This is a genomic window from Ruminococcus sp. AF37-20 (assembly GCF_003460465.1).
Lineage (GTDB): Bacteria > Bacillota > Clostridia > Oscillospirales > Ruminococcaceae > Hominimerdicola > Hominimerdicola aceti.
On record NZ_QTVE01000019.1, the window covers coordinates 1 to 41,023 of the forward strand.

The window sequence follows — 41,023 nt, forward strand, 5'->3', positions numbered from 1 at the left end:
ACAGACGGCAAGACCGAGGGTTCACATTGCTCAGTTTGTGGTGCGGTTATCAAGGCACAGACAACGATAACTGCCACAGGTCACAAGTCAAGCGGTTGGATAGTCGACAAAACGGCTTCTATCGGAGTTAAAGGCTCAAAGCACAAGGAATGTACAGTCTGCAAGAAAGTTCTTGAAACGGCTGAAATTCCTGCACTTTCAAGAATTAGCATTTCAAAGGCAAGCGTGACACTTTCCACTTCGACCTACGCATATGATGGCAAAGCAAAGAAGCCTGGTGTAACGGTCAAGCTAAACGGCAAAACTTTGAAGAATGGTACAGATTACACTGTTTCCTATTCAAACAACACCAAGGTAGGCACAGCAAAGGTCACTATCACAGGCAAGGGCAATTACACAGGCTCAGTTTCTAAGACCTACAGTATCAAAAATAACTTCAAGAAAGCCACAGTTTCGGGCATTTCCACTAAGGCATTCACGGGCAAGAACATCACTCAGAGCATTACTGTTAAATACAATGGCAAAACGCTGAAAAAAGGCACTGACTATACAGTTTCCTACTCAAGTAACAAGAATATAGGTACTGCCACAGTAAAAATTGCAGGAAAAGGCTCTTACACAGGCACTATCACAAAGACGTTCAAGATAAATCCTGCAAAGCAAGAGATACAGAAGCTCACGGCTAAGAGCAAGGCATTCTTTGTGGATTGGGCGCAGAAAGGCTCTGCTACCGGATATGAAATTCAGTATGCTACCAACTCTAAGTTCACAAGTGCAAAGAAAGTTACTATAACAAACAACAAGACCGACAAGACTACAGTTTCAAAGCTTTCGGGCAAAAAGAAATATTATGTTCGTGTTCGTTCTTACACAACTGTAAAGGGTACTAAGTATTATGGCGCTTGGTCGGCTTCAAAGAGTGTTACTACTAAGAAGTAATTTTTATCGTTTATAAAATATCCCCCATGCAGAGGTTTTCTGCATGAGGGAGTTTTTTTAATCGTCAATATTATCGGATTTGTTGTAAAAAACGATGCTGAATATCATAGATTTCCAAAAAGTACAATATTCTTTCATTAACCTTTAACCAAATATTTACCGTAAAATAGAGGTAAATATGACAAAAAGCCTTGCTTTTTGCGAATGAATGTGATATAATTATAAACAAAGTATATATTTTTATGGTGGGAGAAAGTTTGATTGACACATATTGTTAGCTTATATAAAAAATACCGCAACTTTATTCTCTATGCTCTTTTTGGTTTAGTCGCTGCAGTCATAGATTATGTTATCAGTGCAATTTTCATACATTTTGCCGTTTTTGATAAACCTGAGATATGTAGCCTTATTGGTAATGTCTGTGGGTTTATTTTTACGTTTATGACAAATACGCTTGTAAATTTCAAAAAACGCAGTGAGTATATGAAGACCTTTGCTTCATACGCAACCATATGTATCGCAGGCTCGCTTATATCTACCCTGCTGATACACTTGTTTAAATCAAGTATGAATATTTATGTTTTAAAGTTTGTAGTAATGATATTTATATGTCTGTTGCAATACTTTCTAAACAGAACGATAACTTATAAGAATTGAGTGATAAATAATGGCTATAAGCGCAGTACTTCTTGCTTACAAAGAAGCAGAAAATTTAAAGGTACTTCTTCCGAAGATAAAGCAACAGCTTGATAAGATCGGCGAAGAATATGAGATCATAATTGTTGATACTATGAAGCCCCTTGATGACACACCTGCTGTGTGCAAGAAATTCGGAGCGAGATATGTAAACCAAAGACTTCCGCATTTTGGAGGAGCTTTCAGAACAGGTATCAAGGCGGCACGTTATGATAAATTTCTCATAATGGACAGCGACGGCTCTCACAACCCCATATACATACCTGACATTTATAAGAAATTTGTCAAAAGCGCTGATGTTGTTATAGGCTCACGCTATGTCAAAGGCGGTAAGACAAACGATTCAAAGGTCTCTATAATAATGTCTCATATCCTTAACTTTGTTTTCAGAATAATAACCGGAATAAAGGCAAAGGATATTTCCACAGACTTTCGTATGTATGACACAAAGCAGCTTAAAGCCGTTAAGCTCACCTGTCAAAATTATGATATTTTGCAGGAAGTGCTGCTTAAAATGAAAATAAACAACCGCAAATTGGTTGTAAAGGAAACGCCAATAGTCTTTGAAAAACGTCTTTATGGCGAATCAAAGCGTCAGCTTTTCAAATTTATTCTAGGGTATGTAAAAACATTATTTATGTTGATAGGAGTCAGGATAAATGCCAGCTTTAACAAAAACAGACAAAAGTGACAACTCAGATGTTATCAGCAAATCAATAGCTTTTTTTTAATCGCTATGGCATTTTAATATTGGCTCTTGTAATGCTTGCAGTATCAGTTATACATATACTGCCGCCTTTCAATGCAGACATAATAAACTATGACAGTTCCTATCAGTATTTTTTTAACCAAACACAGTTTAAGCGATATCATGAAGCTTCTGCCGGAGGACTACAGTCCTCCCCTTTATACCTTGCTTCTTAAACTTTGGACCTACATATTCGGCAGTTCACTTCTAGCAATGAGGTCATTTTCCATATTTATAATATGGGGATTGATATTTCTTGCAGCATTTCCTGTTCGTGCAGCCTTTGGCAAACGTGCATCAGTCATATGTATGCTGCTTTACACGCTTTCTTATGTCAACTTTTTACTCGTTCCTGAGATACGTCCAACTGTACTTGCTTATTTTCTTACAGCAGCTTGTGCTATTTATATGTATTTGGCACTGTTTAAGGGCTATCATTATGCCTATATCTGCATGACAGTTTTCGCTGTCCTTGGAATGTATACTCACAATGTATCAATGCTTGCGGCATTGTCTTTCTACATAGTTTCTTTTGCTTTTACTATTATTTCAAAGCAAAAGAAGAAAACACTTTATTTCTTCCTTAGCGGAGTTATCTGCGCATTAAGCTATTGCCCTTGGCTGATAGTTGTAATGAAGCAATTTTCAAATGTTAAGAAAAACTATTGGGCAAATTCCATAATTTCAAGTAGCCTTGTTATAGATTGGACATATGATATTCACTTTGGTTATGCAAGCGGACTTGTCACTTACCTGATATTCATTTTTATCGCCATAATGTTGCTTATCCATGTGGTAAAGATGCGTAACTGCAAAACATTAAATGATATCCGCAAAAAGCTTGCACCTCACCGTGCCGAGTTTGTAAGTGTTCTCTACTGCGGACTCATGTATGTTGCTCCTATTATCACTCTAATTTTGTTCACTCGCCTTGTTTACCCTATCATCGCCACCAGATATTTTTATATTTTAAGCTCTCTTATGGTAATATTGCTGTCAGTAGTGATAGGCAAACTTTTTGATACCAAGCTTTTCTTAGCTTGTATCGTGCTGTTTATTGTAAGCTTCTGCATTAATTTCGGCAATGTTAAAAGTCAATTTGATAGCTTTAATTTTTCTGATATGATAGAAACTATCAAAGAAAACGGAGATGATGATATTGCTTTTCTTCATTTACATGAATAGTCGCTTGGAATAATTATGTATTATTTTCCTGATGCAGAGCATTATGTATGCGATGATACATGGTGCGTACTCAACACTCTTGACGTTTTCCCTACTGAAGTAACTGATATCGGAAGCATTAATAACATAAACAAATACAGCAAAAAACTGTTTATTTTCGGAGATCTGTTCCCTGACTCGCCTTATGAGCTTGATGACCATTTCAACTCAAAAGACGATTATGATGTAACTTATCTTGGAATGTTTACTGAACCTTATACATACAAGAACACATGGAGACTATATCATGTCACTAATAAAACTCAAAGCACAAATACAAAATAATTTACTTCTGATAATACTGTTTGTAATAGTCAGCCTTATAGAAATATTTGCGATATTTCCGCTTATGTTTTCAAACAGCCTAAACTATGACAGCACATATCAGTATGCTCTTACTCAACATTCTTTTTCAGAAATATGGCGCTTGATACCCTATGATTACAGCCCGCCTTTTTACGCCATAGCACTCAAGGTTTTTGTTGTGATATTTGGCAACAGTCTCATTGTGATGCGCTGTTTTTCAATCATCGCAGTTATCGGAATGTATTTTATAGCTGCATTTCCTGTAAAAAGGATATTTGGCAGAAATTCAGCTATTGCAGCACTTCTTATAACATTTTTTTCACCGCCAATCTTTTATCAGATCCATGAAATAAGACCGACTATTTTCGGAATGTTCTTCTTTATGGGTGCGGCTGTGTATATGCTTTATGCCTACAGCCTTGAAAAGAAACATGGCTATGTATGCACTGTTATCTTTTCTATACTTGCAATGTATACACATAACATTGCCCTTGTTGGTGTTTTCGGTTCATATGTTGCAGTTCTGGTGTTTTCACTTTGCACAAGAAACTATAAGAAATTCAAAAAGTTCTTTATTTGCGGTATTTTATGTGCATTAGCATATATACCATGGCTGACGGTACTCTTTGGTCAAATGTCAAATGTCAAAAAACATTACTGGAAATCAGTGTTTGGAACTCGTGCTGCTTTGGGCTGGATATTTCACGATATGCTTATAGAAAAAGGATATATCACTATATTTGAATTTGTTTTTCCGGTACTTATTTTCTTTGCATTGCTAAGGCATGTCAAACTTAAAGCAATTAAGGGTGCGACTAAATTCAGCGAAGTTTTCACACTTGCAGCCGAAAAAAGAGTTTACCGTGATATCTTTTTGCTTTTGCTCTTTATACTTATCCCCGTTATGATTTTTGCGTTTGTTAATAACTTTTTCAGTAGCATTGCATCTGAAAGATATTATTATATTCTTGGAACAGTATGGCTGATACTTGCAGGAGTGATAATTGGATGTTTCGGATATAAGATACTATCGTTACTTGTTCTTTTGACTATGTGTGCTAATCTTATATATATGGCAATTTACACTGTTAGAGATCTAAAAGAATCAGATATTGATCAGATAGTAACCGATATCAACGATCAAAACCCTGGTGGAAATATCGCTTTTCTACACCTTCATGAATTGACACTTGGAGAAATGACTTACTTTTTCCCAAATGCTACTCATTATGTTTGCGATCAGACCTTCACAGTTCTCTCTACATATGATGTCTTCCCATCAAATATTGTAAACATAGGTGATATATCAAACATTAGCAAATATACAGACAATGTATACATTTTCACAGATGAATATAGTACAGTTTCGGATATTCCAGTATACACATTTGAAGAACTGCTTAGCAATGATGAAAATGTTACTGTGAAAAAGTTACATAAATATAAAAGTGCATATAACGTTGCAACAAAACAAATGGACCTAGCTATAGCACATTTTAATAAAGGTCAGAATATAAAATCAACAAACAGCAAAGGACAGAATAATCAATGAATATTATCCTGCTTTCAGGAGGCAGTGGTCTGCGTTTATGGCCGCTTTCAAACAGCATACGCAGTAAACAGTTTCTTAAACTTTTTAAAACAGACAATGATTCATATGAATCTATGGCACAGCGTGTTTATCGTCAGGTAAGGACCGTTTCACCTGATATAGGCATAACCATAGCCACAGGTGAAGATCAAGTCAGCACTATAAGGAACCAGCTTGGTAATGATGTTGACATATGCATCGAACCATGCAGACGTGATACATTTCCTGCAATAGTGCTTGCAGCGACATATCTTCATGATATAAAAGGCGTTGGTCTATCTGAAAGCATAGCCGTTTGTCCTGTTGACCCATATGTACATGATGACTACTACAAAGCAGTTATCTCACTTATGAAAAGCATAGAAACTGTCAGCAAAAAGCTTATGCTTTTAGGCGTTGAGCCAACTTATCCAAGCGAAAAATACGGCTACATTATTCCTGAAAATGATCACAGCATAAGTTCAGTTAAAAAGTTTGTGGAAAAGCCTGATAGGATATCTGCTGAAAAATACATTGAGCAGGGTGCACTGTGGAATGCAGGTGTGTTTTCATTCTCACTTGAATACATAATTGAAAAATCCCACGAACTTATAGAATATTCCGATTATTATGACCTACTTGAAAAATATGAAAGTCTTGAAAAGATAAGCTTTGACTATGCCGTATCAGAAAAAGAAACAAACATAGACGTTATGAGATATAAAGGCGAATGGCGAGATGTAGGAACATGGAACATGATGTCAGAGGTCATGTCTGAAAATGTCAAAGGCAATGCGCTTCTCGATGATAAATGTGAAAACACCCACGTTATAAATGAACTTGGCATTCCACTTCTTTGTATGGGCTGTAAAAACATGATAGTTGCAGCGAGCAATGACGGCATACTTGTTTCTGATAAGGAAACCAGCGGATACATGAAGCAATATGTGAAAAAGCTGGGAAACATGGCAATGTTTGCAGAAAAATCATGGGGTACTTTTACAGTGCTTGATGTTCAGCTAAATTCAATGACAGTAAGCATATACCTGAAAGAAAACCATTCCATGAAATATCACAGTCACGAACAGCGCAGTGAGATATGGACGATAGTTCCAGGAAATGGATATGTTGTTGTGGACGGCGAGAAAAAGTTAGTAAAAACCGGAGACACCATTTCAGTTTCAAAGGGTGCAAAACACCTTATCCATGCCCAGACAGATATGAACATTATTGAAATACAGATAGGCGAGTCTATCAGCGTAAAGGACAAGCACATATTCTTAGAAACATTTTAGAAATATTATGGAGGATAATATGAAAAAGGCCTTAATAACAGGAATTACAGGACAAGACGGCTCTTATCTTGCAGAACTACTTATTAGCAAAAATTATGAAGTTCACGGCATTGTTCGCCGTTCTTCTGTTTCAAACACCGAAAGAATAGATCATCTTATAGCTGAAAACGCTGTAACACTGCATGGCGGCGATCTTTCTGACTCGTCAAGCATTATCAGGGTAGTGAATGAAGTACGTCCCGATGAAATATACAACCTTGCGGCACAAAGCCATGTACAGGTATCCTTTGACGCAGCCGAATACACAGGCGATGTAGACGCACTTGGCGTATTGAGAATACTTGAAGCAGTACATATGCTCGGCATGGATAAATCCTGCCGAATTTATCAGGCATCTACTTCTGAACTTTTCGGCAAAGTGGAAGAGTGTCCACAAAGCGAAACAACACCATTTCACCCATACAGCCCATATGCAGTTGCAAAGCAGTATGGCTATTGGATGATAAAACAATATCGTGAAGCATATGGAATGTTTGCCTGCAACGGTATTCTTTTCAACCACGAATCAGAGCGTAGAGGTGAAAATTTTGTTACCAGAAAGATAACAATGGCAGTAGGCAGAATAGCCTGCGGACTCCAAGATCATCTTGAACTAGGCAATCTCAACGCTCTAAGAGATTGGGGATATGCTAAGGATTATGTGGAATGTATGTGGCTCATGCTCCAGCAGGATAAACCAGATGACTTTGTAATAGCAACGGGTGTTCAGCACACTGTAAGAGAATTTACTGAGCTTGCCTTTGCCAATAATGGTATCAAGATAGAATGGCAAGGAAATGGTATTGATGAAAAGGGTTATGACGCAAAGACTGGTAAAATGCTTGTTTGCGTAAATCCAAAATGGTTCAGACCTACCGATGTTGTAAACCTCCTTGGCAATCCTACCAAGGCGCGCACTGTTCTGGGCTGGGATCCGCTGAAAACAAGCTATGAACAGCTTTGCGCTATTATGTCAAAGCACGATCGCCAGCTAGCCGAAAAAGAGGCGACACAGAAATTAATGATACGATAAAGGTGGTGCGGCTATGACAGGCGTAGTACTGATATTTGGTGTTTCAGGCTTTGTAGGCGGATATCTTGCTGAAGAATTTTGTAGCTTTGGATATAAAGTCTATGGCTGTGATATATCAGAAAGTTCTGATATTGCAGATCAAGTAACATTCATTCCTTGTGATATTCTTGACCAAGTTCAGGTAAGAAAAGTCATATCTGAAACAAAACCAATGTATATTGTTGACCTTGCGGCAATAAGCAGCGTCAGCTATTCTTGGAAAGAGCCTGCAAAAACTATGGCTGTAAATGTAGAGGGAACACTGAACATATTTGAATCAGCAAAAGAGATAATACCCAATGCCAAAATATTGGTCATAGGCTCAAGCGAAGAATACCAGCGGTCAGATGATCCTATCAACGAAGAATTTTCTCTTGACTCATGCAGCCCGTATGGATTATCGAAAATAACTCAGGAACGATTTGCAAAACTATACAGAGAGCAATATGGCATGAAAATATACTGTGTCAGGGCATTTAATCATACTGGTGTTGGACAATCCGACAGATTTGTTATACCAAGCTGGTGCAGGCAAGTGGCGCTATTATCTGCAAAAAAAGAGAATGGCAATATCATTGTAGGAAACATTGACGTATATCGTGACTTTAGCGATGTGCGTGACGTAGTAAGAGCCTACAGAATGATACTTGAAAGCGAAAAAAGTAAAACCACATATAACGTAGGCAGCGGAAAAGCCACAAAACTAAAAGATATTCTCGGCTATATAGTTTCTCTTTCGTCTTGCAAAATAAGTATCGAAATAGACCCTTCTCTTGTGCGTAATGGTGAAAATGCCAAGATATACTGTTGCAATGAACTTATAAGAAAAGATCTTGGTTGGTATCCACAATATGACATTTTCGATACTGTTAAGGATATTTACGAATACTACTACAATATGTTTACTTAATCAAAAAAACAGATCAAGCACTGTGCTTGATCTGTTTTTTATATTCGATCTTATTACTTTCTCTTAGAAACCACCATAGCTGCACCTGCAAGTGCTGCCAGACCTATACTTATGCCCATTGCCGCATCTGTATTAGGGTTTTTGGTGCTGTTAGGATTTGTTGTTGTCTTTGATGATGAAGCCGCTGCGCTGCTGTCATTTGTTGCTTCAGAAGAAGCCTCGGAAGATGACTCCTCTGCTTTGCTCTCGCTGCTCTCCTCACTTGAAGACTCCTCAACAACGTTATTGAACTCAACGTCGTCGTCCTTTGTCATTTCGTCAACGCCGTCGTTAACCAACTCAACTCTCTCCCAGCCGTAAATGCCTTCAATAGCATATGTAAGCTCATAAGCTGCTGTCTTCTGTGAAACAGCGGATGGGTGATAGTCAACTGCATAACCATTGTTTTCGCTGTCCTGAACGCTGAACGCGAAAACTGATACCTTGCTGTCGCCTGTTTCAGTCTTATAAGTGTCAACTGCATCTGTAATAGAAGGATAAAGCTCCTGTCCCATAATACCGAGTGTACAAAGTATCTCAGAATTTGGATTCTTAGCTCTTATCTCCTTGAGGAAATTTACATAGCCCTTTTCAAACTCAGCACACTTATCAGCGTCACCCTTTGTGTATGAGTTATCGTTTGTACCAAGATTTACAACGATAAGCTCAGGCTGATACTGTGAGAAATCCCAATCATAATTAGCTGTCTGTTCACCGTCGAACCAGCTCCATGTAAAACAGAACTTATCATAGAAATTTGGCACAAGCAGTGCGTCATTTATCTTGCCGTTGCCTGAATAACCAGAGATCACACCTGCTCCGCTTACTGATACAAAGCTGTAGTCAGCGCCAAAATTCTGTGCTGCCTTGTAAGCATATGTCTTTGCGGCGTTCTCGTTGTAGATAGAAAATGACTTTCCAAGTGGATCGTCAACGCCGTATCCACAAGTGATAGAGTCACCAATAAACTCGATAGAATGCTTTGCTGCCTCTGTTGGCTGTGGCTTGCCATCTACCTCAAAGCTGTCAATTGCGATAACGCTCTGTGCAGCTTCTGAAAGCTTTATGAGCTTAACTGTGCTTTCGCCCTCAGGAAGCTCTACCTCAACTGCGTTTGTCTTCTTATTTTTTATGTAGCCCTGCTTAACAAGCTTGCCGTTTACAAATACGCCAATTCTTGCCTCACCTACGCTGCCGTTTACATTGAAAACAGCCTTTGTGCCTGTGCATTTGAACTCGATACCGCTTGCAGAATAGCCAAGTATCGTTGTGTCGCCCTTTCTGTAAGTACGACCGATAAGCTTAACATTGTCGCTTGTTGCCTCATAAGAGGTGAGCTTGTCCGTTGCTTCCGTGTCTGCCATGACTGTCATTCCCATGCAGCCTGCTGCAATTGCCGCAGCACAGAAGCCTGCCAAAAACTTCTTCATACTATGATTTCCTCCGTTGTTTAATTTTTTTGTATCTTTTGCCTTAATATTTCTCGATCCAATAATTTAATTATACTCTATCTGCAAGATATATACATTAATTTATTATTAATATTTATTCGCTATTTTATTAACGGGTCTGTTAGATATTCTTTATCCTCTTATAAACCACAGCCGACAGCGGTGGACAGACGAAACTGCCTGAAACGGGCTGTTTGTTCATCTTGCCACTTTCATCAAGCCTGAGATAAAAGCTTCCCTCAGGCAGACCGAAGCCCCTGTTCTCGTAGTAAGGATTAAGTGCGATAACATAGCATTCTCCGTCTTTTTCAAGCTTCCAGCTTACGCAGTTCCAATCGTCATTGTGCATAAAATGAAGATGTGCGTTCACGTCCTCTTTAGTATACATTCGGAAAAGCGGACTTCCCTTTCTCAGCCTTATAAGAGCCTTGTAATACTCAAAGACCTCTTTATATTCAAGCTTTCTGTTCCACTTTATGGAGTTAGTGTAGTCAGGCGCATTGTAGCTGTCATGGGAATAGATATTCACATCGTTTGGCGCTTCGCCCTCTTTGAGTATCCTCGGCTTTGACCTAAGGAAATCCTGACCAAGCTGTATGAATGGCATCCCCTGTGAAAGTATCACTATCGCCGCCGCAAGCTTATCCATTTTTATCCTTACGTCCTCGCTGTCATTTTTCGCAGAAATACAAAGCTTGTCCCACAAAGTATTGTTGTCATGAGCCTCACAGTAATTCACCGCCTGAGTAGGCTCAAATGCCCAGCAAGCTTCTTTTGCGTCATTTATCTGATAGTGTGGCACAGAGCCGGCTATACCACGCCTTAGAGTAGAAGCCGCATTTCTGTTTCCGCTGACAAAGCCCTTGTCATATGGATTGAAAGTACCGCCCTTAATGGAATCTCTGATGTTATCGTTAAAAAGTCCAACTCTTCCAAACTGATATGAATTCCATTTATATGCAAGCCTGTCAGCAGGGAGCGGTGACTCTCCTCCCGTCCAGCCCTCGCCATACATTAGTATCTGAGGGTCTATCTTGTTAAGCTCGTCCCTTATGATGTTCACAGTTTCAATATCGTGAAGCGCCATAAGGTCAAAGCGGAAGCCGTCAATCTTATATTCCGTTGCCCAAAATCTGAGAGAATCTATCATGAATTTTCTCATCATCATATGGTTTGAAGCCGTTTCGTTTCCACAGCCCGAGCCGTTTGAAAATGAGCCGTCATTTCTTATCCTATGATAATAATACGGGAAAGAACGCTCAAAAGCAGACTCCTCGGTATAGTAAGTGTGATTGTATACCACGTCCATTACAACGCCAATGCCGTTCTCATGAAGTGCCATAACAAGCTGTTTGAACTCTCTTATCCTGCACTTAGGGTCATAAGGGTCTGTGGAATATGACCCCTCAAGGCAGTTGAAGTTCTTAGGGTCATAACCCCAGTTATATTGATTGAGCCAAGGCTTGCTCTCGTCTACAGTGGCATAATCTTCCACAGGAAGCAGGTGAACATGAGTTATGCCAAGCTCTTTTAGATGCTCGATACAGGTGTTCACGCCCTGATATTTCGTACCCTTATCGGCAAAAGCCACATACTTTCCTCTATGCTCAGGAGCAACGCCTGATGAACTGTCCGCAGAAAAATCCCTGACGTGGCACTCATACACCACTGCGTCGCAGGCATTTCTGCACTTAGGCTTTTTCACCTTGTCCCAGCCCTCAGGATCGGTGGTCTTGAAATCCACCACCGCACCAACGTTTCCGTTGACTCCGCAGGCTTTTGCATAGATATCTATAGTTTCATGCCTTGTTTTGTGATCGAACTCAAATGTATAGGTATAAAAAACACCGTCAAGGTCACGGAGTATCTCCACATACCAAACACCATGGTCAAGCCTTTCCATAGGCAGGCTTTCAAGACGGCTTTTGCCCTCGCCGTCAAGATACAGATTAAGATAAACTCCCGTTGCAAGCGGCGACCATGTTTTGAACACAGTTTTGCCCTCTTTCATGACCGCACCCAGATCGTTTCCTATATATTGATTATCTCTGTCAAACTGTTCATAATTCAATCTGTACATCAGCCATGCCCCTTGCATATATTTTTTACTTCTTAGATATTTTTACTTCAGACTTTCGCCAAGCACCGAGCCTTGAAGAAGCTTAGTTTCAAAGCCCTCCCTCGTATTTTTAAGCAGGTCATCGCAAAGCTTTACCTTGTCCTTTTCAAGAAGCAGCAGGATTGTTGAGCCGCCAAACTCGAAATAGCCCTTTTCTTCGCCCTTTGTGACCTTTACGCCGCCCTCAGTGTGCAGATTAGTTATCCTACCCACCATAAGAGCACCGACTTCCATTTGAATAATATCTCCGAACTGCTCCGTTCTTATCATGCAATACTCTCTGGAGTTTTCCTTGAAAACAGGCAGATAATTGTTCACCACAGGGTTCACAGTGTGAAGGATACCATTTATCTTTCTGTTGTGGCTCTTTACACCGTCTGCACAATAGCAATAGCGGTGATAATCGTCCACTGAGAGTCTGATGATAACTGCATAGCCACCCTCATAACGCTTTGAAAGCTTGCTGTCCCTGAGAAGCGAGGCGGTATTATACACTGCATTCTTTATAATAAAGGTATCAGACTGTGTTATCTTATAAGCAGTCACCTTACCGTCACAAGGTGAAACAAGCAGATCTCTGTCCTTAGTGATAAAACGTCTGCCGGGCTTTATTTTTCTTGTGAAAAAATCATTGAATGAGCGATACATTCTTTCCTCATAGTCAAACATATCTATGCCGTTTTTTTCTGCAAAGCCGAAAATAAAAGGCACTGAGAACTTGCTGTCAAGTATCACTCTTGCACACTTTGAAAATATCGGACAGCCGAGAAATTTCATAAGCGCCCTGCCCATTGCCGAGCTGTAGGCAGCCGCAAGAAAGCTATCCTGAGATGTGGTCTGTTCGTATTCTCTGCCCTGTCTGTCACGATATTTCATCTGTTTCTCTCCTTTTATTTACATTATTGTAGAGGACGACACCCCCGACGTCCTGTTTTTCACACACCTGTCTGGCAAAAACATTTCCCATTCAGGTAACTTTTATCTTAGATTATATGCTGCATTTTAAGATAGCCGAGAAGGATTATCGCACCTATAGTGAAGAGTATCAGCACGCCCTTCATGGAAAGCTTCTTGACATTTATTTTCAATACAAAGAGTATTGAAATAAGTATCATAAAGCTATGGAAAACAAATGGAAAAATATTTCTCGGTATATTGTGCTGACCCATGAACAGCAGAGGAAGTATCATAGCAACTGTTGTAACAGGCAGACCCTTATATTCTTTTCTGTTCTCTGTTGTGTTTCTCTGACGCTCTTCCTCCATAACGTTGAAGTAGCCAAGTCTGATAACAGCGCCCAGAACTATCATAATGCTTGCGATAAGACGAAGCGGATAAACCGAGTTGTAGTGATAGCCTATGACAGCAGGGAAAACACCGAAGCAAACAAGGTCGCACAGTGAGTCGATCTGTATGCCGAACACCTTTTCATGCTCTGTTCTGTTTTTCATGCTTCTTGCTATCTTGCCGTCAAAAAGGTCGCAGATACCCGAAAGAAGCAGACATAGAAAGGCTATGGACATATGATTTTCAAAGACCTGTGTAATGCCGAACACTGACGAAACAAGTCCTATGTATGTGAGTATTACCGAATAATTATAAAAACCGATCATTTTTTCTTTTCCTCTCATTCTTTTTCGACTTCTTTTTTAACTTCCTGCGACCCCTCAAGACCATTCTTCTTATCATTCCTCATAACGATAAAGTGAGCCACGAACGTTACCAATGCGCTCATTATCAGCAGTAAATAGAAGCTGAGTCCACGGCTCAGTAGCATTGCAGGCTTTACAAGCTCTGCGGTGAAAATGCTCATGAACATATATGTGAAGCAGCCCTCTGTTACGCCTGCCGCACCAGGCAATGGCAGCATTTCAACTGCAACGCCTATCATAGTCTGAAGTGCGATAATATTCCAAAAACCTGTTCCGCTAAGGCCGTAGGACTTATACACTATCCATGTGACAGCCAGCAGGAACAGTCTCTGCACCAGTGTGATAAGAAAAATATTTATCACAGTGTGCACATTGCTCTTTATATATTCCGAACCGATCATGTAATTGTCGCAGATACGCTTTATTTTGTTTATGTATTTTTCGTTGTTCTTTTCTTTGAGTATCCTTATGCGTGTCAGAAGATTTATAAGCTTTATGCCCATTTTTCTCGCCCACAAAGGCTTATAGAAAATAAACACAAGCCCTGCGATATAGGCGATATTCAGTATAAAGCCGATAAGCAGAAGCCACCAAAGCCGTCCCACATGAAGCTTTATAAAGCCAAAGTTGAAAAGCAGGAACGCCACTGCAAGAAGCACCTGCACAGCCTTGAAAGCTATGGTTATGATAAGCATTATCAAGGTGGAAAAGCCTATCTTTATGCCGTCTTTCTTCATGTAATACATCTGCGCAGGCTGTCCGCCGGAAGCAGACGGCGTTATACAGCTAAAGAAAAAGCCTATAAACGAATATTTCAAACAACGCCCGAAAGGAGTTTTTACTTCAAAAAGCCTCAGCATATACTTTATTATGACCGACTCCCCTGCCACATAGCAGAACACGCACACAGCACCCACTGCAAGCCAGCTTTTCTTTGCAAGGTGAAGATCCGCCACTATGTCGGAAAATTCTTCTCCTCTGAAAAGCAGTCTGACTGTCAGCCAGCCTATGACCACAATAAAGAATATATTAAGAACATATTTCAGGTTCTTTTTTATTTTCATCATCTCCGAATTTTCAGCCTGTCCATTAAAAGGTCAGACCGTTTTTGTCCCACACATATTTTTTACAGAACGAATGCCATAAAGCACAGATTTACTATTATCTGCAAAATTGTAAATCTTATTACTACCTGAGTATCAGACCAGCCCTTGTTCTTTCTTGCATGGTCGTGAAGAGGAGTTCTTATGCCCTCCATAAAATTCTTTATTTTCAGGAAACGTCTGAAAGAAAGCTTGAGAAGTCCAAGTCCGCCGTCAAGTATGATAACTATAGCCATAGGGATAAATGCGAACGGTGCGGCAGTTTTCAAAAACATCACCGCAAGAAAAACGCCCAGCGCTCTTGAGCCTGCGTCACCCATGAGCATCTGGCTAGGCGAGCAGTTGAACCACAGATAAGCCGCAAGCGTCACAAACATTATCATAGGCAGAAGCATATCAGCTGCACCGCTCTTTGTCACCATAAGTGCAAGGGGCAGAAGAACTGTCATGACCAGCGAGCCGCATAGCCCGTCAACGCCGTCTGTACAGTTTGTAACGTTTATAGCCGTCCAAACGAGGACGCCTGCAAGGATAATGAACAGCGGCGCAGGGATAGTGAAAGTGGAATCTGTGATATAAAGCTTCACCTGCGAGCCGTTATAAAAATAGTATGTAAACGCAATGCCAAGAGATATAACAAGGTCGATAAGACCCTTTTTCAGGTTGCCCCAAGGAGTTTCAGCAGCATCATCAAAATATCCGCTGAGCATGGCGGCGTACACAAGCACGAGATAGATTATGTTCTCAATGTCAAGAGGATAAAAGAGTGCGGTGCAAAGTGTAAAAGAAGTCACGAAGATAATTCCTGCGCCACGAGGCTTGCCCTCAGAAAGTGCGCCGTTCACAGCGAACGCTCTGCCCTGATCTTTAGGCAAAATGCGTTTGAAGAATTTCAGGCTGAAAAAAGCAATAAGAAAACTGCACAGCATTGGCACAAGTAGCACCAATGTAGTATTATTAGTCTTAGCCAAAAGGTTATAAAACATTGTCATCGTCCTTTTCTGTTTCAATTCATACATATACTATTATATTATACAACATAGCTGTGCAAAATGCAAATATTATTATCCGTCATTTTGCACAATTTTTTCTTAATGGTTTCTTAACGTGGATTAGGCTAGGGATTTTTTAGGGTGAGGGTTGAACACTTTGACCTTTTGTGTTATAATTATCTCATTAAGGAGGCATTTTTATGGCAATAAAAGACAAAGTGCTGGAACTTCTCGACGATAACAAGGGCAAATATCTTTCAGGCGAACAGCTTGCTGACACTCTTGGCTGCACACGAGGGGCTGTTTGGAAAGCTGTGAAAGCTTTGCAGGAAAACGGCTACCCTATCTCTGCGGTGACGAACAAGGGCTATTCACTTGACGAAAACACCGATATCCTTTCCCTTGCAGGCATAAAAAAATATCTTGACCCTGACCGTCAGGGGCTTGAAATAGAGGTGTATAAGGAAGTAACTTCCACTAATCTGGTACTCAAAGACTATGCAAATCAGGGTGTGCCCGAGGGCAGGATAGTCATTGCAGGTATGCAGACCCAGGGGCGTGGAAGGCTTGGACGTTCTTTCTTTTCTCCCTCTGATTCGGGACTTTACATGAGCATTCTTCTCCGCCCTGACATGGCTGCGGCTGACGCTGTTAAGATAACCACTGCCGCTGCGGTGTCTGTTGCCCTTGCAGTGGAAAAGGTCAGCGATCAGAAGCCTGACATAAAATGGGTGAACGACATTTACATAAATGGCAGAAAGATATGCGGAATACTCACGGAGGCTTCTTTCAGCATGGAAAGCGGCGGACTTGACTACGCTGTGCTTGGTATCGGTGTGAACACCTACGAGCCGGAAGGCGGTTTTCCTGAGGCAATAAGAGACATCGCAGGACCGATATTCCACGAAAGAAAAAGCGATATGCGAAACAGGATAGCCGCAGAGATAATAAACAATTTCATGCGTCTTTATGACAGCTTTGAAGAAAACAGCTTTTACCCAGAATACAGAAAACGCTTGCTGTGGGTAGGTGAGAAGATAAACGTCATAAGAGGAAGCGAAAAAACTCCTGCCACAATGCTTGGGGCTGATGAGGACTGTCGCCTGCACGTCAGATATGAGGACGGCAGAGAAGAATATATTTCCTCGGGAGAGATAAGTATTCGCAAGGCTTAACATAGTATACGAAATGTTAGGTATATCTAACGAAACAAACGTCTATGATTTTTTATAATTAATTCAGTTTATCAAATAGTATCAGTAGGTCGAGTCATTGAGAAATGGCTCGATTTTTTATGCATTATAACTATATAAACGTTTTCGTTTATGTGTATTTCTACAAGTTAGTCAATGCTTATTCTAATTATATATAGCCCATGTAAATAAAAACATTATTCATTTTGTGTCATATAGTATATAATTATAGTTGACAGTATGTCTTGATTATTGACTTTGTAATCAAATTTAACTTTAATTATATGGAGGAAATTTTATGACAAAAGAATTTGATTATTCACCGATCGACAAAATTCTTGAAAATCATGAAAAAACAGCGGTCATAGCCATATTGCAGGATATTCAGGAGATATATCACTATCTTCCAAAGGAAATATTCCCATATCTTGCAAAAAAGCTTGGCACAGGCGAAGCAAGAATATATAGCGTTGCGACCTTTTATGAGAATTTTTCTCTCGAACCAAAGGGCAAATACGTTATCAAATGTTGTGACGGCACTGCCTGTCATGTAAGAAAATCTATACCTATTCTCGAATATCTCAGAGGAGAGCTTGGTCTTAGCGAGAAGAAAACCACCACTGACGACCTGATGTTCACAGTGGAAACTGTCTCATGTCTTGGTGCTTGTGGACTTGCCCCTGTTCTCACTGTGAATGATGTTGTTCACCCTGAGATGAATCCTGACAAGGCTGCGGCTCTGCTTAAGGAACTGAGAGAAAAGGAGGCTGAATAATATGCTGCTGAAAACGAAATACGATCTTGACAACGCTCGTGAACAGTATGGTAAGCTTGTTGACAAGCAGGCTAGAAAAGTGCTTGTTTGCGCAGGTACAGGCTGTGTTGCAGGCGGTTCGCTGAACATATACCAGAAGCTTATCGAAACTATCTCCGCAAAGGGATTGGAGTGCGTGGTGGCACTTGCTGACGAGCCACATGATGATGATATCCACGATGGCGCTATCGGCGTAAAAAGAAGCGGCTGTCACGGCTTCTGCGAAATGGGTCCACTTGTTAGAATAGAGCCGGAGGGCTGGCTTTACACTAAGGTAAAGCTTGACGATGTTGACGAGATAGTTGACAAGACTATCTGCAATGGCGAGTGCGTTGAAAGACTGTGCTACAAGAAAAACGGTGAGATATATCGCCAGCAGTCAGAAATACCATTCTATAAGATGCAGCAGCGTATCGTTCTTGAACACTGCGGCCACATTGACGCTACTTCCATAAAGGAATATCTTGCTATAGGCGGCTATAGAGCTTTTGAAAAGGCACTTCTCGATATGTCCCCTGAGGATATCCTCAACGAAATGACAGAATCTAATCTTCGTGGACGTGGAGGCGGAGGATTCCCTCTTGGCAGAAAGTGGACAAGCGTTGCAAAGCAGAAAAGCCCTACAAAATACATAGTCTGCAATGGTGACGAGGGCGACCCTGGCGCATTTATGGATCGTTCTATCATGGAGGGCGACCCACACAGACTTCTTGAAGGCATGATGATAGCCGGTATCGCAACAGGCGCAAAAGAGGGATATATCTACGTTCGTGCGGAATATCCGCTTGCAGTATCACGTCTTAAAGGTGCTATCGCACAGGCTGAGCAGTTTGGTCTGCTTGGTGACAATATACTCGGCACAGATTACTCATTCAGAATACATATAAACCGTGGTGCAGGCGCATTTGTTTGCGGTGAAGGCTCTGCCCTGACGGCTTCTATCGAGGGCAAGCGTGGTATGCCTAGAGTTAAGCCGCCAAGAACTGTTGAACATGGTCTTTTCAACGAGCCTACAGTTCTCAACAACGTTGAAACGCTGGCTAACGTGCCTGTTATCATCAACAACGGTGCAAAATGGTTCAGGAGCATAGGCCCTGAGAACTCCCCTGGAACAAAGGCTTTCGCTCTTACGGGAAACATCTCGAACACCGGTCTTATTGAAGTGCCAATGGGAACTTCTCTCAGAAAGGTAATTTTCGATATCGGCGGCGGCATGAGAGGCGACGGAAAGTTCAAGGCTGTTCAGATAGGCGGTCCGTCAGGCGGCTGTCTTGTTACACCTAACCTCGATATCCAGCTTGACTTTGACTCGCTGAAAAAAGTCGGTGCTATGATTGGCTCAGGCGGACTTGTTGTTATGGACGATAAGTCCTGCATGGTAGAAGTTGCAAGATTTTTCATGAACTTCACTCAGAACGAGTCCTGCGGAAAGTGCGTTCCGTGCCGTGAGGGTACAAAGAGAATGCTTGAGATACTTGAGCGTATCGTAAATGGTAACGGTCAGGAGGGGGATATCGAACTGCTTCTTGAGCTTGCCGACACTATCTCCTCAACTGCTCTCTGCGGTCTTGGAAAGACGGCTGCATTCCCTGTTGTATCTACAATAAAGAACTTCCGTGAGGAATATGAAGCTCACATAAGAGATAAGAAGTGTCCATCAGGCAACTGCAAGAAGCTTGTGACATATCAGATCGACCCTGAGATATGCAAGGGCTGTTCAAAGTGTTCAAGAGTCTGTCCTGTGGGTGCGATCAGCGGCGAGATCAAAAAGCCGTTCAAGATCGACACCTCTAAGTGCATAAAGTGCGGAGCTTGTATTTCCAACTGCCATTTCAAAGCTGTCAAGGAGGTTTAATTTTAGCTATGAATAAAGAGTTTATGATAATCGACAATATCCCCGTTGCTATAAACGGTGAAAAAAATCTGCTTGAGCTTATCAGAAAGGCAGGCATCGAGCTTCCTACATTCTGTTACTATTCTGAGCTTTCAGTATACGGTGCTTGCAGAATGTGCATGGTGGAAAACAAGTGGGGTGGCATGGAAGCCGCTTGCTCAACTCCTCCGAGAAACGGTATGGAGATATACACAAACACACCAAGGCTGAGAAAATACCGCAAGATGATATTGGAGCTTCTTCTTTCAAACCACTGCGGCGAATGTACGACCTGCGATAAAAACGGCAAATGCAAATTGCAGGAGCTTGCCGCAAGATTTGATATCCACAGGGTACGTTTTGACAATCCAAAGTCCAAGCCTTGTATCGATGATTCTTCTGTATCTATAACCAGGGACGCCAACAAGTGTATCCTCTGCGGTGACTGTGTAAGAGTGTGCAACGAAGTACAGAACGTTGGTGCAATAGATTTTGCATTCAGAGGTTCAAAAATGAAGGTAGCCTGCTCATTTGACAAGCCTATAGGCGATTCAAACTGCGTTGGCTGCGGTCAGTGTGCGGCAGTCTGTCCAACAGGCGCTATAATCATAAAGAACGACAGCCACAGGCTTTGGAAAGAGCTTAATCAGGAGGACACTATTGCAGTGGCTCAGGTAGCTCCGGCTGTAAGAGTTGCAGTGGCAAAAGAGTTCGGTTACAACGGTGAGAACGTTATGGGCAAGATAGTTGCAGCACTTAGAAGAATAGGCTTCAACTACATTTTTGACACATCTACAGCCGCAGACCTCACTGTTATGGAGGAGTCAAAGGAGTTTGCAGACAGGCTTGCAAACGGCGGAAAGCTCCCGCTGTTCACATCATGCTGTCCTGCATGGATAAAGTATGCTGAGAACGAGTATCCTGAGATACTGCCTAACATTTCCACTTGCCGCTCACCAATGCAGATGTTTGCTTCCGTAATAAACGAGAAGTTCAAGGGCGAGGGCAAGAAGATACTTTCTGTTGCTGTTATGCCTTGCACTGCCAAAAAGGGCGAAGCCGCAAGAGATGAGTTCAAGGACGAGAACGGCAAACCGTTGGTTGATTTTGTCATCACAACTCAGGAGCTTATCATGATGATAAAAGAAGCCGGTATTGTGTTCAACGAGATAGAGCCGGAAGCTGTTGATATGCCGTTCGGCACTATGACAGGCGCAGGTGTTATCTTCGGTGTAACAGGCGGTGTAACAGAAGCAGTTATCAGACGTGTTTCCACAGACAAGTCACTCGCTTCCCTGAGAAATCTTGCATTCGAGGGCGTAAGAGGCTTCGAGGGCATAAAGGAGCTTGAAGTACCTCTTGGCGACAAGGCTATCAAGGTCTGCGTTGTAAACGGACTTCGCAATGTTGAGGTCATAATGAACAGAATGAAAGCTGGCGAGCATTTCGACCTTATCGAAGTTATGGCTTGTCCAAACGGCTGTATAGGCGGCGCAGGTCAGCCAAAGGCTACTATCGACGAAAAGAAAGAGCGCAGTGTTAATCTTTACAATGCTGACAAGCTTTGCACTTTGAAGCGTTCAGAAGAAAATCCGCTTATGGATAAGCTTTACGAGGGTATCCTCAAGGGCAGAGAGCATGAACTGCTTCATGTAAGCTATGTAAAATAACAAAATAGCATAAATAGCGAAAGGCTGCACGAAATTGTGCAGCCTTTTTTTGTGTCGAAAAACTATAATAAAGGGGCGACCTGAGGTCGCCCCTACATATGAACAGCGTATTTACATAAATTGTAGGGGACGGCGCCCTCGACGTCCCGCTTATTTAGGACGTTGTCAATAAGCTCAAGTTTGTACGAAATGTGCAGCCTTTTTTGTACGGACTATTTTATTATGATATGTCCTCCACCTTGACAGCTCTCTTTTCATTTCTGTAGTTGACTACCTCTCCAAAAGTGCAGTATATAACAGAGAACACAGGAACAGCGATGAACATTCCGAATATGCCGAAGAGGTTTCCGCCTATGGTGATAGCGAAAAGTGTCCATAGCGACGGCAGACCAACCGAGTTTCCTACCACCTTTGGATAGATAAGATTGCCCTCAATAGCCTGAATAATGAACATGAACAACAAAAACAGCACAGCCTGCTTGAAATCCGTCACGCATATAAGCAGGAAGCCCACCACATAGCCAAGAAAAGCTCCCACAATAGGGATAAGTGCAGTGCAGGCAACGAGTATGGCAATAAGCACCGCATTCGGGAAACGGAAGATAGCCATACCAATACCGCAAAGGGAGCCGAGGATAAGGGCTTCCGTGGTCTGACCCACAAGAAAGTTCGCAAAAGTGTCGATAGAGCGACGGCATATACGGCTTATGCGGTCGGTGATACGATTGCTGAGAAAAGCACAGCTTATGCGCTTGCACAGGTCTTTGAGCCGCTCTTTTGCGGCAAGCATATAGACCGCAAAGCAGATTCCCAAGAAGAAGTTCACAAGACCTGAGAAAAGATCTGTCACAAAGCTTACTGTTGAACTGAGTGTGTTCAAGATCACAACGCCGTCTTTCAGCCAGCTTGTAACCTTATCGATAATATCAGCAGTGCTTATATTCATTCTGTCAAGCCACCCTGCTATCTCAGGGGAATTGTTGAGCTTGTTGGAAATATTTGAAATAAGTACAGGAATATCGTCAGAAAGCTGAGAGAAAGTCTTTATGAGCGCAGGGATAATAAGCCAGCACACAAGTGCCACAACGCCTAGGCAAAGCAGAAAGGTCAGCACTATCGAGCATGGTCTTTTCAGCGTTTCCACAGTTTTGGCATATTTCTCTTTTTTAGGCTTCTTAAAAAGCCTTTTTTCAATGCCTGACATTGGCACATTCAGGATAAATGCGATTATACAGCCAAATATAACAGGCTTCAAGACCCCGATCATTACGCCCAGAAGTCTAAAAAATTTATCATAGTTGGTCAATCCCCAAAAAAGCACTACGCCAAGAACCACAAGGGCTGCATTTTCTTTGAATTTTTTTGTAAATTTCATTAGTTTCTCCTTACAAAAACGAGCTGTACAGCCTTTGCCGTACAGCTCTCAAATCGCTTAGAAATTAGTGTTAAGGCTGAGATACTGTCCGCTCTGATAGAGATAGATCAGATATACCACAGACGCATAGATAGTTACAACAAGCACCACCAATGTTGTAAATGCGGCGAGAATGTTCAGTATCGGGATAAACGCCACAACAAGGCACACTGCCATGACAATAAGGCAGGTCTTGTTTACATTCCACACATGGTCGCCCTTGTTTGCAAGGCCGTAGTTCTTCACGTCCCTCAGCAGGTCGCCTGTTGATTTGCAGATATAGTAAAGCACCGCTATGTTCATTACATTGCCAGCAAAACTCAGAACACTTGATATCGCATTATTGTCAATAAATGTGTCAACTATTGAAAAGATAAGATCAGCCACTGTGAAAACAAGAGCTGTCTGATAACCATTATGGTCTTTTGAAGCTTCAAGTATTCCCCATACGTTGAAAATAGTTGCGGCTACGGTACAAGTCATCAAAAGAAGTGCGCCTATCCCAGGTATAAAAGCAAGCGGAACTCCTATAACACCTATGATCTTTGCCAGAAACACCTTTTTGATACCGCTTGCGGCATTTGGATATTTTACCATTTTATTACCCCCTATATTTCGATTTCTTAATCAAGTTCGATATTCATTATCGGCTGTGAAACGTCTGCGCCGGCAGGTACCATTGGAAGAACGTTTATATCCTTGTTGATGATAACGTCCACAAGGCAAGGCTTACCGCATTTGAGTGCCTTTTCAAGCATCGGCTTTATCTCGGATTTCTTTGTTATCCTTATGCCCTCAACGCCAAATGCGTCAGCAAGCTTCATAAGGTCTGTTCCTCTTTCGATATTCGTCTGAGAAAATCTCTTGCCGTAGAAAAGTCTTTGCCACTGTCTTACCATTCCGAGAACGTCGTTTTCGAAAACAAGCTCAACAAGCGGTATCTTATGCTTTGCAAGTGAAGAAAGCTCGTTGCAGTTCATGAAGAAGCTTCCGTCGCCTGCGATGTTTACTACTGTTCTGTCAGGGTTGCCCACCTTTGCGCCCATTCCTGCGCCAAAGCCGTAGCCCATTGTACCAAGTCCGCCGCTTGAAGCAAAGCTTCTTGGACACTTGAAGTTATAATACTGTGCAGCCCACATCTGGTGCTGACCGACTTCTGTGGCGATGATAGCCTTGCCGTCTGTAAGTCTGTCAAGCTCCTCGATAACGTCCTGCGGAAGCACCTCGTCCTCGCTCTCGATAGGCACCATTCTCAGTGCATACTGCTTTTTCCAATCCATAACAGTATTCATCCAAGCCTCGTGCTTCATATCAGGAAGCAGCTCGCAAAGCTTTGCAAGGATATACTTAACGTCTCCAGTAACATGGCTGTAAACGTCGATATTCTTGCCTATCTCGGCAGGGTCTATATCAATATGTATGATCTTCTTATCCTTTGCAAATGTCTTAGCGTTGCAAAGAACTCTGTCGGAAAATCTTGATCCAAGAACTATCATAAGGTCACATTCGCTGAGCGTCATAGCGGCTGTCTTTGTGCCGTGCATACCAAGCATACCGATATAGCAGTCCTTAGTATTGTCAAGTGCGCACTGACCCATAAGTGACAATGAAACAGGTGCGTCCACTTTTCTTACGAACTCAGCCATTTCTTCTGTTGCGTCAGCAGAAACAACTCCGCCGCCTGCGTAGATAAAAGGCTTCTCAGCATTCTTTATAAGCTCTGCCGCAGCAGCTATCTCCTCGTTTATGCCCTCAGGATTATGATTTACTACCTTCTTAGGCTCTTTCTTCTCATAGACCACAAGTGCGCCTGTGATATCCTTTGGTATATCTATAAGAACAGGACCCTTTCTGCCCTCGTTTGCAATATAGAAAGCTTCTCTGATAATATCAGCAAGCTCCGCAGGATCTTTCACAATGTAGTTATGCTTTGTGATAGGCATTGTTATCCCGCAGATATCTACCTCCTGAAAAGAGTCAAGACCAAGCAGATCTCTTGTTACGTTTCCTGTGATAGCCACCATAGGGATAGAATCCATATAAGCTGTGGCGATACCTGTTACAAGGTTCGTAGCACCCGGACCTGAAGTTGCGATAACAACGCCCGTTCTGCCTGTTGTTCTTGAATATCCGTCAGCCGCATGGCAGGCAGCCTGCTCATGGGCGGTGATAACATGGTGTATCTTATCAGAATATTTATACAGCGAGTCATATATGTTTAGAACTGCTCCGCCCGGATAGCCGAACACTGTATCGACGCCCTGCTCCAGCAAACATTCAATTATAACGTCTGAGCCACGTAACTCTTTCAACATTTTTTATTTCCTCCAAATTACAAAATACATCTAAAATCATAAAAATATATCAATATATGATTATACTATATCTGCTTTAAAAAGTCAATACTTTCATTCATTTGGCTCATAAGCTCGTCCACCGTATCAGAGAAAAGCGTTGACTGCTCGTCAGGCTTCTTTTCCTCTACAGCTTCCGCCTTTTCAGGCTTCTGACTTTCAAGCATATCCTGCACGCTCACTGTCTTTTCCACAGCCTTTTTTGCTGTGAGCGTTTTAAGCTCATGATCGTCAAGATAAGGCTTTATGCCCACAACGGAAACATTGTCAGTTCCGCCGTTTGTGAGGGCAAGCTCCATTATAGCGCCAAGCTTTTCAGACACAGAAAGGTCAAGACCAAGCCCCACCACCATTTCTTCCTCAGAAACGTAATCCGACACGCCGTCTGACACTATGATTATCATATCGTCAGGTTCTTTGCCAAAATCAGCCACCAACGGTGTTTGTGCCACATCGGGTTCATTGAGAGTGCTGCCGATAGAAGATATTATGGCATTCTGATACTGTGGCTCAAGCTCTGACACATCTTCTATCCTGCCATGCTCATACATATATCGTGCATAGGATTGGTCAACAGATATCTGTCTGATAGTGCCGTTCACATAGCGGTACATTCTGCTGTCGCCAACGTTTATGCACATTGCTCTGCTTTCCTCGTCCACCGCAAGGCAACACAGGGTGGTCTGCATATTTGCAGCGTTTTCAGCCCTTACGCCCTGCTTTTTTATTTTGTTGTGAACATCGATAAGCGTTCTTTTCATATCCACCCCTGAATTATATTCAAGAATGGAAAGATGCCTTAAACAAAGCTCCGAGGCGACCTCTCCTGCATTTTCTCCACCAACGCCGTCGCAAACGGCTGCAATAAAAGGAGCAGCGACAGTTGATTCATAGCTGCCGCTGTTGATGACCTCGTGGTCTATTAAAATGCAGTCCTCATTCTGTTCACGGTAATTTCCCTTGTCTGTTATTCCGAAAATATAATAATACATTTATTATCACCGTCTGAAAACTGGTATCGTGCTGTTATATCATATCTGCAACAAGACTGCCCATTTCCTTACAGCCAACGAGCTTCATGCCCTCTGACATGATATCCCCTGTTCTGTAGCCTGCCTCAAGCACCTTCTTGACAGCATTGTCGATAGCGTCTGCTTCCTTATCCATATCGAAAGAGAATCTCAGGAGCATTGAAGCTGAAAGGATAGTAGCGATAGGGTTAGCCTTATCCTGTCCTGCAATATCAGGTGCAGAGCCGTGGCTAGGCTCATACATACCGAACTTTGTGTCGTTCAGTGAAGCGGAAGCCAGCATACCAAGTGAGCCTGATATCATAGCGGCTTCGTCTGAAAGGATATCACCGAACATATTCTCTGTAAGGATAACGTCAAACTGCTTAGGATCTCTTACAAGCTGCATTGCGCAGTTGTCAACGAGCATATGCTCAAGCTCGACCTCAGGATAATCCTTAGCTACCTCGTTTACTACCTTTCTCCAAAGTCTTGAAGAATCAAGAACGTTAGCCTTATCAACGCTTGTAACTTTCTTTCTTCTCTTCATGGCGATGTCAAAGCCACGGATAGCAATTCTTCTTATCTCGTTCTCGTTATATGTAAGAGTATCAACGGCAGTTTCAACGCCGTCAACGTTCTCTGTCTTTCTCGCACCAAAATACAGACCGCCTGTAAGCTCTCTCATTATCATCATGTCAAAGCCGTCGCCGATTATATCGTCCTTAAGTGGGCAAGCTTCTCTAAGCTCAGGATAAAGATTTGCAGGACGCAGGTTAGCGAACAGACCAAGCTCTTTTCTTATTTTCAGGAGTCCGGCTTCAGGTCTGAGGTTCGGAGCAAGCTTATACCATGGTGAAGTGGAAGTATTTCCGCCAATAGAGCCAAGCAGAACTGCGTCTGAGTTCTTTGCTATCTCGACAGCCTCGTCTGTAAGCGGAACGCCATATTTATCTATAGAACAGCCGCCCATAAGGATATCAGTATAAACAAACTTATGACCGAACTTTTCAGCAACCTTGTCGAGGACCTTCTGTGCTTCTGTTACTATTTCAGGGCCTATCCCGTCGCCCTTTATAACTGTTATTTTCTTTTCCATGTTATTTTTCCTCCTCAGAATTTAAAGTCGAAACGCTTATCTCGCAGGAATAGCTCTGCTTTTCGGCTGTCATGAACAAAATGCCTGTATAGACCGAACACTCGCCGTCAATAAGCTTCTTTTTGCAATAATCGTCAGCAGCCATGCCTTTGAGCTGATACTGCATATAAGTGTCCGCCGTATCAGTGCCGTCAAAGTTCACCTGACTATAGTCTATCTCCTCGCCGTCCATATAATATGACCAGTAGTAAGACAAACCGTCAGAGCCTTTGATCTTTATGCTGTTGGGTGAAACAGTGCTGTCTATGCTTGCTTCGTCTATATTCGCCCAAAGTCCGTTGAAAGTGGAGAATCCAGCACCATTTATCTCAGGCTTATTGCAGGCAAAGGTCTTTGTTGTAACGCCTTTTTTATCGGTCTTTTCGTCCTTTTCCACAAGCACTATACTGCTGTTTGAAGCAGTTCCCCTTGCAAAACTTCCGCCAAGCTTTCTGTTTATCTCTGCAGAGCTTAGGGTCAGGTCTATCTTGCTGCCGTCCACCATTACCATAAAAGGCAGAAAATCCTTGCTGCTGTATTCAAATTTACCACTGCTCTCCTCTTTTTTCGAGCAGCCTGCGCTGCACACCAGCATTACCCCTGCTGCAAGTGCCGCAAATAGCTTTTTAGCTTTCACAGCTTCACCCCTTCATAGAAACAGTTCAAGGGCGACCCCTTTTGAGAGATCCCCCTTAAAGCTTCAAAATATCTTATTTAAGTGAGTTAAGAAGACCATTGCTGTTGATGATATTGATAAGAAACTCAGGGAATGACTGACCCTGATAAGTCTCATTCTTGGTCTTGTTTGTGATAACGCCACTGTCGAAATCTATCTCCACCTCGTCACCGTTATCTATCTTCTCAGCAGCTTCCTCGCACTCGATGATAGGAAGTCCGATATTTATAGCGTTTCTGTAGAATATTCTTGCGAATGTCTTTGCTATAACACAGGATATTCCGCTCGCCTTGATAGCAGCAGGCGCATGCTCTCTTGATGAACCGCAGCCGAAATTGCTCTTTGCTACCATTATATCGCCCTTCTGAACGTTCTTTGCAAAGTCAACGTCAATATCCTCCATGCAATGCTGTGCAAGCTCCTGCATATCAGGTGTGTTGAGGTATCTTGCAGGGATAATAACGTCTGTGTCTACGTTATCCCCGTATTTATGTACTTTTCCGCAAGCTTTCATTATGAAAACCCCTTTCGTCAAACTTTATCAGCCCTGCTTGAACTCTGACGAATGGAATATATTTTCTCCTATCGCCTGTTTTCTAAGCTCTTCATATATCTTTTCAAGATACGGGCCGTCTATAGTATCCTTGTTTCTTGTAATAAAATAGCAGATCTTTACCTTGTGGAACATTCCCTCTTTAACGAGAGCATACACAGGTGTACCCCCGATATTGGAGGTATAAAAGGTATTGAAGCCCTTCTTGTCAATAAGAGCCTGCGTCATTTCCACGGTAAATGTATTTTTGTCATGGAGTTCCTGAATGATCTCGTCAGCCTTCTCCTCACGCTGATAGTCATTTAGTGAAGTTCCGTACTTCTTTGTAACAATACTAAGAAGTATATCGGAGAATATTTCCCTAAGATAATTTTTCATCTGTTCTCGCTCCCAAGTCGTATATGCAGTCATGCCGCATATCAATTATTCCCCCAACGCAAGATCTGTCAGCTGATTTTCTCCCCGAATATCACATAACTTCCGACGGCTGTGAGATCTTGCCTGTCACAGCTGAAGCGGCGGCAACGTAAGGTGAAGCCAGATAAACCTCTGATTCTGGGTGACCCATACGTCCCACGAAATTTCTGTTTGTTGTTGCAACGGCTCTTTCGCCCTTTGCAAGAATACCCATATGTCCGCCAAGACATGGACCGCAGGTAGGTGTAGAAACCGCACAGCCTGCATTTATGAATATCTCCAGCAGACCCTCTTTCATGGCCTGCATATATACCTTCTGTGTGGCAGGGATAACGATACATCTAACGTTCTTTGCCACCTTTTTGCCGTCAAGTATCTCAGCGGCACATCTCAGATCCTCTATCCTGCCGTTCGTACATGAACCGATGACCACCTGATCTATCTTGACCTCCGGGATATCGTCAAATGTTCTTGCGTTCTCAGGCAGATGAGGGAAAGCGACTGTAGGCTTTATCTGGCTGAGGTCAATAGTGTATTCAGCCTCATACTCAGCGTCATCGTCAGCCTTGTATATCTTATACTCTCTGTCTACCTTATCCTTGATGTAATCAAGTGTAACATCGTCAACTGCAAATATGCCGTTCTTTGCACCTGCTTCGATAGCCATGTTAGCCATGCAAAGCCTGTCCTCCATGGAAAGGTTTTTCAGACCCTCGCCTGAAAATTCCATAGACTTGTAAAGCGCGCCGTCAACGCCTATCATGCCGATTATATGAAGTATAACGTCCTTAGCGGCACTATACTTTGGAAGCTTGCCTACGATATTGAACTTGATAGCGGCAGGGACTTTGAACCAAGTCTTTCCCTTTGCCATGCCTGCGCACATATCTGTTGAACCGATACCTGTTGAGAATGCGCCAAGTGCGCCATATGTACAAGTATGTGAGTCAGCACCGATAACGCAGTCGCCTGGAGCGACAAGTCCTTTTTCAGGAAGCAGAGCGTGCTCAATGCCCATATCGCCAACGTCGAAATAATTCTTTATGTCATACTTTGAAGCAAAATCACGGCAGGTCTTGCACTGTGTAGCGGATTTGATATCCTTATTAGGTGCAAAGTGATCCATGACCATTGTGACCTTATTCTTATCGAAAACATCTGTAAAGCCCGCTTTATTGAACTCGTTGATAGCCACAGGGGACGTAACGTCGTTGCCGAGAACCAGGTCAAGGTTTGCCATTATAAGCTGACCTGCCTTGACTTCGTCAAGACCTGCGTGGGCTGCCAGAATTTTCTGAGTCATTGTCATACCCATTTAATATTACTCCTTACTATCAGATCTCAGAGTTTACCAAGATCCTTTATTTTTTATACCCATTTATTATACCACTATTTTGATGTTAATGCAAATACATATTTATTATATATCTATGAATAATATTTATACTAAACGTTTGAGATAGGAACATATCTCTTTTACTTTTACATATAAATTGCGAAAATTTTAATCAAATTTTATACAATAGCACTAAACATTAACTGAAATATCCTTCACAACATCACAAAATACGAACATTCACGGGAAAATACCGTCAGCCCTCTTGACTTCATTTGCATGGCATAACTGTTCTCTTACTGCGAAAAATAATATTACAAAGAAAAAAGGAGGAAACAGCAATGAAGATGAAGTCAATGATAACAGGCGTTTCAATGGCGATAGCCGCAGGAACAGTGGCTTATGCAGTCACAGAGGCGACATCAAGCGAAAAGAAAATGCTCAAAAGCCGCACAGGACGTGCTATCAGAGCTATCGGTGACGTAATGGACGGCATTTCAATGATGATGAAATAGTCCTCATGCAGGAGCGTACCATGGTGGTAACGCTCCTGTTTTTTTTTGCATTTTTAACTCTGACTTATCTTTTTCAGCAGCATAAGAGCGTCGATAACATCGACCTTTCCATCACCGTTCATATCCGCACGCTTTAGCTGAGCGGAATCAAGCTGCGTCTTGCCTGCATTGTAACGCAGCATGAGCAAAGCGTCCACAACTGTCAGATACTTGTCACCATTCACATCTCCCTGCTGCAGGGTCTGTGAAGCGGCTTTTCTTGTTATTTTTATTGTGTACGTCCGTTTTACACCGCTTGCCGCCGTGCAGGTGACCTTGACAGTGTTTTCGCCGGTTTTAAGGCTCACCTTGCCGTTTCCAGACACCTTTGCGCTTTTGCCAAGAGGGTTTGCGTTCACAGTAACAGAAGAAACCTCCGCATTGACTTTGGCAGTATAGCTTGCGGTGAACTTATCGAATTTTGGTGAAATGCTCGTGCCTGAAACGCTGAGAGATTTAAGATAATTGTTGTTATCTCCACTGCTTGTAGGCTTTGGGCAAAGTTTATCAGGCATATTGTTGTAAACAGGTATCTTGAACTCCATTGCGCTGTTCAAAATATCCTGAGAATAGGCGTTTTTTAGGCTTATTGCTTCATTCGCCTGACCGAAAACGCAGGTCATATACTGGTGGTAATAAAGCCCGTTTCCGCCGTCTACCATATCAAATTTTTGCAGATAAAGGGTATCCTGACCCTTTGTTATGTAGCCTGTGCCTAAGAATATCGAGCCGCCCACTATGGACTTGTATTGATTTGTCCAAGGAAGAAGATAGGTCGGATTAGTAGTTTTTGCATACTTACAGCCCATTTCTGCGGCTGTCATGGTGGAGGTCGCATAAGCCTGAATGTCAAAGAAGTTGAAATAATTCTCATAGCCTTTCACAGTACCAAGGGATTGCGGCGCACCATTTACGCCCTGCTCGTTCCTGCACCTTGAAGCAAGGTGATAAGGTGAAACGCCCGATTTCTTTGCAGCGTCCATAAAGGTCTGCGAATATGTATACTTTTTCTTTGTGTCAGGACAAGTGTAGCTTCCGCTCATAAAAGTGTCTGCAAGAATAGTTTTTACACCACTTTCCGTCTGATACGAGGGATCATATGACTGATTTTCAAACATGAAAATGTATGTATCGTTGAGAAAATTTCTCGGATCCATATAATACATTATTATCTCTTTTGAAGCCGCTACCCATGAGCCGTCAAGCCCATACCAATAACCGCCGTTAAAATCATATGCACCCTTTTCCATGGACTTCCATGAAGCCAGTGCCGACGAGTGGACAAGGTTTCTGCCCACAACACATTCTTCCTTTAACGCAGTGTTCCAATCCACGCCAAGCTTCTGAGCGGTAAATATCCACTTAGGGTGCTGTTCATGGAGCGTTCGCAGATATGGCTTATAGCTTTCAGGAAAGCCCTGCTTTGTCATATAGCTCTCAAAATCAGCGTCAGAACTGCCCTGCGAGCCGCTTGATGTTAGCTGAACATATGCCGCAGAAACATAGCCCGTCACATTGCCGCACGATATCCTATACCATTTCGCACCGCTTGAGTCGGTGGTTTCGGAAAGTATAGTCAGGCTGTCGCCATAGTTTACTGTGCCTGTTTTAGAATAGCCTGTGCCTGCACCGCTGCGAACGTTCAGAACGTCTGCCGTACAGCTTCCCGTCATTTTTGCCGCTGAAGCCGTCAAACATGAAGCCGCCATTGACGCTGCAATAGCAAATGACAGGATATATGAAATCATCTTTTTTATCAACTCGTTCACCTCAGAAGATATAGGCAATACCGCAACAAGGCACGCCTATGTATAAGTCCTTATTTTTACACACATTGGTTTGTACATTTTTCTGTATCAAGTACAAAACTTCACCCTCATTATAGTACATTTCTCAGGCCTTTGTCAACAGTCTTTTTGATTCATAAAAAATTTACATTTAGTAAAATGCAGCTTTCTCTTAAAAGTTACAGATTTATTACAGCCTATTTAGTGGCTTTGCTGTTGATCGGTACATACATATTGTGACGCAAAAGCTATCATTATAAATATATCCAAAAAAATATGCTTATTTTCGCTGTTTTGACTATTGACGTGTTACTTTATATTGTGATATAATCCTATTACGACAAAGGTAACAGAACTTGTAATATTTTATAATGAAATATTACAAATTAAAGACAAAACAATAGTAAACAAAATTAATCAAGAGCAAAATACTGACAGAAAAACACGATTTTGCAACGGAGGTATCAAATGAAAAAACTGAAAATAAACAAGATGGCGCTGTCGGTGGCAACAGCGTTTCTTATGCTCACGAGCATTGTTTCCACAGTGGCTAGTGCATCGGGCGGAAACGAGATAAAGCTCACAAGCGACAAGAACTTTGCAAAGGCAGGCGACAGCATAAACATAAAAGCAAGCCTTGAGCCTGATAAAACAGGCGTTGCAGGCTTCACTATAGACCTGCATTATGACCCGTCAAAGGTAACAGTATATGTGCCGACCGATGAGGAGAGCGAGAGTACATACAATGTGGGAAGCAAATTTTCCGTTATAACCAACTATGTTGCTTCATCAGGCACTATAAAAATAGTCGGTGCAAACCTCACGGGTTCTAACATAAAGGACAGCACAGACCTTGCCCTTGCGACTTTCAAGGTAAAGGACGGCGTAACAGGCAAGATAAACTATTGGGTAGAGGTTGAAACGATGGTGGCGGAAGCTGACGGTGGATACAAGTCAGTTTCATACTCAGCACCTACAGAGGGTTCACCGCTCACTGTCAGTGCAGGGGAGGAGATCACAACAACTCCTGCAACGACCACTACGACTGCTTCATCTAAGGCTGAAGCTACTACAACTACATCAAAGTCGACCACAACTACAACGACGACTACAGCAAAGACTACGACCAAGTCCGAAGCGACTACCACAACTACGGCTAAGTCTGAGAAAGTTACAACAACTACAACAAAGCCTGCTGAAACCACCACAACGACTACAACAGCAAAGAGCGAAACTCAGACCACTACAACCGCAACATCTGCACAGCCTGAGTCCGAACCGCTTTTCACACACAAGCAGGGTGACGCTGACTTCAACAGCGAAACTTCCCTTCAGTTCGGCTTCAAGCTTTCCGACTACATAACAGACTATTCACAGCATTACAATGTAAAGGTCAACGTAAAGTCATCAGGCAACGCAAGCGGTGCAGTCGGTGCGTTGGTTGACGGAAGCTGGTCTGCACAGAGCACGAAGCTCACAGGCGGCGAGGAAGCACAGTGGATATACTCAGATCTTGACCCTTCAAGAACAAGTGACGAGGTTTTCGTACAGCTTTATTACTTAAAGGCAAATGCAGATTTTCAGATAGCTTCCGTGGAAGTAACACCTGTCAAGGAAGCAGTTGACACATCAGCCGTTACAAAGGTCACAGCGGCAGAACCAAAGCCTGCTGACGATACAACGACCACAACTACTACAACAGCAAGCACAGAGCCAAAGGCTGACGAAAACACACAGCCTGAAAGCACCACCACGACAGCAGCCAGACAGCCTGAAAATGTCGGTGCGGCTGTTACTACAGTAAGAGAGGGCGACAGTTCGCAGGAGCTTACAGAATCACAGGCAACAGAAAAGATACAGCAGATAGTTGACGAGGCCTCATCGCAGGCTGACAGCTCAAAAGTAAATCCGTCAACAGGCGTTGAAATGACAAAGAACATTCTTACTGTCATTGCCGCAGGATATGTTATTTTTGCGATATTTGCAGTTATCTTCAACAGATTTGCCGCAAAGGACGAAGAATAATAACCGAATATATTTCTTTTGGCTATAAAAACGGACGTTTCCATCGGAAGCGTCCGTTTTTTCGTCAGAAACACCAAGGGGATAGTGTGATCCTGCATTTTATTGATCTTCTATAACAGGCGGAATGAAATTCTCTAAGGCGCTGAGAAGCTTCGGGTGTCGTATAACAAAATGTATAGCAGGCGCGTTTCCCTTTGATATCATCGCCCACTGACCTTCATGGATTAGTATTTGCAAATTGCAGAAGGTCTGCCGCTTAGCATATTTAAGGCTATAGTTTTCATGTGTCTGTGCATAGCTTTCTGTGCTTTTTAAATGTGCAGAATAATCATCATAGCTGTAAAGAACATCACTGGCACAGAATACACCCGACAGGTCAAGGGCATGGGGACGTGTTTCAAATTCCTCTCGGGAAAGACAGCATATCTCGTCCTCTATGGTCATGGTTTCCAGTATGCTCTCAACTCGCTTTTTACGCTCGCTGACATAAGCTTTTATATCTCTGCCCCGGCGGTCGTCAATGCCGTTTCTGTCAAGTATACTATTGAGCAGGTCATTATCCATAGTATAAACAGGCAGAGCAGATAAAATACTCCTGCGCCCGCCACGTCTGTGAGAGTCGGCAGTGAGAAAATCGCTGAAATCTTTTTCCCTGTCACTTCGGTATATCTCCATAAGCGGGCAGGCGTTTGAAAGCAGATCATTGGCACGTTTACGATAATATCCAAGCTCCTTTTTGGACTTGGTCAGATAATATCTGCCATCGCTGTGAAAGCCTGCCACGGCTTCCCCTGAAAGAGCCGCCGCACCTGATACCTTCAGCAAATGCAAAAAAGCATTATTCTGTACGTTTTTCAAATAGTAAGGCGCTATCTGCCCCGTCATATACATCGGTATCCAGCTTTCAAGACCAAGCATCATATCATCTAAGGAGCGGTCAAGATCATGTATCTGACAAAGGTGCAGACCCTTTTTAAGCATCAGAGCCATACCGAACATCCACTTCTTCGGAAATTCGGGATCATCAGCCATTTCCTTCATAGGCATATCACTGTACATTATCACAGGCTCATTAGAACGTGACAAGACTGTGGCTTTCAGAAAATCAAGCTCACTTTCCATCATTTCCTTGATGCCAAAATAATTTTTTGACACAGGAAGCTGAAAAGGCAATGCAGGTACTTTCATTTCATCAAAACGTATCGCCTTTATGTATTCGTTCAGGTCAAACTCATCAAGCTTATCAAGAAACTTTTCAATTCCACCGCTTTTTATCTCTCTGCTCTGTCCGGCATGATCGCTGAACAGCCATTTGCATATCACTTCATAACGCTGTGACACATCCTCTATATCACTTTCATTACAGCCCACAAGCTGTGCGACCGCTGATATCTCTGTGGGGGTTCTAAGCTCCCTTGCAGTAAAGCCTGCTATTGCGGCGACAAAGCGTTCAGGGTCGGCAGGCTTTCTTGTGCCGTTGCGTATACGGAAAACGGTGGAAACATCATAATTTATCTCCTTGCACATACGCTTAATGTTTATATCAAGGGCTGAGATAAGGGTATTGAAATTTTGCCGCATAGACTCTCTGTCGGCAGGTATGACATCTTCACAGTCAAGAAAGGCTCTTTTTATGTTCTCCCTTGTCATATCGCCATAGCCTTTTTCCCTTGCCACAGCCTCAAGAGCGTTGCAAAGCCCGTCAAACGCCACAGTGTCTATCTCAGGTATTCTCTCTCCGCTTCTGTATCTGCTAAATGTTGAGGGAGATATCCCTGACAACTCACAAAGCTCCTTTGCCGTGCAGGAAAGCTGTTCTATATACTTACCAAGCTGTTCGCAAAACTTCATTTTAACGATCCCTCCCGCTGTCATATGGTATTACGTTAATTATATATCATATTTATCAAAAAAGGAAGTCCCCCACGATATATAATTTCAGAATTGGCATATGACTATTATGAAATAAATCACAAATTTATTCATAGATTTGTTATAATGTGATAAAGGATATCACATTAGGGAAAATACAATGTAATGGAGGTGTGCTTATAGGATAATAACGAACATGAGAAAAAATATAATATCAAAAGGAGATGTATATTATGAAAAAAACAACCACAAAACTGCTGACAGCCTTGCTTACGCTGTGTATAGTGCTGACACTGATGCCGATGACAGCGTTTGCAGATCCTGGAACGTATGCTGTTGAATTTTACCCCGGAGATCATGGGAGCATGACCAAAAACGACCAGATCCCGTTTGTATATTATGGCATTGACGATGATGTTAACAAGCCATACTACTACAAGCTGAATGTATCCGAAACAGAAACTCTAAGCTTTGCCGGCAGCATCATTAATGTTTTGTCACCAAATCCAGGCTATGAGTTTTCCTACTGGACAGCCGATACTGCCGTCTACCAGATCGGCGGTGATACTGCCATTCCCGCTGGCACTGCTCTTTCCTCTGATCAAATACAGAACAAAATTACCGTGAAAAGTGATGTGACGTTCACAGCTCACTTTAAGCAGATATCTGAATATCCTGACGAATCAGAGATCACCAATGCCACCATTGAAGATGTTAGGTTTAATTATGGGGCTGGCGATACAACTGAGACATCGGCTTTTGTAACACCAGTAGACTACGAGAAATATGATGTGGCTTATGAATGCTGGCAGCAATTTGAAAACAATGAACCTGTTGCCGCATGGTATTCTGACAATGGTTCGCACGGCTCTTTGCCAACCTTCACAAAATTTGAAGGCGGCAAAAAATATGTGTATTCCCTTATGCTTAAACCAAAAGACGGATATTCCTTCAGCAGCGAAACTATAGTTACTGTAAACGGGCAGAAAGTGTCCGCACATTTCGTCGATGGCTTCATGTATGTCCCGGCTGTTAAAACGATCACTGCATCTACGGTGACAGTCATCGACGTGGTGGAGATCAACGACGCCACCGTCAGCTTCAAGAACGGCGACAAACCCGTATTCACCGGCGATGTACCCGACGGCAAATACTACTACCGAGCTGAATGGTGGGAACTGGACAGCAAGACCGGTGCGATTTCTGCGGATTTCTTCAGCGGTGCTTATGAAAATAAGATCACCACTTTTGAAGCCGGAAAGACCTATCATTACGGTGTGTATGTGGTATCTGAAGGATTTGTTGAAAGTGAAAATACCTCTTATGTATTCGGACCCAACACCAAGCTTAAGATAAACGGCGAATTTGTAAATTACAAACGCTATGAAAATGATACGAGCGACGGCTCTGACGGCACCATGTGGGTCATCACCGACCTTACTATGAAGCCAAAGGCAAATGATACAAGCTCTGACGGTAGCGATACAAACTCAGACAGCAAAGACACAAGTTCAAATAACAGTGGCACAAGCACAAACAGCAACTCAAATACTGACAGCAAGACCCCTGCCAAGAACAACGCAGGAAGCACAAATCCTAACACAGGCAATAATGTTGGCGGCATACTGCTTACATTCGTTATAGCCGGAAGCGGACTTGTATTTGCAGGCAGAAGATCACGCAAAAACAAATAACAACATGAGCTGACAAAAAGACGGGCGTTTCAAAGCGAAACGTCCGTCTTTTTATATCCATATCAAATTTACTTATTCTGCGCCTTAAAGATAACGCCCGTCACCTTTGGACCTGCGTTTATTGCAATTGCCGCACCTATTTGGAAACACTCCACAGGTGGATAGCCCACCTTCTTCGTCATAGCCTGTGCCATTTCGTCCCTGACACTCTCGTCATTGCCGTAAACGATGCAGTAAGGTGTCTGCGGTATCATTTCCTTTACAGTCAGGTCAAGTATCTTTGGCACAATAGCCTTGTCGCCTCTTACCTTTGTTTCTGTAACGATAGCATGGTCATGTATCCTCATGATAGGTCTAAGACCCATTACCTCGCCCACAAAAGCAGCCGCAGACGGAATCCTTCCTGACTTCTTTGCATATTTGAGTGTATATGGTGCAAAGAAAATAACGCAGTTCTTTATCCAATCCTCCATAAATGCCACGATATCAGCCGCAGGAACGTCCTTTGCGGCTTTCATTGCGCCCTGAACTACTGCATAACCATACGCTCCAGTGTAGCTCTCGCCGTCTATATTGTATATAGTGAACTTGCCCTTTGCCTCAGGGTGAGCGGAATAAAACTCCTCTGCCGCCATAACAGCGTTGTTGTATGTTGCCGAGCCTTTTGAGTTTATGGTAGTGTTTATAACATCAGTATAGCCCTCGCTGTAGAGCTTCTCAAAAGTTTCCTGATATTCAAAGGCTGTTATCTGCGATGTAACAGGTATGCCGTCAAAATCGTCAAGCATTTTGTAGAATTTCTCGTTGTCGAAATCTACCCTTGATGTGTAGCTGTCATCGCCCATTGCCACCTTGAAATTCATTATCTGGATGTCCAGCTTCTTTTCAAGCTCCTCAGTGATATCGCTTGCTGAGTCGGTAAGAAATTTTATTTTTGCCATAAATTCATCCTCCGTTTTTTATTTATTCGTCCCATGTATATTGCGTCAGTTTGCCCTCTCTGCCAAGGTCGGGATAATCCCACTGTCTTAACACCTCATAGCAGGCTATCGCCACTGAGTTTGACAGATTAAGGCTTCTGAGCGTTTTCCTCATTGGTATCCGCACACAGCTTTGAGGATTTTCATAAAGCAGTTTCTCTGGCAGCCCCTTGTCCTCTCTGCCGAAAATTATATACACTTCCCTATCCTGCGGATAATCCACATCTGAGTGTACCATTCTGCCCTTTGTGGTAAAGAAATAGAACTCGCCGCTGTTATTAGAAAAAAAGTCATCAATATTATCATACTCGTATATTTCAAGCTTATCCCAGTAATCAAGCCCTGCACGCTTTAGCTTTTTGTCGCTTATCTCAAAGCCGTAAGGCTTCACAAGATGCAGTGCCGCACCTGTCACTGCACAAGTCCTTGAAATATTGCCTGTATTCTGCGGTATCTGCGGCTCTACAAGCACGATATTAAGTCTGTTCATTTTCGGTAACACTTCCAGATATCACAAATTTGTATAGTCCCTAAGCTCCTGATAGCTTGTGAGCCAAGGAAGCTGACCCTCCAGCATAAGACCGTCTGTCCATGGGGTCTGGTAGCTGTATGTAGTCTTGACAGTAAGCTCTGTGAACGCTGTGGCTCTGTTCATTGCAATAGGCAGGCTGTCACCCTTGAGAAGTCCTCCAATAAGAACACTTGTGAACATATCTCCCGTTCCTGAATAGTGTGCAGGAACATAATCGTTCTTTATTTTCCAAAAGCTGTTGTTTTCCTTATCGTAGCCCACAGTTGACATTCCGCCGTCTGCAAGATTTACGCTTGTGATAACAACGATCTTTGCGCCCTGCTTTGAAAGCCTTACAAGCCATGATTTTATCTCAGAGCTGCGCATTGAAGCCGTAGGATATTCCTCGCCAAGAAGTATAGCCGCCTCTGTGAGGTTAGGCGTGATGATATCCGCCACCTTTACAAGCTCGACCATACGGCTGCAAAGCTCCTTTGTGTAGGTCTTATATGCCTTTCCACCATCCCCCATAACGGGGTCTACGACCTTCAGTGCATCAGGAAAAGCCTCGAAAAACTCAAGGCAGTGATCTATCTGCTCGCTTGAAGCCAGAAACCCGCTGTACACACAGTCAAATTTCATATCCATTTTTTTATAATGTTCCAATGCAGGCTTCATAAAGTCTGTAAGATCTCTCATAACAAACTCGCTGTAGCCAGTGTGTGCCGAAAGCACAGCCGTAGGCACAGGACACACCTGAATACCCATAGCGGAAAGCACAGGTATCACCACTGTTAGCGAACACCTGCCAAGACCTGATATATCCTGAATGGAAGCAACCTTTTTACAACCCTGCATAATAAAACCCTCTTAAAAAATACTCATAAACATTATTATAACATATCCATCAGGATTTTTCAATAGCCCATGGCTTGTCGGCAATAGTTTTTTGTAGTGCTACAATAGATATTGGACAAAAGTTCAGAAAAAAGAAAAG

General features: G+C 42.5%; 35 protein-coding genes. 15 read left to right on the top strand and 20 right to left on the bottom strand.

Features of this window, described 5'->3' with window-relative positions; translation table 11 throughout:
- From DW015_RS10710 to DW015_RS10750, 8 genes are all read left to right on the top strand, one after another.
- Positions 1–939, top strand: a 939-nt coding sequence (locus tag DW015_RS10710) for a fibronectin type III domain-containing protein (protein ID WP_181979908.1), incomplete at its 5' end; no start/stop codon positions are given.
- A 667-nt stretch (positions 940–1,606) separates the two neighbouring features.
- A complete protein-coding gene (locus DW015_RS10720) occupies positions 1,607–2,326 on the top strand; it encodes a glycosyltransferase (RefSeq protein WP_117905628.1) in 720 nt (239 codons plus the stop codon).
- A gap of 180 nt (positions 2,327–2,506) precedes the next feature.
- Positions 2,507–3,568 carry a glycosyltransferase family 39 protein gene (locus tag DW015_RS10725; protein WP_181979909.1) on the top strand — a complete coding sequence of 354 codons (1,062 nt, stop codon included), beginning with the start codon at positions 2,507–2,509 and terminating at the stop codon, positions 3,566–3,568.
- Positions 3,569–3,583: 15 nt separating this feature from the next.
- Positions 3,584–3,892 carry a hypothetical protein gene (locus tag DW015_RS10730; RefSeq protein ID WP_117905630.1) on the top strand — a complete coding sequence of 103 codons (309 nt, stop codon included), beginning with the start codon at positions 3,584–3,586 and terminating at the stop codon, positions 3,890–3,892.
- Positions 3,855–5,465: a glycosyltransferase family 39 protein gene (locus tag DW015_RS10735; protein WP_117905631.1), complete on the top strand. Its 1,611-nt coding sequence runs from the start codon at positions 3,855–3,857 to the stop codon at positions 5,463–5,465. The genes DW015_RS10730 and DW015_RS10735 overlap by 38 nt, the downstream gene beginning before the upstream one ends.
- On the top strand, positions 5,462–6,778 hold the full coding sequence (locus DW015_RS10740) for a sugar phosphate nucleotidyltransferase (protein ID WP_117905632.1): 1,317 nt from the start codon (positions 5,462–5,464) through the stop codon (positions 6,776–6,778). Before DW015_RS10735 ends, DW015_RS10740 begins: the two co-directional genes overlap by 4 nt.
- 19 nt (positions 6,779–6,797) lie before the next feature.
- Positions 6,798–7,850, top strand: a complete 1,053-nt coding sequence (gmd, locus tag DW015_RS10745) for a GDP-mannose 4,6-dehydratase (RefSeq protein WP_117905633.1) — start codon at positions 6,798–6,800, stop codon at positions 7,848–7,850.
- A gap of 13 nt (positions 7,851–7,863) precedes the next feature.
- Complete coding sequence (locus DW015_RS10750) at positions 7,864–8,799, top strand: GDP-mannose 4,6-dehydratase (RefSeq protein WP_117905634.1); 936 nt, start codon at positions 7,864–7,866, stop codon at positions 8,797–8,799.
- 53 nt (positions 8,800–8,852) lie between these two features.
- Here DW015_RS10750 and DW015_RS10755 read toward each other — a convergent pair whose 3' ends face one another.
- From DW015_RS10755 to DW015_RS10780, 6 genes are all read right to left on the bottom strand, one after another.
- Positions 8,853–10,268: an SGNH/GDSL hydrolase family protein gene (locus DW015_RS10755; RefSeq protein WP_117905635.1), complete on the bottom strand. Its 1,416-nt coding sequence runs from the start codon at positions 10,266–10,268 to the stop codon at positions 8,853–8,855.
- 142 nt (positions 10,269–10,410) lie between these two features.
- A complete protein-coding gene (gene pulA, locus DW015_RS10760) occupies positions 10,411–12,369 on the bottom strand; it encodes a type I pullulanase (protein WP_117905636.1) in 1,959 nt (652 codons plus the stop codon).
- 42 nt (positions 12,370–12,411) lie between these two features.
- The gene (locus tag DW015_RS10765) at positions 12,412–13,284 is read right to left on the bottom strand and encodes a phosphatidylserine decarboxylase (RefSeq protein WP_117905637.1); all 873 of its coding nucleotides are present in this window, start codon (positions 13,282–13,284) and stop codon (positions 12,412–12,414) included.
- A 107-nt stretch (positions 13,285–13,391) separates the two neighbouring features.
- Positions 13,392–14,021: a CDP-alcohol phosphatidyltransferase family protein gene (locus tag DW015_RS10770; protein WP_022288453.1), complete on the bottom strand. Its 630-nt coding sequence runs from the start codon at positions 14,019–14,021 to the stop codon at positions 13,392–13,394.
- A gap of 14 nt (positions 14,022–14,035) precedes the next feature.
- Entirely contained in the window at positions 14,036–15,127 is a 1,092-nt protein-coding gene (locus DW015_RS10775) for a lysylphosphatidylglycerol synthase transmembrane domain-containing protein (protein WP_242992044.1), read from the bottom strand.
- Between the two features lie 59 nt (positions 15,128–15,186).
- The gene (locus tag DW015_RS10780; RefSeq protein WP_242993272.1) at positions 15,187–16,182 is read right to left on the bottom strand and encodes a phospho-N-acetylmuramoyl-pentapeptide-transferase; all 996 of its coding nucleotides are present in this window, start codon (positions 16,180–16,182) and stop codon (positions 15,187–15,189) included.
- Between the two features lie 173 nt (positions 16,183–16,355).
- Here DW015_RS10780 and DW015_RS10785 point away from each other — a divergent pair, with 173 nt between their 5' ends.
- The 4 genes from DW015_RS10785 (at position 16,356) to DW015_RS10800 (ending at position 21,705) form a co-directional block, all read left to right on the top strand.
- The gene (locus tag DW015_RS10785; RefSeq protein WP_117905640.1) at positions 16,356–17,330 is read left to right on the top strand and encodes a biotin--[acetyl-CoA-carboxylase] ligase; all 975 of its coding nucleotides are present in this window, start codon (positions 16,356–16,358) and stop codon (positions 17,328–17,330) included.
- A 316-nt stretch (positions 17,331–17,646) separates the two neighbouring features.
- Positions 17,647–18,123 carry an NAD(P)H-dependent oxidoreductase subunit E gene (locus tag DW015_RS10790; protein WP_022288457.1) on the top strand — a complete coding sequence of 159 codons (477 nt, stop codon included), beginning with the start codon at positions 17,647–17,649 and terminating at the stop codon, positions 18,121–18,123.
- Position 18,124: 1 nt separating this feature from the next.
- Entirely contained in the window at positions 18,125–20,017 is a 1,893-nt protein-coding gene (gene nuoF / locus DW015_RS10795; protein ID WP_022288458.1) for an NADH-quinone oxidoreductase subunit NuoF, read from the top strand.
- A gap of 8 nt (positions 20,018–20,025) precedes the next feature.
- Positions 20,026–21,705, top strand: coding sequence for a [FeFe] hydrogenase, group A (locus DW015_RS10800; protein ID WP_038670850.1), 1,680 nt, complete (start codon positions 20,026–20,028; stop codon positions 21,703–21,705).
- 220 nt (positions 21,706–21,925) lie between these two features.
- On the opposite strand, the gene DW015_RS10805 is transcribed toward DW015_RS10800, so the two are convergent.
- The 9 genes from DW015_RS10805 to leuC all read right to left on the bottom strand — a co-directional run bounded on the left by DW015_RS10805 (position 21,926) and on the right by leuC (position 30,582).
- On the bottom strand, positions 21,926–23,080 hold the full coding sequence (locus DW015_RS10805) for an AI-2E family transporter (RefSeq protein WP_117905641.1): 1,155 nt from the start codon (positions 23,078–23,080) through the stop codon (positions 21,926–21,928).
- A gap of 57 nt (positions 23,081–23,137) precedes the next feature.
- Positions 23,138–23,716: a hypothetical protein gene (locus DW015_RS10810; RefSeq protein ID WP_022288461.1), complete on the bottom strand. Its 579-nt coding sequence runs from the start codon at positions 23,714–23,716 to the stop codon at positions 23,138–23,140.
- A gap of 26 nt (positions 23,717–23,742) precedes the next feature.
- Entirely contained in the window at positions 23,743–25,434 is a 1,692-nt protein-coding gene (ilvB, locus tag DW015_RS10815) for a biosynthetic-type acetolactate synthase large subunit (protein WP_117905642.1), read from the bottom strand.
- Positions 25,435–25,499: 65 nt separating this feature from the next.
- Positions 25,500–26,465, bottom strand: a complete 966-nt coding sequence (locus DW015_RS10820) for a PP2C family serine/threonine-protein phosphatase (RefSeq protein ID WP_117905643.1) — start codon at positions 26,463–26,465, stop codon at positions 25,500–25,502.
- 34 nt (positions 26,466–26,499) lie between these two features.
- Positions 26,500–27,582 carry a 3-isopropylmalate dehydrogenase gene (gene leuB / locus DW015_RS10825; RefSeq protein ID WP_117876236.1) on the bottom strand — a complete coding sequence of 361 codons (1,083 nt, stop codon included), beginning with the start codon at positions 27,580–27,582 and terminating at the stop codon, positions 26,500–26,502.
- A 1-nt stretch (position 27,583) separates the two neighbouring features.
- Positions 27,584–28,258, bottom strand: coding sequence for a hypothetical protein (locus DW015_RS10830; protein ID WP_117896263.1), 675 nt, complete (start codon positions 28,256–28,258; stop codon positions 27,584–27,586).
- A 73-nt stretch (positions 28,259–28,331) separates the two neighbouring features.
- Positions 28,332–28,811, bottom strand: coding sequence for a 3-isopropylmalate dehydratase small subunit (gene leuD, locus DW015_RS10835; protein WP_022288466.1), 480 nt, complete (start codon positions 28,809–28,811; stop codon positions 28,332–28,334).
- A gap of 27 nt (positions 28,812–28,838) precedes the next feature.
- Positions 28,839–29,228: a hypothetical protein gene (locus tag DW015_RS10840; protein ID WP_022288467.1), complete on the bottom strand. Its 390-nt coding sequence runs from the start codon at positions 29,226–29,228 to the stop codon at positions 28,839–28,841.
- A gap of 91 nt (positions 29,229–29,319) precedes the next feature.
- Positions 29,320–30,582 (bottom strand): 3-isopropylmalate dehydratase large subunit, encoded by a 1,263-nt coding sequence (gene leuC / locus DW015_RS10845; RefSeq protein ID WP_038670838.1) that lies wholly within the window; start codon positions 30,580–30,582, stop codon positions 29,320–29,322.
- Positions 30,583–30,944: 362 nt separating this feature from the next.
- On the opposite strand from leuC, the gene DW015_RS13465 reads away from it, so the two are divergent.
- Positions 30,945–31,118 (top strand): hypothetical protein, encoded by a 174-nt coding sequence (locus DW015_RS13465; protein ID WP_022288469.1) that lies wholly within the window; start codon positions 30,945–30,947, stop codon positions 31,116–31,118.
- A gap of 53 nt (positions 31,119–31,171) precedes the next feature.
- Here DW015_RS13465 and DW015_RS10850 read toward each other — a convergent pair whose 3' ends face one another.
- On the bottom strand, positions 31,172–32,926 hold the full coding sequence (locus tag DW015_RS10850; RefSeq protein ID WP_242993273.1) for an SH3 domain-containing protein: 1,755 nt from the start codon (positions 32,924–32,926) through the stop codon (positions 31,172–31,174).
- Positions 32,927–33,412: 486 nt separating this feature from the next.
- Between DW015_RS10850 and DW015_RS13470 the strand changes: the two genes are divergently transcribed.
- Positions 33,413–34,969 carry a cohesin domain-containing protein gene (locus DW015_RS13470; protein ID WP_181979910.1) on the top strand — a complete coding sequence of 519 codons (1,557 nt, stop codon included), beginning with the start codon at positions 33,413–33,415 and terminating at the stop codon, positions 34,967–34,969.
- 99 nt (positions 34,970–35,068) lie between these two features.
- Here the strand turns inward: DW015_RS13470 and DW015_RS10870 are convergent, their stop codons facing one another.
- The gene (locus DW015_RS10870; protein ID WP_117905646.1) at positions 35,069–36,820 is read right to left on the bottom strand and encodes a helix-turn-helix transcriptional regulator; all 1,752 of its coding nucleotides are present in this window, start codon (positions 36,818–36,820) and stop codon (positions 35,069–35,071) included.
- Positions 36,821–37,074: 254 nt separating this feature from the next.
- On the opposite strand from DW015_RS10870, the gene DW015_RS10875 reads away from it, so the two are divergent.
- Positions 37,075–38,535: a hypothetical protein gene (locus DW015_RS10875; RefSeq protein WP_147338153.1), complete on the top strand. Its 1,461-nt coding sequence runs from the start codon at positions 37,075–37,077 to the stop codon at positions 38,533–38,535.
- 68 nt (positions 38,536–38,603) lie between these two features.
- On the opposite strand, the gene DW015_RS10880 is transcribed toward DW015_RS10875, so the two are convergent.
- Genes DW015_RS10880 through DW015_RS10890 form a run of 3 tightly spaced genes read right to left on the bottom strand, consistent with a single transcriptional unit; the run spans position 38,604 to position 40,884 of the window.
- Positions 38,604–39,476, bottom strand: coding sequence for a DegV family protein (locus DW015_RS10880; RefSeq protein ID WP_117905648.1), 873 nt, complete (start codon positions 39,474–39,476; stop codon positions 38,604–38,606).
- A gap of 22 nt (positions 39,477–39,498) precedes the next feature.
- Positions 39,499–40,005, bottom strand: coding sequence for a tRNA (cytidine(34)-2'-O)-methyltransferase (locus DW015_RS10885; protein WP_117905649.1), 507 nt, complete (start codon positions 40,003–40,005; stop codon positions 39,499–39,501).
- Between the two features lie 21 nt (positions 40,006–40,026).
- Positions 40,027–40,884, bottom strand: coding sequence for a pyridoxamine kinase (locus tag DW015_RS10890; RefSeq protein ID WP_117905650.1), 858 nt, complete (start codon positions 40,882–40,884; stop codon positions 40,027–40,029).
- Between the last annotated feature and the right edge of the window lie 139 nt (positions 40,885–41,023).

Coding starts and splice junctions, on each gene's coding strand:
- DW015_RS10790 (WP_022288457.1), top strand. CDS start 17,647: ATGACAAAAGAATTTGATTATTCACCGATCGACAAAATTCTTGAAAAT.
- DW015_RS10785 (WP_117905640.1), top strand. CDS start 16,356: ATGGCAATAAAAGACAAAGTGCTGGAACTTCTCGACGATAACAAGGGC.
- DW015_RS10725 (WP_181979909.1), top strand. CDS start 2,507: ATGAAGCTTCTGCCGGAGGACTACAGTCCTCCCCTTTATACCTTGCTT.
- DW015_RS13465 (WP_022288469.1), top strand. CDS start 30,945: ATGAAGATGAAGTCAATGATAACAGGCGTTTCAATGGCGATAGCCGCA.
- DW015_RS10885 (WP_117905649.1), bottom strand. CDS start 40,005: ATGAACAGACTTAATATCGTGCTTGTAGAGCCGCAGATACCGCAGAAT.
- DW015_RS10875 (WP_147338153.1), top strand. CDS start 37,075: ATGAAAAAAACAACCACAAAACTGCTGACAGCCTTGCTTACGCTGTGT.
- DW015_RS10870 (WP_117905646.1), bottom strand. CDS start 36,820: ATGAAGTTTTGCGAACAGCTTGGTAAGTATATAGAACAGCTTTCCTGC.
- DW015_RS10820 (WP_117905643.1), bottom strand. CDS start 26,465: ATGTATTATTATATTTTCGGAATAACAGACAAGGGAAATTACCGTGAA.
- DW015_RS10840 (WP_022288467.1), bottom strand. CDS start 29,228: ATGAAAAATTATCTTAGGGAAATATTCTCCGATATACTTCTTAGTATT.
- DW015_RS10770 (WP_022288453.1), bottom strand. CDS start 14,021: ATGATCGGTTTTTATAATTATTCGGTAATACTCACATACATAGGACTT.
- DW015_RS13470 (WP_181979910.1), top strand. CDS start 33,413: ATGAAAAAACTGAAAATAAACAAGATGGCGCTGTCGGTGGCAACAGCG.
- DW015_RS10880 (WP_117905648.1), bottom strand. CDS start 39,476: ATGGCAAAAATAAAATTTCTTACCGACTCAGCAAGCGATATCACTGAG.
- ilvB (WP_117905642.1), bottom strand. CDS start 25,434: ATGTTGAAAGAGTTACGTGGCTCAGACGTTATAATTGAATGTTTGCTG.
- DW015_RS10780 (WP_242993272.1), bottom strand. CDS start 16,182: ATGTATGAATTGAAACAGAAAAGGACGATGACAATGTTTTATAACCTT.
- pulA (WP_117905636.1), bottom strand. CDS start 12,369: ATGTACAGATTGAATTATGAACAGTTTGACAGAGATAATCAATATATA.
- DW015_RS10805 (WP_117905641.1), bottom strand. CDS start 23,080: ATGAAATTTACAAAAAAATTCAAAGAAAATGCAGCCCTTGTGGTTCTT.
- DW015_RS10740 (WP_117905632.1), top strand. CDS start 5,462: ATGAATATTATCCTGCTTTCAGGAGGCAGTGGTCTGCGTTTATGGCCG.
- DW015_RS10755 (WP_117905635.1), bottom strand. CDS start 10,268: ATGAAGAAGTTTTTGGCAGGCTTCTGTGCTGCGGCAATTGCAGCAGGC.
- leuD (WP_022288466.1), bottom strand. CDS start 28,811: ATGAAAGCTTGCGGAAAAGTACATAAATACGGGGATAACGTAGACACA.
- DW015_RS10810 (WP_022288461.1), bottom strand. CDS start 23,716: ATGGTAAAATATCCAAATGCCGCAAGCGGTATCAAAAAGGTGTTTCTG.
- DW015_RS10890 (WP_117905650.1), bottom strand. CDS start 40,884: ATGCAGGGTTGTAAAAAGGTTGCTTCCATTCAGGATATATCAGGTCTT.
- DW015_RS10775 (WP_242992044.1), bottom strand. CDS start 15,127: ATGATGAAAATAAAAAAGAACCTGAAATATGTTCTTAATATATTCTTT.
- leuB (WP_117876236.1), bottom strand. CDS start 27,582: ATGGAAAAGAAAATAACAGTTATAAAGGGCGACGGGATAGGCCCTGAA.
- DW015_RS10735 (WP_117905631.1), top strand. CDS start 3,855: ATGTCACTAATAAAACTCAAAGCACAAATACAAAATAATTTACTTCTG.
- DW015_RS10750 (WP_117905634.1), top strand. CDS start 7,864: ATGACAGGCGTAGTACTGATATTTGGTGTTTCAGGCTTTGTAGGCGGA.
- leuC (WP_038670838.1), bottom strand. CDS start 30,582: ATGGGTATGACAATGACTCAGAAAATTCTGGCAGCCCACGCAGGTCTT.
- gmd (WP_117905633.1), top strand. CDS start 6,798: ATGAAAAAGGCCTTAATAACAGGAATTACAGGACAAGACGGCTCTTAT.
- DW015_RS10730 (WP_117905630.1), top strand. CDS start 3,584: ATGTATTATTTTCCTGATGCAGAGCATTATGTATGCGATGATACATGG.
- DW015_RS10800 (WP_038670850.1), top strand. CDS start 20,026: ATGAATAAAGAGTTTATGATAATCGACAATATCCCCGTTGCTATAAAC.
- nuoF (WP_022288458.1), top strand. CDS start 18,125: ATGCTGCTGAAAACGAAATACGATCTTGACAACGCTCGTGAACAGTAT.
- DW015_RS10720 (WP_117905628.1), top strand. CDS start 1,607: ATGGCTATAAGCGCAGTACTTCTTGCTTACAAAGAAGCAGAAAATTTA.
- DW015_RS10765 (WP_117905637.1), bottom strand. CDS start 13,284: ATGAAATATCGTGACAGACAGGGCAGAGAATACGAACAGACCACATCT.